A 55,176-nucleotide genomic window follows, 5' to 3' on the forward strand; every position below is an offset into this window, starting at 1 on the left:
TCGGAGCGGCGGGATTTGAACCCACGACCCCCAGTCCCCCAGACTGATGCGCTACCAGGCTGCGCTACGCTCCGACCGGGCTATAAGACCGGCAGCCGGATACGCAGGCGGCGGGTCTCAAGCGGCGCGCACTATAGCCATGCCGCCCCCCTTTTCGCAACCGCGCCAAGTGCTTGGACATCATCGGATGCAGAGATTTTAGGGGCTGCGTTCCGGCGGGCGATCAGCGTAGTGAGGAATGCTGACGATCGCTGCCAGCGCACGTCCACTTCCAGGCTTAACTCTTTGATCTAGCGGATTTGCCGGGCAATGATGTCGGCGTGGATCGCTTCCAGATCCTTCAGGCAGGTTTTGATCGCCTGCTTGAGGTTCCCCATGTCGTTCAAAAGGTCGAAGGGCATGCCGATCTGGCGGCTTTCGGCGGCCTGTTTGCTGGCTGCGGGCCGGATGGCCTCAGCGGCGGCCTTGGGGTCGGTCTTGGCGCGCGCCTTGACGGCCTTGGCCAAGCCCCCTTCCCGCAGCAGCTTCTGCACACCGCGGATCGTATAGCCGTGGTCATGCAAGAGGGCGCGGATCTCGGTCAGTAGCGCGATATCCTCGGCGCGGTAGTAACGGCGCCCGCCGCTGCGCTTTACCGGCTTGATCTGATGGAATTTCTTTTCCCAGAACCGCAGAACATGCTGCGGAAGATTGAGCTGCTCGGCGACCTCGCCGATGGTGCGGAAGGCGCCTTCAGTCTTGGTGCGGGCGGGCTTCTTGGCCGCCGCGGATGTCGCGAGATTCCGTTCCGTTGCTCGTTCCACCATCACCTAACGCTGCTCGGTTAGGCCGGCTTGCTCTGCTGCTGCTGTTGTGCCGTAGCCGCATGCATGCCGGCGTTGATCTTTTCTTTCAGCACATGGCTGGCGCGGAAAACCAGCACTTTGCGCGGATCGATCGGCACTTCCTGGCCGGTCTTGGGATTGCGTCCCATGCGGCCGCCCTTCGAGCGGACCTGAAAGGTACCAAAGGAGGAGATTTTGACCATATGGTCGGCGATCAGGCTGTCGATAATCTCGTTCAGCACCGTCTCGACCAACTGCGCAGACTCGCTACGCGACAGCCCGACCTCCTGATAGATCGCTTCGCTGAGTTGAGCCCGCGTCAAGGTGTTCCCGGCCATAACCACCGCCCCCTTTTTACGAATTTTATAGCCGCGACGCTAACTTATGGGCGGCCGGGCGTCAATAAGACGTTGGCCGAATCGATAGTCAAAATCGCAAGGTTAGGTCAGGAAATTCTACTGCGGGACGAAGTTCGGCGAGCCGCCCGGCCCGGCCTTACCAGCGGACCAGGGCGCTGCCCCAGGTGAAGCCGCCGCCCATGGCTTCCATCAGGACCACCTGGCCCTGCTTGATCCGGCCGTCGGCCACGGCCTCGGCAAGGGCCAGCGGCACGGAGGCGGCCGAGGTATTGCCATGGTGGCCCACGGTCAGCACCACCTGGTCGGTGCCCAGGCCCAGCTTGCGGGCAGTGCCGTCGATGATGCGCTTGTTGGCCTGGTGCGGCACCAGCCAGTCGATCTCGGACGGCTGCATGTTCACCGCGGCCAGTGTTTCCTTGACCACATCGGCAAGATTGACGACGGCGTGGCGGAAGACCTCTTTGCCCAGCATGCGCAGGTGGCCGGTGGTCTGAGTGCTGGACGGCCCGCCATCGACATAGAGAAGGTCGTGATAGCGGCCATCGGAATGAAGATGCGTCGTCAGCACGCCGCGGTCGGTGTTGTCGCCCTTGCCCTCTTCCGCCTTCAGAACTAGCGCGCCGGCGCCATCGGCGAACAGCACGCAGGTGGTGCGGTCAGTCCAGTCGAGGATGCGCGAAAACGTCTCGGCGCCGATCACCAAAGCTGCGCGCGCTTGGCCGGCCTTGATGAAGTTGTCCGCCGTAGCCAGCGCGTAGACGAAGCCGGAGCAGACAGCCTGCACGTCGAAGGCAAAGCCATGCGTCATGCCAAGGCCGGCCTGCACGCGGCAGGCGGTGGCGGGAAAAGTTTCATCCGGCGTTGCCGTGGCGAGGACGATTAGGTCGATATCGTCCGCCGTCATGCCGGCATGCTTCAGCGCAGCCTTGGCGGCATTGAGTGCGAGGTCGGAGGTTTTTTCGTCATCGGCGGCGATATGACGCTGCCGGATGCCGGTGCGCTCGACGATCCATTCGTCCGATGTGTCGACTATCTTCGCCAGGTCGGCATTCGTCAGCACACGCGCCGGCAGATAGCTGCCGCAACCGACGACGACGGACCGGATCATGATATCCTCGCACTGGCATCTACTGGGACGTCGGAAGCCGCAGCGGCCACCTGACGCGTGGCCAACGATTCGGCAAAGGCGCCGGAGAAGTCGGCCTTGATTCGATCGATCAGGCGATCCTGCGCCATGTCGATGGCGACTTCCAGTGCCGCGCCAAAGCCGACGTCATCCGTACCGCCATGGCTTTTGACGACGATGCCGTTCAAGCCCAAAAGCACGCCGCCGTTGTAAAAGCGCGGATCCATGCGGTCGCGCAGCATCGACAGGCCGGCACTGGCGAACAGATAGCCGATCTTGGTGAAGATCGAGCGCTGGAAGGCGGCGCGCAGCAGCACAGCCATCAGCTTTGCCGTTCCCTCGGCAGTCTTCAGCGCGATATTGCCAGTAAAGCCATCGGTGACGATGACGTCAGTCTCGCCCTTGGTGATGTCGTCACCCTCGACGAAGCCGACAAATTCGAAAGGCGGGTTTTCGACCGCGCGCAGCAGCTCGGCCGCGGCGCGGACCTCATCGTGGCCTTTGACGTCCTCGACACCAACATTTAACAGACCGACGCGCGGGCGATGGCGGCCAAGTGCCGAATGCGCCAGGTTGGCGCCCATCACCGCGAACTGCACCAGGTTCTTGGCATCACATTCCACATTCGCGCCGAGATCCAGAACGACGGTCTCGCCCTTCATGGTCGGCAGGAACGAGGCGATGGCGGGACGCTCGATGCCCGGCAGCGTGCGCAGCACGAATTTCGCCATCGCCATCAGCGCGCCGGTATTGCCGGCGGAAAGGACGGCCTGAGCTTCGCCATTGGCTACGGCATCGATCGCCAAGCGCATGCTGGTATTGCGCCCGCGCCGCAGCGCCTGGCTCGGCTTATCGTCGCCGGCGACCTTCTCCGCCGTGTGGCGAAGTTCGCAGCGATCCTTGAGCACGGGATAACGACGCAGCAACGGTTCCACCTGTCCGGCATCGCCGAACATGAGGAACTTCGTCTGCGGAAAACGCGGAAGTGTAGCTGCCGCGCCCTTGATCACCATGTCCGGGGCATGGTCCCCGCCCATGGCATCGAGCGCGATGGTCAAGGCCGCGGTCACCCCGTTGCCCTTACCCGCTCAGACATGCCTGAGGGACTCAGGCGGCAGCGGTTTTCGCGATCACCTCGCGGCCGTCATAATGGCCGCAGGCGCCACAAACATGGTGCGGGCGCTTCAGCTCGCCGCAATTGGAGCATTCCACATAGGCGCTCGGCTTCAGCGCTTCATGCGAACGGCCCATATCGCGCTTCGACTTGGACTTCTTCTTCTTCGGAACAGCCATGACACGTCTCTCTCACTAATCACGCGATGCGGTGCGCTGTCGCGTCCACCCGCCTCTGCCTAAAAATCCCCGCCTATATACTCTCGGCGCGCCCAGGGACCAAGCGCTTTCGCCTCAATCATTTTTCCCCGTCTTCAACTTCGCCAGCACGGCGAAAGGACTGACCTTGGCGCCCCCATCGTCATCGGGTCGATAGCCTTCTGGCAACCCGGCACCCGGTTTGCGCGGATAGGGATCCAGCGCCAGAGCCAAGGCTTCCGCCACCACCGCCCCGGCATCGATGCCCCCGTTGACCAGCGGGTCGGGCGGATCGTCGGCGTCGGGATCGAGCCATTCCGCCTCTTCATCATCGTCCGTCTGCACGGCGGCAGCCTTCTCGACCACCTCCGGCGGGGCGAAAAGCCGTTGAAAACTCTCCGCAACCTGCTGCCGGACCGGGTCCAGCGACACGACGCAGGTCTGCTCAACTTCCGCCGCCAGCTGCCCCGTCAGCCGATAATGACCGGCCAGCACCGGGTCCGGGAAAACCCGCAAATCTGCCGACAGCGAAAGCACCGCGGGGATCCGGAAGCGGCGGGCCAAAGCCTCGCGCTCTGCCGGATTCGCGACCAGATGCAGATCGGTACCTTCCGGACCGATCCGGTCGACCTGCACCAAGTGACTGAATTCGTTGCCAGGTGTGCCCTTCGACACGGGAACCTCCGGGACCCCTGCGGCCGTCAAGGCGGCGGAACATAGGGGCAAGCCGCCCCGGGGTCAACCGCTTCGGCTCTTATCCGGTCAGGCCTGGGGCACCGGAAAAGTGGGATTTCCGGCTAGCAGCTCCTGGGGCGGCTGCGCAGCCAGGGCAGCATCGGCCTGCCGCATATAGGCCGCCATGGCGGAGACCGCCGGCGGGGTCGGCTGCTGGGTACCGTAGAGGTTCCGGCCCAGGGCAGCCGTCAGGGCTTCCTCCGTGCCGGCCTTGAGCGCCGCCTCATAGGCGTCGGCCCGGCCGTAGAACGCCTGCCCCATGGCTTTAACCTTCTTCCCGACGCTGAGATCCCCAACCCCGATTTCCCGCAGGCTGCTGTCCATATCGGCAAATAGCAGGTCGAACAGGGCCTGGCTGAGCTTGCGCCCCTCCTCCCCGATTTGGCCCAGCCGGCGCATGACCAGGATGGCATGCAGCACGATCATGTCGAAACGGCCATCCAGGCTGTCCGGAACCGAGAGGTGGCTGTAGAAGACCGGCTGGCGGGCCTGCGCTACGATCCGGTTGTAAAGCGCCACCGCCTGCTCCGGCGGCTGATTTCGACTAAAAAATGAAAAAAGCGATTTAAGCATCCAAGGGAATTCAGAGTTCGGAGGGATCGAGGCTAATTTGCCTTTACAGGGCGGGAAAGATAATATGCGTCTCACTTTATAGCGAGTCTCTGCATGCCGTTTCGCCACACCGCTGCGGTTATCGCCGCCGTCCTGTTTTCGATGATCGCCGCCTGCGCGCCGCGCCAGGATTATCGTGGCGCGAGCATCGATGAGGACAAGCTGAACCTGATCACGGTCGGTGAGACGACCGAGCCTCAGGTTGGCGCGCTGCTGGGATCTCCGTCAACGACGTCAACCTTCCCCGAATGGGGTACGACCTACTACTACATTTCCAGCGAGACCGAGGCTGTTGCGTTCCTGGCACCGGAGCTGATCGACCAGCAGGTCCTCGCCATTTCCTTCGACAAGGAAGGCAAGGTGCGCGAGATCAAGCGCTACGGCCTGAAGGATGGCAAGCAGATTGCCTTCGTCGAACGCGAGACGCCGACGCGCGGAAAAGAGCTGACCTTCCTGGAGCAGCTGTTCGGCAATCTTGGTCGATTCAACAGCAATGCCGGCGGCGCCACCGGCTCTACGGGCGGCTACCGCCCCTAACCCGCCTTATTGCTAACCTGCGCTTCCGCGAAGGTCGCCATCCCTTCATGGCAGGCGACTGCTGCCTTAAGGGTTCCAAGCGCCACCGCAGCGCCTGAGCCTTCTCCTAAGCGCATGCCCAGATCGAGCAGCGGGCGATGGCCGAGATGTTCCAGCAGCCGCCGATGACCGGGCTCTGCAGATACATGGGCGGCCAGGCAATGCTTCAGGCCATCTGGCGCCAGCCGGGCGAGGACCGCCGCGGCAGCGCCGGTGACAAAGCCGTCCAGCAAGACCGGTATCGAACGAAGCCGCGCGGCTAAGGTCGCCCCAAAGAGTGCGGCCAATTCGCGCCCGCCGACGCAACGAAGCGCTTCCAACGGATCCGTCAGGGCCTTGCCATGGAAAGCCAGCGCGGCGTCGACCACGGCAATCTTGTTTTCCAATGCAGATCCGTGGACGCCTGTGCCACTCCCCACCCAGTCACGCGCATTGCCGCCGAACAACGCGGCAGCCAGAGCGGCGGCAGCCGTCGTATTGCCAATTCCCATTTCGCCGATCAGGACGAGATCGCTCGCCTCGGGTACAGCAGCCGCGCCGGCGTTGACCGCCGCAAGGCATTCCGCCTCGCTCATCGCAGGCGCCGTTGTGAAGTCCTTTGTCGGCTTGTCGAGGTCGAGCGATGAGACGGAGAGCTGCGCGCCGTGGAGCCTGGCGAGCTGATTGATCGCGGCGCCGCCGTTCTGGAAGTTCGCCACCATCTGCGCTGTGACTTCCGCCGGAAATGCCGAGACGCCGCGCGCCGTGACACCATGGTTGCCAGCGAAGATCAGGATATGGGTTTGATCGAGGCGAGGCCGGGGTCTCTTCTGCCAACCGGCGAGATGCAGAACGCATTCCTCCAACCGGGCCAGCGAGCCTAGCGGCTTGGTCAGTTCGGCATCGCGGGCGCGGGCCTCTGCGATGGCAGCCTGCGCAACGTCGGGCAGTTGTGCTGTGGCGTTGCGTATTGCCGCAAAGCTTGAGAAAACGATCGCCATTGCCCCTCCTCGCCCTAGCTTCGCCGGCTGGGACGAGCGTGCTATAAGACAGCCTAGTCCTGACCGCAATGCATCCTCATGGCCAATTCTGACGACGATCAAGCCAGTGACAACGCTCCGGGGCAGGATGCTCCTGATCAGAATATTCCTGGCGGTTTCAACTTTCTGAACGATCTCCGGTTGGCCTTTCTGCTGTTGACCCGGATCCCGGTCGTATCGCGAGGCCAGATGCTGATGGGCCAAGCCGCGCGGGCGGCATGGGCTTTTCCAATCGTAGGTGTCGTCGTGGGAGCGGCTGGCGGGCTGGTTTTTCTGGGCGCCAATCATCTTGGGATCGGACTTGCCGGCGCCACGTTGCTGGCGATCAGTGTGCAGGTTCTGATCACCGGCGCTTTGCATGAGGACGGCCTGGCCGATACCGCCGATGGTTTTGGCGGCGGCCGTGATCGTGAGCAAAAGCTGGCGATCATGCGTGACAGCCGCATCGGCACTTATGGCGTCGTGGCACTCATGCTTGCATTCGGTCTGCGCTTCAGCGCCATCAATGAATTGGCGAATAGCCTCATCTCAACCTCCGACGAATACGATCAGACTGTCAGTAATACGAGCGCCGTCGCCGTGACCCTGATTGCCGCCGGCGCGTTGTCCCGGGTGGCCATGGCGGCGGTCTGGTATTTGCTGCCACCGGCCAGATCGGATGGATTGGCGCTCTCATGCGGCAAGATTCCGTTGGCATCCGTTATCGCAGCCGGTCTGGTTTCTAGCCTCGTCACATTCGGGCTGCTGGATGGCGAAAGCTGGGGCGTGACGATCGCGGCTGTGGCAGTGGCCGCTTTCTTCATGTATGCCCTGGCCAAACGGCAGATCGGCGGACATACGGGCGATGTGCTGGGCGCTACCCAGCAGATTGCAGAGATCGCTGCTTTGCTGGCGATCAGCGCCGTGACCGTGGCGATATAGCCAGTCAAGAATAGCCATAGAAAAAGGGCCGGATGGCTCCGGCCCTTCTCTAATTACTTCAAGTGCGCTGCTCAGCCATGCGCCAGCACGGCGAGGAGCAGAAGCGCCACAATGTTGGTGATCTTGATCAGCGGATTGACCGCCGGACCAGCGGTGTCCTTGTACGGGTCGCCAACGGTGTCGCCGGTCACGGCTGCCTTGTGGGCATCCGAGCCTTTGCCGCCGTGATGGCCTTCCTCGATATACTTCTTGGCGTTGTCCCAGGCGCCGCCGCCCGCCGTCATGGAGATGGCGACGAACAGGCCGGTGACGATCACACCAAGCAGCATGGCGCCCACAGCTGCAAAGGCTGCCGCTTGCCCCGCGATCCAGGCAATCACGAAGTAGAGGACGATCGGGCTAAGCACCGGCAGGAGGCTCGGCACGATCATTTCCTTGATCGCAGCCTTGGTCAGCAAGTCCACGGCCTTGGAATAGTCGGGCTTGGCCGTGCCTTCCATGATGCCGACGATCTCCTTGAACTGACGCCGGACCTCGACCACGACCGAGCCTGCAGCACGACCAACAGCCGTCATGCCCATCGCGCCGAACAGATACGGCAGCAGGCCGCCAACCAGCAGACCCACCACGACGTAAGGATTGCTCAGCGAGAAGTCGATGGTGACGTTTTTGAAGAAGTACTTCAGGTCCTCGGTGTAGGCCGCGAACAGCACCAGCGAGCCGAAACCGGCCGAGCCAATGGCATAGCCCTTGGTGACGGCCTTGGTGGTGTTGCCGACCGCGTCGAGAGCATCCGTGGTCTTACGGACATCCTTGGGCAGGTCGGACATTTCGGCGATACCGCCCGCATTGTCGGTCACCGGTCCATAGGCATCCAAGGCCACGATGATACCGGCCAGGGCCAGCATGGTCGTCACCGCGATAGCGATGCCGAACAGGCCAGCCAGCATATAGGTGGCGATGATGCCAACGACGATGAACAGCGCGGGCATCGCCGTTGCTTCCATCGAAACCGCCAGGCCCTGGATCACGTTCGTGCCATGGCCGGTGGTCGAAGCCTGCGCGACGCTCTTCACCGGACGATAGCCCGTGCCGGTGTAGTACTCGGTCGCCCAGACGATGGCCGCGGTCACCAGCAGGCCGACAATGCCACACCAGAACAGGCTCATGCCGGTGAAGGATGCGGTACCGGCGGTGAGCGAGGTGCCCATTCCGATCATGTATTCGGTGATCGGCCAGAGAACAACTGCAGACAGAACGCCAGTGACGATGAGCCCCTTGTAGAGAGCGCCCATGATGTTCTGGCTGCTGCCAAGACGCACGAAGAAGGTGCCGATGATCGAGGTGATGATGCAGGCACCGGCAATGGCCAGCGGATAGGCCATCAGTTTCCCCATCATCACCGCATCGGCAGCGAAATAAATCGATGCCAGGACCATCGTGGCAACGATGGTCACGGCATAGGTCTCGAACAGGTCAGCCGCCATCCCGGCGCAGTCGCCGACATTGTCGCCCACGTTGTCTGCGATTACGGCCGGGTTGCGGGGGTCGTCTTCGGGAATGCCCGCCTCGACCTTGCCAACGAGGTCGGCGCCGACGTCAGCGCCCTTGGTGAAGATGCCGCCACCAAGACGGGCAAAGATCGAGATCAGCGAGGAGCCGAAGCCCAGAGCCACCAGCGCGTCTATCATCTCGCGGCCATCGGTTCCGATACCTTTCAGAACCACGTAATAGACAGCGACGCCGAGCAGCGCGAGCCCAACCACCAGCAAACCGGTGACGGCACCAGCCTTAAAGGCGATGCCGAGAGCATGTTCCAGGCCTTTGCGCGCGCCCTCCGCCGTACGGACGTTGGCGCGAACGGAGACGTTCATGCCGATATAACCCGCGGCACCCGACAGGACCGCACCGATGATGAAACCGATAGCGACCTTCAGCCCCAACGTCACCCCAATGATGACGGCAACCACGATGCCGACGATGGCGATGGTGCGATACTGGCGATTGAGATAAGCGGAGGCGCCCTCCTGCACCGCAGCAGCGATTTCTTGCATGCGCTGGTTGCCCGCGGACTCGGCAAGCACCGAACGTGATGTCCAGATGCCATACAACAACGCCAATACGCCGCAGGCGATGGCGAACCACAACTCCGTCATGACGTTTCCCTTCGTTCCGTTATTATCATCGAGACACGCCCGATGGGGCAGCACTACCCGCACCGGGTTACGCGACTGCTACTTATTCATTGGCCCCAAACTCGACGCGGGGCGGAACTGCGAAGGGTTATGCCAGAGATGCGCGGCGTGCGCAATATGCCATATATTTCCGGGGGTTAGGCTGTTAGGGCTTGACGGCGCCGCTGCAGCATCAACCAGACGGCCGCTAGGCCTGCCATCAGGACGAAAGGCAAAGCCGAGAGCGGGACGAAATCCCACCCCCAATGATACAGCAGCTTGCCTGAGCCCAGAGACGCCAAAGCAACGGTGCCAAAGACCAGGAAGTCGTTGAGAGCCTGAGTCTTGTTGCGCTCCGCCGGACGATAGACTTCGGTCAGCAGCGAGGTGCCCCCGATATACATGAAGTTCCATCCCACACCGAGCAGGAAGAGCGCGATCTGGAAATGCAGAACCTCAACGCCGCTCAGGGCCACGCCGATGCAGACGAGGTTCAGCAAGGTGCCCACCGTAATGATCCGCAATGCACCAAACCGCGCGATCAAGTTGCCGGTGAAGAAGCTCGGGAAGAACATGCCGAAGACATGCCACTGAATGACCGTAGCCGCAGCAGAGAACGGATGCTCGCAGATCTGCATGGCGAGCGGTGTTGCCGTCATCATCAGATTCATCACGCCATAGCCGAACATGCCGGCCATGGCTGCCACGAGGAAAGACGGCTGGCGCACGATTTCCGCAAGCGGACGGCCGGTTTCCTTCAATTCGCTGACAGTCGGTCGAGGAATGCTGACTGTGGTCAGTATCCCCAGAACCAAGACCGGCAAAGCGGCCGCCGCCATGTAAGAAGCCAGGAACAGATGCGGCGACAGCAATTCCCGTGTGTGCTTGGCAATCTCCGGCCCGAGGAAGGCCGAGACCAACCCGCCAACCATTACCCAGGAGATGGCGCGGCTTTTCATCTCCGGCGGAGAGATATCCGCGGCGGCAAAGCGGTAGAGCTGCACGAAGGCGCTTGAGCCGCCGAAGACAAATGCACCAAGGCAGAACAGCCAGAAGTTGGCGTAATAAACGCCTGAGGCCGCGATGCTGGAGCCCAGGATCGCGACCAGGCAGCCGATCATGAAACCCAGCTTGCGGCCGATGCGGCGCATCAGCATCGATGCGGGAATGGTAGCCAGCGCTGTTCCACCGACCACAAAGGTAACCGGCAGGGTGGCGAGCGCCTTGTCCTCAACCAGGATATGCCCCACAAGCCCGCCGAGGGTGACCTGCAGCGTCACGGCGGAATTGGCCAGCGCCATGCAGACCGACAAGATAAGCGCATTCCGCCTTGCGGCGGCCGGAGGCAATGAGGTCATATCGGCCTGCTTCGATTCTACTTATTTCAACTGTCCAAGAATATTCAGAAGCAGAACCTGCGTCACTACGCCTTTGCCCAAAACTTCTTCCGTGGGCTCCCGGAGACGATCTCGGATCACATAAAGGTCTTTGACGGTGAACCTGGCCGGCACCTCGATCGGATCGCCTTTCAGCAATTCCCGGATATAGCGGTCCCGCAGGACGTGCATCTTTTCGTTCACCAGCGGCACGTTATCCGGTGGCGCTTCCAGATGAAGGATGACGATGATCTCCCGGACCCTCTGCCCTTCTGGCTTGACGTAGACGCTGAACGGCTCAAGCGGCACGAAAGCCGGCCGTTTAACCGGAATGGGCGGCGGCGGATCGTTGGGATCGAAGGCCTCTTCTTCCTCCGGCTTTGCCGCAAAGACCAGAAAGTAGGCAGCAATACCGCCGCCGATCAGCGTGATCAGCGCAAGCACGGCGATGACGATCAGGGCAATTCTTCGCAATGCCGCCTCCTCGCCCTATTCTACCGGGCCACCGAAATGCTGAAAGCCCGATTTCGGGAGCTTTACCAGCTGTCCGGCGCGATCCCGGACTTCCACTCCTGCCCCTGCTTCCAGCCTGCCGATCTTGGTTACAGCAAGGCCAACGCGTCTGGAGAGTTCAGAAATGGCGGCCGCGTTGTCTGGCGCGGCGGTGAATAGCAGTTCGTAATCGTCGCCGCCTGTGAGAATTGCTTTTAGCAAGTCGGGATCGTCCGCCAAGGCGCTTCGGGCAGCCAGGGATAACGGCACGCTGTCCGCATCGATAACGACTTTCAGTCCAGAAGCCGATGCGATATGCCCGGCGTCCTGGACTAGCCCGTCCGAGACGTCCAAAGCGGCATGCGCATGTCCGATAAGGCCATGCCCAAAAGCCAGTCGCGGTGTCGGCAGATGAAGCCGGGAGTCGAACATCATCATCGCGGCTGACGAGAAGATGCGATGATTGAGCTTCACTTCGAGGCCGAGTGCGGCATCGCCGATACTGCCAGTGACATAAAGGTCGTCGCCAGCCTGCGCGCCATTGCGGCGCAGCATCTGTCCGCCGGGTACATAGCCGAAAGCCGTCACGCCAAGCAGCAAGCCGCTGGGTGAGCGGGTGGTATCGCCGCCATAGAGCGGGAAATTGAACGCTTGCTGATCCTGCGCCAGACCTGCGGCGAACCGCGCCAGCCAATCTTCATCAAGGGGCGTCGGCAAGCCGAGGATCAGTTGATAGCCAATCGGGACGGCGCCTTTGGCCGCCAGATCGGAGAGGTTGACGCGCAGCAGCTTGCGGGCAATGCGTTCCGGGCCGTCGGACTTGAGGAAATGGATGCCTTCCACCATGGCATCGGTGGTAACGACCAGATCCGAGCCCGCGGGCGGGGTGATAGTTGCAGCATCGTCGCGCAATCCAAAGGCGCCCGGCGCTGCAGCGGCCAACGGCGCGAGATAGCGCGCGATCAGTTCAAACTCGCCGAGACCTTCCCGCTCGGCCATGACCTATCAGGCCGGGAACTCGCCGGGACGAAGCTGACGCGCAACAGCGTCGATTACGCCATTGGCGAGCTTGATCTCGCGCGGTCCAAAGAAGGCGCGCACGATCCCAACATATTCGTCAACGATGGTGGCCGCAGGCACGTCGATCCGCGCGATGATCTCATAGGCCGCGCAGCGCAGGACGTAACGCAAGATGGCTTCCATGCGGTCCAGAGCATCGGCGCGCGGCATCGCGGCTTTGATGGCCTCGTCCAATTCTGACTCCCGTTTGGAAACGCCGCGGACAATTTCGGCGAACCAATCCGGGTCCGCCTCGCGCATCTGAACGCCATCGACCTCTTCATTCTGCCGATTGGCGCGGAAATCGGCGATGACGGCTTCTGCGACGCCACCGCCGAACTCGATCTCATAGAGGGCCTGCACGGCAAACAACCGCGCAACCGACCGGCGTCCCGCAGGTCGATGGTTGCGATTGTTACGACGCTGCCCTCCTTCACTCATGCTGAAAACAGCTGCTTGAGGCCAATCATCGCCACGCAGGCAAGAGCGGCAGCACCGCCTTTATCCTGCCGGTCCTTGCGGGCGCGCTCCCAAGCCTGCTCCTCATTCTCGACCGTGATGATACCATTGCCGATAGCGAGCTGATGTTCCAAGGCAAGCTGCTGCAGGCCCCGGGCGCTTTCATTGACCACGACATCGTAATGCGAGGTCTCACCCCGGATGACGCAGCCAAGCGCTACATAGCCGTCATAGGCCCGGTCACCCTTGCGGTTCATCGCGAAACGGATCGCCGCCGGCAATTCCAGCGCGCCGGGCACGTCAATCCGGTCATATTCGAAGTCAGATGCCTCGATTACCGCCTTGGCGCCTTCGAACAGCGCGTCAGCGATATCCTCGTAGAACCGGGCCTCGACGATCAGGACACGCGGCTTGCGGATATCGATGGAAAGGCTGCCCTTAACCTGCGACTTCCGGGTGGAGAAGGATTTGATCTTCGCCGGCTTCTTCTTCGTCGCCGGTTTGCGTGCGCGCGAGACCATGCGTCAGCCCTCCCTCCGAACCTCGATGGGCCGGGTCTCCACCACGGTCAGACCATAGCCCTCCAGCCCGACGATGGTACGCTGCACGTTCGACAGAACGATCATGTCCTTCACCCCCAGATCAATCAGTATCTGTGCCCCGATGCCATAATCCCGGAGTTGCGCAGCGTTTTCAACCGGTTCCCCCAGCTTTTGACGGACGCGGTCGGACAATGCGGTGGCGCGGGGTTCACGGATCAGTACCACCACGCCCCTATCGGCCTCGCCGATCATCTGCATGGCGCCATGCAGGACACCCGACCGGCCGCCATGGTCGCCCAGAACGTCCTCAATCACGTTCAGGGCATGGACGCGGACCATCACGGGCTTGCCGTCGGCGACATCACCCTTCACCAGGGCGATATGCTCGGCGTACTCCACCCGGTTGCGGTAGACAATCATCCGGAACTTGCCACCCCAGATGCTGTCGATCTCGCTCTCCACCACACGCTCGACAAGATTGTCGTGGCGGCGGCGATAGCCGATCAGATCGACGATGGTGCCGATCTTGAGATTGTGGAACTGGGCGAACTTCACCAGATCCGGCAGCCGGGCCATGGTGCCGTCATCATTCATGATCTCGCAGATCACACCCGACGGATTAAGCCCTGCCAGCCGCGCGATATCGACGGCAGCTTCAGTGTGGCCGGCGCGCACTAGCGTACCGCCATCCCGCGCCATCAGCGGGAAGATATGGCCAGGCACGGCAAGGTCCTGAGGCCCCTTGGTGGGATCGATGGCAACTGCAATGGTGCGGGCACGGTCAGCGGCGGAGATGCCTGTCGTGACGCCCTCGCGCGCCTCGATCGAGACTGTGAACGCCGTCTGGTGGCGCGAGGCGTTGTGCTGCGCCATCAACGGCAAGCGAAGCTGCTCAATACGTTGCCGCGTCATGGCAAGGCAGATCAGCCCGCGGCCATAACGCGCCATGAAATTGATGGCGTCCGCATTGGCCTTTTCGGCGGGGATGTAAAGATCGCCCTCATTCTCGCGATCTTCCTCGTCCACCAGAATCACCATCCGCCCGTTGCGGGCTTCTTCAATGATCTCTTCCGCAGACGCGATGTAGCGCTTGATATCGTCCTGCGCGGTCACGATGCCTTACTCCATTGCTGCAGGCGTGCGACGTAACGCGCCAAGGTGTCGATTTCCACATTCACACGGTCCCCGACCTTGAGAGCCCCCAGAGTGGTGACCTCCTGGGTATGCGGGATCAGGTTTACGCCGAAAGTCGCGCCGTCTACATGGTTCACCGTCAGGGAGGCGCCGTCGACTGTGATCGAGCCCTTTTCGGCGATGAAAGGTGCAAGTCCTTCAGGTGCGCGAAATACGACGCGCATCGACTCTCCTTCCCGTCTGACGTCGGTCACCTCGGCAACGCCATCGACATGGCCTGAGACGATGTGACCACCTAGTTCATCGCCAACTTTCAGGCTCCGCTCCAGATTTATGCGGCTTCCCTCTTTCCAATCCGCAAGCACGGTGCGCGACATGGTTTCCGCGGAGACGTCAACCGCAAACCAGTCCGCCCCCTTCTGCACCACCGTCAGGCAAACGCCGGAGCAGGCAATCGATGCTCCGATCGCGATGCTGGCCGTATCATAGCCGGTGCGGATGCGCAGATGGATGTCGCCGCGATCTTCGCGGGAGATCAGGGTGCCGATGTCGGTGATGATGCCTGTGAACATGGTGCTAGTTTTAGTGGGCGCGGACGAAGGTTTCTAGCAGGTCGTCGTCAAGAATATCGCTGCGCATCCGGCGCCAGCGCGGTGCTTCCCCAACGGCATCCACCCCAAAAGCGGCTATCGACGGCAAACCGTCGCCCCCAATGATGCTGGGCGAGCGGAACCAGATCATCCGATCCACCAGATCCGCCCGAACCAGGCTGGCCGCCAGACGGCCACCGCCCTCGACCAGAATCCGGGTCACGCCCCGCTGAGCGATCTGCTCCAAGGCCTGGCGCAGATCGGGAAAGCCCGCCTCATCCGGTTCCACGGCGATGACCTCGACTCCGCAATCCTCAAATGCGCGCCGCCGGGTGGCATTGACATCCTCGCGGGTGATCAGCCAAGTTGGAACCTGCTTCGCTGTGACCACCATCCGGGCCGTCAGGCTGAGCCGCAGGCGGCCATCCAGGATGATGCGGACCGGAGGTCGCTTTGGCAACCCGGGTAACCGGCAGGTCAGTTCGGGATCGTCCTGCAGAGCCGTGTTGCTGCCGACCATGATGGCATCATGCCGCGCCCGCAGCAGATGAGCCCGCATCCGTGAAACGGGATTGGTGATCCATTTGCTATCGCCGGTATGTGTCCCGATGCGGCCGTCCAGGCTGACCGCCAGTTTCAGCGTGATCATGGGGCGGCCAAGCTGACGCGTGGAAAAGAATCCGGCGTTAAGTTCCATTGCCGCGATTTCCAGGCAGCCTTCATCGACCTGAATACCTGCTTCACGCAGGGCTGCGAAGCCTTTGCCTGAAACCCTTGGATCGGGATCCTCCACAGCCGCCACGCAACGCGCGATCCCGGCTTCGATCAGCGCATCGGCGCAGGGCGGCGTCTTGCCGTGATGGCTGCACGGTTCCAATGTCACATAGGCAGTCGCACCGCGCGCAGTGTCGCCTGCTTCGCGCAATGCCATGGTTTCGGCATGCGGGCGGCCACCAGGCTGCGTCCAGCCTCGTCCCACGATGCGGTCGTCTTTGACGATCACACAGCCGACCGCCGGATTGGGCCAAGTATTGCCCAGTCCACGCGCCGCCAACCCGAGCGCGATGCGCATATAGCGCTCGTCCCGGGCGACGGCAGATATGTCAGTCATCGTTGCTGCCAGGACCACCCAAGGAGCCGATGAATTCCTCGAAGTCCTTGGCCTCACGGAAGTTGCGGTAGACCGAGGCGAAGCGGACATAGGCAACCTTATCGAGGGCCGCCAAACCATCCATTACCAGCTCGCCAATGGTGTCCGATTTGATTTCGCTTTCACCCGAACTCTCAAGACGGCGGACGATACCATTGATCAGGCGCTCGATGCGCTCCGGGTCGATGGGCCGCTTGCGGGTCGCGATCATGATGGAGCGCGCCAGCTTGTCGCGGTCGAACGGAACCTTCAGGCCGTTCTTCTTCACCACCGTCAGTTCGCGGAGCTGAATCCGTTCAAACGTGGTGAAGCGCGCGCCGCAATTCGGGCAGAACCGCCGCCGCCGAATGGCCGAATTGTCTTCGGTCGGCCGCGAGTCTTTCACCTGGGTATCGTCATTGCCGCAGAACGGACAACGCATCGTTCAATTTCCCCCGCCTAGAGTTTGTACGCGTCACATCTGCGGGTAGATGGGGAAGCGGCGGCACAGGGCCGTCACTTTCTCCGCTACCGCGCGCTCGACGTCGGAATTGTCATTTGTCTTCTTCGCCAAACCGTCCAGAATATCGGCGATCAGACCGCCGATCTGCCGGAATTCAGCGGCTCCAAAGCCGCGTGTCGTGCCGGCCGGGCTGCCCAGGCGGACGCCCGAGGTGACCGTTGGCTTTTCGGTATCGAACGGCACACCGTTCTTGTTCGCGGTGATGCGGGCGCGCTCGAGGCTTTCGACGGCGACGTTGCCCTTCAGCCCCTTCGAACGCAGATCGACCAGCATCAGATGGTTGTCGGTGCCGCCGGAAACGAGGTCATAGCCACGCTCCTGCAGGGCCCCGGCCATGGCCTTGGCGTTGTCGACCACGGCCTGGGCATAGGTGCGGAATTCCGGAGTCAGCGCCTCGCCGAAGGCAACGGCCTTGGCGGCGATGACATGCATCAGCGGACCGCCCTGCAGGCCCGGGAAGACAGCCGAATTGATCTTCTTCGCCAGCGCTTCGTCGTTGGTCAGCACCATGCCGCCGCGCGGGCCGCGCAAAGTCTTGTGAGTCGTGGTGGTAGCGATATGCGCATGCGGGAACGGGCTCGGGTGTACGCCGCCAGCGACCAGGCCGGCGAAATGCGCCATATCGACCATGAATATCGCGCCAACGCTGTCGGCGATCTCGCGGAAGCGGGCAAAGTCCCAGAAACGCGGATAGGCCGAACCGCCGGCGATGATCAGCTTGGGCTTATGCTGGTCGGCCAGCTTGGCGACCTGGTCCATGTCGATGCGGTGGTCGTCCTGGCGGACGGTGTAAGGCACGACGTTAAACCACTTGCCCGACTGGTTGGCGGCCGAGCCGTGCGTAAGATGCCCACCGGCGGCGAGATCCAGACCCATGAAGCTGTCGCCCGGCTTCAACACGGCCATGAAGACCGCCTGATTGGCCTGCGCACCGGAATGCGGCTGCACATTGGCGAAACCGCAGTTGAAGATTTTCTTGGCGCGCTCGATCGCCAGCGTCTCGGCGATGTCGACAAATTCGCAGCCATTGTAATAGCGCTTGCCCGGATAGCCTTCGGCATACTTATTGGTCAGCACCGAGCCCTGCGCTTCCAGAACGGCGCGGCTGACGATGTTTTCCGAAGCGATCAGCTCGATCTGGTTCTGCTGGCGATCCAGCTCGCCGGTGACGGCCGCATAGAGCTCGGGGTCGGCCTGAGCAAGGTTGCGCTCGAAAAAGCCGGCATGGGTAACGGAGGGCTTTGCGGCGGTGCTGGACATGAATGGTACTCCGAAGTCTAGGCGTAAAAGTTCCGATTAGGCAGCGCCGAGCTTGGCGACACGGCGGGCATGCCGCCCGCCTTCAAACGGGGTCTCGAGAAAGGTCTTGAGGCAGTCTTTCGCCGTATCGAGCCCGATCAGCCGGGCGCCCAGGGCAATGACATTGGCGTCGTTGTGCTGGCGCGCCAGGCGGGCCGTCAGATGATCGTGGCAAAGGGCGGCCCGGCAGCCAGGAATGCGATTGGCAGCAATGGAAATGCCGATGCCGCTGCCGCAGATGGCGACACCGAACTGCGCCTCGCCGCGGGAAACCGCCTCGCCGAGGGCGCGGCCGAAATCGGGATAATCGACGCTATCGGCGCTCAAGGTCCCCAGATCAACAACTGAATAGCCCTGAGCCTTGAGGTCGTCTCGCAGGAGGTTCTTCAACTCGAAACCTGCGTGATCGGCGGCAAAGGCGACCGTGGGCTTGGACATCGGCGGGTACCTCGGGGAAGAACGCGCGGACCCTACAATATCCGGTGGCTAGTGCCAACCCTACCAACAAGAAAATGCCGTTTCCGGCTGAACTTCCACCCGCTCGCATTCGGGGTAAATCAAGAACTTTTTCTAAAAAGAAAAGCCCGGCGGGTATCCGCCGGGCCTTCCGCTCCGCCGAAGCGGATCAGTTCACGTAGTCGTAGGAACCGTTCTTCCAGACATACACCTTGTAAGCCGGGGTGGTGGTGTCGCCCTTGGCGTCGAACGAAACCTCGTTCAGCACGGTGCTGAACTTGCCCGAGCGGATCGCCTTCTCCACATCGGACGTCTTGAACGACTTCGCCTGGGTGGCAGCTTCGGCCCAGATCTGCACCGCGGCGTAGGTGTACAGGGTGTAACCCTCGGGGTCGTAGCCCTGCGCCTTGAACTTGTCGACCAGCGGCTTGGCGGCCTCGTTCTTGCGCGGGTCGGCGTCGAAGGTCATCAGCGTGCCCTCGCCGGCCGGGCCGGAGATCGCCCAGAACTGCTTGTCGACCAGAGCGTCACCGCCCATCAGCACGGCGTTCATGCCCTGCTCCTTGGCCTGACGGATGATCAGGCCGCCTTCCGGATGGTAGCCGCCGAGATAGATCAGCTCGATGCCGGCCGCCTTCATCTTGGAAACGAGCGCCGAGTAGTCCTTCTCGCCGGGCGTGATCGCCTCGTACATCGTTTCCTGCACGCCCTTGCTGTTCAGGCGCTTCTTGGTCTCGTCGGCAAGACCCTTACCGTAAGCGGTCTTGTCATGCAGGATCGCGACCTTCTTGCCCTTGAACTTCTCAAGGATGTAGTCGCCGGCGACGATGCCCTGCTGATCGTCACGGCCGCAGACGCGGAAGACATTCTTGTAGCCGCGGTCGGTGAAGGTCGGGTTGGTCGAGGCCGGCGTGATCTGCAGGATGTTCTCTTCCTTGTAGACATCCGACGCCGGGATCGACGAGCCCGAGCAGAAGTGGCCGATCACAGCGGCGACCTTTTCCTGCGCCGCGCGGTTGGCCACCGCCACCGCCTGCTTCGGATCGCACTGATCGTCGCCGAGGATCAGCTCAACCTTCTGACCGTTGACGCCGCCCTTGGCATTCAGATCGGCGACGGCCATTTCGGCACCGCGCTTCATCTGTTCACCGAAGGAAGCGAGCTGACCGGTGATCGGGCCGTTCAGCGCGATTTTCACCTGGGCTGACGCCGCGCCGGCGAACAACCCCACGGCTGCGATGACAGCCAAACCTGTCGAAAGTTTACGCATTGTCCTCTCCCTGTTTGATGCGCTGGTTCAAGAGTTTAGTCCAGTCCCGCGGGGCTCGGCAACAACCTCCGGTGACGGTCACTTTTCCCGCCACCCTAGCAACCCGTTCCGCTCGTAAAGCCACGGATACTGATGAACCATGAGATCCGCCAAAGTGATGCGGTATCCAAGGGTCGCGAGCCCCCAAAGGACCGCGGTGGAAACCAGATAGGGCAGCACGGCCAGCAACTGCTCCTGGAACAAAGCGTAAGCCAGGAAGCGGTTGGCGGCTGCGAGCAGCAGGCTATAGGGCACCACCTGCCAGTATGGCCGCCAAGTTCCCGCAATGGCCTGTCCCATCAAAAAGGCACAGCCGCCGGTCAGGATCACCGTCAGCCCGATGAATACTCCGATGCTCTCGCCGAGGATCGCGTTCATCCATGTCCCCCTTCGAGATAGGCGGCGCGAATTTGCTCGTTCGCCAGCAGCTCGGCGCCCGGGCCAGACATGGTGATCTTGCCGTTGACCAAGACATAGCCGCGATGCGCAAGCTTCAAGGCGTGATAGGCATTCTGCTCCACCAGCAATACCGTGACGCCGTCGCGCTTATTGATCTCCTCGATGATGGAAAAGATCTGCTTCACCACCAGCGGCGCGAGACCAAGCGAGGGCTCGTCGAGCAGCAGCAGGCGCGGACGGCTCATCAAGGCGCGTGCAATCGCCAGCATCTGCTGCTCGCCGCCGGAAAGTGTGCCGCCGCGCTGATCCCGGCGCTCCTTCAAGCGCGGGAATAAGGTGAAAGCACGTTCCAGATCTTCGTCAAAATGCGCGGGATTGGACGCGACCGCGCCCATGCGAAGATTTTCCAGAACAGTCATGCGGGGGAAAATCCGCCGCCCTTCCGGCGCATGAGCCAGGCCAAGACGGACGAGCTGATGCGTCGGAACGTTGACGATGCTCTTCCCTGCCAACTGTACATCACCATGACGCGGCTTGGGATTGCCGCAGATTGTCATCAGCAAGGTGGATTTGCCGGCCCCGTTCGCGCCGATCAGAGCAACGATTTCGCCCTCGGCGACTTCGAGGTCGACGCCCTTCAGAGCGTGCACCGCGCCATAATAGGTGTGAATGCCGGAGACGCGCAGCATCAGGCTGCCCCCGCTTCGCTGGTTTCTGGCTCGCCGAGATAGGCACGGATCACCGCCGGATCGTTGCGGATTTCCTCAGGGCTGCCATCGGCAATCTTCTTACCGTAATCGAGCACGATGATATGGTCCGAAATCTGCATCACGACGCTCATGTCATGTTCGATCAGCAGCACGCCGCAGTTATGGTGATCGCGAATGAAGCGAAGCAATCCGTTGAGTTCGGCTGACTCGCGTGGATTGAGGCCCGCAGCCGGCTCATCGAGACACAGCAACACAGGCTCAGTACACATCGCCCGGGCAATCTCAAGGCGGCGCTGTCCGCCATAAGGCAGGCTGCCGGCCTGCTCGTCAGCCACCGATAGAAGGTTGGTCCGATCCAGCCAGTACCGCGCCCGGTCGACCGCCTCCGCCTCAGCCTTGCGATAGCCCTTCCATCCGAACAGGCCCAGCAAGGTATAACCCGAGGCCCGCATCAACTTGTTGTGCTGCGCGACGATGAGGTTCTCAAGGACCGTCATCTTGGGGAACAGACGGATATTCTGGAAGGTACGCGCTACCCTTGCCTTTCCGGCTATATCGTTGCCATACATCCGTTCCAGCAGGAACTGCTGTTCGCCATTGGTGAGCGTCAGACGTCCGACGCTCGGGCGGTAGAAGCCGGCAATGCAGTTGAAGACCGTCGTCTTGCCGGCGCCGTTGGGGCCGATGATGGCGGTGATCTCACCCGGCCATGCATCGAAAGAGACGTCGTTGACGGCGACCAGGCCGCCGAACCGCATCGTCAGATGTTCGACCCGCAGCAGCGGGATCTTAGCCGCGCTCATGGCTTGCCTCCTCCGCTGCTGGATGGTTGCGTGGAAAGACGCAGGGTCGGTTCGCGATGGGCCAGCAGACCCTGAGGCCGCCAGATCATGATCAGCACCATGGCCGCACCGAAGGCCAACATGCGGAACAGAGAGAATTCTCGCGCCAGCTCCGGCAGCAGCGTGAGGAAAGCTGCCGCCAGCACGATGCCGGCCTGGCTGCCCATGCCGCCGAGCACCACGATGGCCAGGATCACCGCGGATTCAATGAAGCTGAAGCTTTCCGGACTGATGAAGCCTTGCCGGGTGGCGAAGAAGCTGCCTGCAAAGCCGCCGAACATTGCGCCGATGGCAAAGGCGGTCAGTTTCGTATTGGTCGGATTGATGCCCAGCGCCTTGCAGGCGATCTCATCCTCACGCAGCGCCTCCCAGGCCCGGCCGATCGGCAGCTTGCGGATGCGCATGGTGAACAGGTTGGTGATCAGCGCCAGCACCAGGATGACATAGTAGAGAAAGATGATCCGATGGATCGATGAATATTCCAGGCCGAACAGCTCATGGAACGCTGTCTGGCCGTCTTCCGGGCTGCTGGTGAACGGAAAACCGAAGAATGACGGCCGCTGAATTCCCGTGATGCCATTGGAGCCGCGGGTCACATCCGTCCAGTTCAGCAGAACGACGCGGATGATCTCGCCGAAGCCGAGCGTGACGATGGCGAGATAGTCCCCCCGCAGCCGCAGCACAGGGAAACCGAGAATGATGCCGAAGGTCGCAGCAAACAATCCTGCCAGCGGCAAGGCTTCCCAGAACCCGAAGCCAAAGTTCAGCGAGAGCAGCGCATAAGTATAGGCGCCGACAGCATAGAAGGCGACATAGCCAAGGTCGAGCAATCCCGCTAAGCCGACGACGATATTCAGTCCCCAGCCCAGCATCACATAGATCAGGACGACTGTCGCAAGGTCGACGACCGTGCGGTCCGCGAAGGGCATCATCGGCAGCGCAATCGCAAAAGCAATCAACGCCGGCATGAGGTATTTATCGGCCTGACTGCCAATGCGGGTCAGGATGTCCTTGCGAGCCGGCGCATTGGACTGCAGCGGTTCAGGGCGCCCCTGGCGCAACCGCCACCAATCGAAAAAGGCCAGCAGCGCCAAGCGGCCGATAAACACGCTCACTGCAGCGTAGGCAATCCAGTGGAACCGCGCGCGGATTCCCAAGGGACCGCCGGTATCGATCGTTTCAAACCCGAGCAGAGGCAGCGCCAGGACAGCCGCCACCAGAGCCGCGAGACCTGCATCGCGCAAACGCTGAGCGAATGTCATGATCACACCTTCTCGACTTCCGGACGGCCCAACAGGCCGGTTGGGCGGAAAATCAGCACAATGACCAGGATCGAAAAGGCCGCGACGTCCTTATACTCACTGCTGAAATAGGCTGCCCAGAAGGCCTCGATGAGGCCGATCAGCATGCCGCCGAGCATGGCACCCGGCAGGCTGCCGATGCCGCCCAGCACGGCTGCGGTGAACGCCTTCAAACCGGCCAGAAAGCCGATGTAGAAGTCGACCACGCCGTAATAGAGCGTCGTCATCAAGCCGGCGACAGCAGCCAGCATGGCTCCCAGCACGAAAGTCAGCGAGATGGTGCGATCAGTATTCACCCCGAGCAAGGCAGCCATGATCCGGTCCTGCTCGCAGGCGCGTTGCGCACGTCCCAAAGGCGTTGCGGCAATGAGCCAGGAGAAACCGGCCATCAGCAGAACGGTTACCACGATGATTATGATCTGCAGATAAGAGAGCGTGACCGTGAAGGTCTCGCCCTTCATCAGTTCGATGCCGCCGCGCACCATCGGCTGCAGCGGCTTGATCCGTGCGCCCTGCGCGATCTGCACATAGTTCTGCAGAAAGATCGACATGCCGATCGCCGAGATCAGCGGCGCAAGGCGGAACGAACCGCGCAATGGGCGGTAGGCGATGCGCTCGACGGTCCAGCCATACAGGCCAGTCAGCAGCATCGAGACGATCAGCACGATCAGCAATGCCAGCGGGACCCAGGTGATTCCGACGACGCCCAGCACAGCAAAGCTTATGACCGCGATGAAGGCGCCGATCATGTAGATTTCGCCATGGGCGAAATTGATCATGCCGATGATGCCGTACACCATCGTATAGCCGATGGCAATCAAGGCGTAGACGGCGCCAAGCGTGACGCCGTTTATCAATTGTTGAAGAAAATACTCCATTGGCCCCCGTTGATCACTCCCGCCCCTCCCGCTGCTGCTTTTCTAGAACATACTGCAGCTTACGGGCGGCCAAGCGTGCCAGTTCCCTTTTCGACAGTCGCGGATCGCCAACCATCGACACTTCTGTGCCGGTTGCTGGGTCGACAGCAATCACCTGTAACGCCGCCCCGATACGGCGGAACTCGATGATAGCCTCCCCATCACCGCTCCCTGACGCGTGTGACATGAAGGGTCTGTTACCATCACTCCACGAAGCGGCTCAAGTCATATCGGCTATTTCACAACAGGTAATGAATCTTGCTGCGCGGCATAACCTACTAGGGAAATTAAATTTCCAAAGCAGTATTTTCGGTCCGGCTTGCCCGATGGAATAGGTTATTTTATATATAAAATAATTCGCTCTGGGAGGGTGAGGTGCAGATTCTCAATCCCGCCGAATGGCCGAATCCAAAAGGCTACGCCAACGGCATCGCTGCGGAAGGCCAGCTTATCTTCGTTGCCGGTCAAATCGGCTGGAATGCGCAAGGGCAATTCGACAGCGACGATCTGGTCGACCAGACGCGTCAGGCTCTGCGCAATATCGTTCGCGTACTAGCGGAAGCCGGCGCCCGGCCGGAGCACATCACCCGCATGACCTGGTTTGTGGTGGATAAGCACGAATACCGCGTCCGCAACGGCGATCTGGGCAAGGTCTATCGCGAGATCATCGGCAAACATTATCCTGCCATGACGCTGGTGCAGGTAGCCGCGCTTCTGGAGGACCGCGCGAAGGTGGAGATCGAAGCCACCGCGGTCCTCCCTTCGCAGCGTTAGTCCGCCATCTTGCGGATCATTCGGATGATGCCTGAGTAGTCGCTCTGGCCATCGCCACTCTGGACATACTCAGAGAATAGCGCAGTCGCCTCGGCGCCCAGCGGCGTCTGGATCTTCGCAGACCGCGCTGCATCCTGCGACAGCTTCAGATCCTTCAGCATCAGCTCGGCCGCAAAGCCTGGCTTGTAATCGCGGTTCGCCGCCGAGGTCGGAACCGGGCCCGGGACCGGACAATGGTTGATCAGCGCCCAGCAGGAGCCTGAGGAGTTCGAGACGATATCGAACATCGACTGCGCGGAAAGCCCAAGCTTCTCAGCCATCACAAAGGCTTCGGAAATCGCGATCATCGAAATGCCGAGGATCATGTTGTTGCAGATCTTCGCGACCTGGCCATTCCCCGCACCGCCGGCGTGGACGATCTTCTTGCCCATTGCTTCCAGGATCGGCTTGGCCTTGAAGAAAGCTTCTTCACGGCCGCCGACCATGAAGGTCAAGGCGGCATTCTCGGCGCCAGCGACGCCGCCTGAAACCGGCGCATCCAGCATCATCATGCCTTTGGCTTCTGCCGCCTGGATCACTTCACGGGCGGTTTTCACATCAATGGTGGAGCTGTCGATAAACAGAGTGCCCGGCTTGGCGGCAGCAAGGATCCCCTTCTCGCCGGTATAAACCGAGGCGACATGCTTGCCCGCCGGCAACATGGTGATCACGATTTCGACGTCGCGGACGGCATCCTGTGCATTGCCGGCTTTTTCTCCGCCGGCATCGACGACCCTCTGCACCAGGTCTGCCGACAGGTCGAACGCTTTTACCCGGTGGCCGGCCTTCAACAGGTTGCGGGCCATCGGCCCGCCCATATTGCCTACGCCAATGAAGCCGATATACGCCATCACGCTCCTCCCATTCCGCTTATCTCTTAATCGAACTGAAGTTCACCCTCCGGCACTGGCTGGAAATACGCCTCGATATCGGCGTCGGGAACTTCTTCCAGCGTCGCGGGCTTCCATTTTGGCTGGTGATCCTTGTCGATGATCACCGCCCGCACGCCTTCATAGAAATCGTGGCCCAGAGCAACATGATTGCAGATCCGCCATTCCAGGCGCATGCAATCACGCAAAGAAAGGTTACGGCCACGCCGCAACTGGGCAAAGGTCAACTTCACAGAGGTCGGCGACTTGCTGCGGATAATTTTGACCTGCTCCTGAGCGAATTCGCTCGGATCGGCCTGCAAGGCATTCATGATCTCGGCGACCGAGGCGCCGCCAAAAAGGCGGTCGATCTGCGGCTGCATTTCCGCCAGCCTCGACGGCCCCGGATCGGTGCTGAACATGGCGACGAGGGCATCGACCGCAGCTTTGGTATCGGGCGCTGCTTCGATCAGCGCATCTTCCAGGGCTTGCATCTTCTCGCGCGGCACGAAATGCGTAGCCGCGCCAGCAGTGAGTATATCGGCACCTTTGAGCCGCGCGCCAGTCAAGCCCAGATAGGTCCCCAGCTCGCCGGGGCAGCGCGGCAGGAAGTAGGTGCCACCGACATCGGGGAACAAACCGATCCCCGTTTCCGGCATTGCGAAGGTCGCGAACTCGCTGATGATCCGATGGCTGCCATGGACGGACAGGCCCACGCCGCCTCCCATGAAGATGCCGTCGATCAGGGCGATGAAGGGTTTCGGATATTCGCCGATAAGCGTGTTGCAGCGGTACTCATCATACCAGAAGCGTTTCCTGTAGTCGGTCCCTTCCGGGCCACGGTCGGCCAGCTTGCGGATATCACCGCCGGCGCAGAACGCCTTGTCTCCGGCGCCTTTGATGATAACGGCTTTGATGGCCGGGTCCGCCTTCCATTGCCGCAGATGGGTCTCGAGCGGAACACACATGTCATGCGTCAGGGCGTTCAGCGCCTTCGGGCGGTTCAACAGGATGGTGCCGACGCCGTTACGAACAGAAAACTCGATGTCTTGGGTCATGGTACTCTTTTCTCAGTAATGGCCTAGTCGAAGGAGGCGCCGCTGAAGATGTGACGCGAGATGATTACGCGCATGATCTCGTTCGTGCCTTCCAGGATCTGATGGACCCGCGCGTCCCGCAAGAAACGCTCTAGCGGATAGTCCTTCAAATAACCATATCCCCCGTGCAATTGCAGCGCCTCGTTACAGACAAAAAAGCCAGCATCCGTCGCGAAGCGCTTTGCCATGGCGCAATACAGGCTTGCATCGGGAGATTTCGCATCCAGCTTGGCAGCCGCCTGCCGGATCATCAAGCGCGCCGCGGAAAGCTCGGTCGCCATATCTGCCAGCTTGAATTGCACGGCCTGAAAGCCGCCAATCGGCTGGCCGAATTGCTTGCGGTTGGCGACATATTCCCGCGTGACCTCAAGGCAGGCTTTGGCCGCGCCCAATGAACAGGCGCCGATGTTGATGCGGCCGCCATCCAGACCCGCCATGGCGATGCGGAACCCTTCTCCCTCCGCGCCGATCAGGTTCGCTTTCGGCACCTTGCAATCTTCGAAAATGACCATGGCCGTGGGCTGGCTGTTCCAGCCCAGCTTGCGCTCCTGCGCCCCGAAGGAAAGGCCGGGTGTTCCATTCTCCACGACAAGGCAGGACACGCCGCGCGATCCGGGCTCACCGGTACGCACCATGCAGACATAGATATCGGAACGGCCGCCGCCAGATATAAAGGCCTTGGTGCCGTTCAGAATGTAATGATCGCCGGCATCCACCGCTTTAGTCTGCAGGCTGGCGGCATCGGAGCCGGCATTGGGTTCGGTCAGGCAGTAGGAAGCAAAATGCTCCATGCTGCAAAGCTTCGGGAGGAAACGGCGGCGCTGCTCCTCGTTGCCGAAGCGGTCGATCATCCAGGCCGCCATGTTGTGGATCGAGATATAGGCCGCGGTCGATGTGCAGCCGGACGCCAGTTCCTCGAAGATGATCGCGGCATCCAGCCGCCCCAGGCCGGAACCGCCGACGTCCTCCGAAACATAAATGCCGCCAAAGCCTAAGCCGGCGGCCTCGCGCAATTCCTCTACCGGGAAGTGCTTTTCCTCGTCCCATTTCGCCGCGTTCGGCTTCATCCGCTCGGCGGCGAAGCGGCTGGCCATTTCTTTAATTGCCCGCTGGTCCTCGGAAAGCTCGAACATCATGATGTTTTCTCTCCCTTAGTTTCGGGTCTTAACGGCCCGCCAGAAGGCCGTCAACCCGCCCCACTCCCGGTGCTGGATGGAGTCGCATTGGCTGAATGCCTCGTGCTAGGGTCCGGCACATGCATCTCTTTTCTACGCGCATGCTTTGCCGCCGATGCTAACGGCCCAGCCGCCCGATGCGTCATTGCCCGGTCCGTCATTGACGAGCAATGCGGATTACGGCTGGCCCTTGCGTGGATTGTCTTACGGTCTCGCCATTTTGCTGTCAGGCTTTGGGCTTGCGGTAGCGGTTACCCCTGTTATTGCGGGGAGCCCGCGCATTGTCTGGCTGCCTGGCGCTCCCCCGATCCATGGCGATCTTCTGCTGGCCATCCCGCTGGTTGCTGGCTCGTTATTGACTCGCGACAGGTTTGGCCGCCTCTCGCGGATACTTTCGCTCGGGCTGGCCGCGTTGGCGATCGCGGCCCTGATCGGCTTCGAACTTCACATGAGCCTCCTCAGCGCGGCGTCGTCCAGCCCGCCGATGCCCGTGGGCCATATGGGACCGCTTGCGGCCTTCGGCTGCCTGCTCGGCGCGATACGACTATACGTTCCGCCCGCGAAGCGTCCGACGGTCAGCAACGTGCCTCTTGGCTGGACTGTGGCCATGACCCTCGTGGCTCTAGGGCTGGCGCTTGCTATCGGGACGTTGAACATCATGCCGCAATCGCCAGCTTGGACCCAGCATGCGGCCGCCTTGCCCGATGCCGCCATCACCTTGCTGTTGACCGGAGCAGCGCTGGCCGCCCGCACTTTTCATCGCTCGCCCGATGCGGCGCCACCTGTCATGCTCGCCGGGCAGGCGATTGTCTTGCTTGGCGGAATTTCGGCTTCATTCATTCTATGGCAAGCGAATGTCGTGGCCGCGGCTGACAGCGTCGTACCGGGCTTGGCTTTTGCGGCCTGCCTTCTGGCCACCTATATGATCGCGGGCCTGATCGCGCTTGCTATCCGCATCACGCTGCAGCAGCGCATCCTCGATCAGAATCGCGCCGCGCTTCAATCCACCAACGATCTTTTTCAAGCCGCCGCTCGCAGCAGCAAGCTAGGCGTCTGGGAATGGAACCTGGCTTCTGGCGAGGTGCTCATCATAGCCAATTATCTGATGGACGACACAAGTCATTCGGCGGAGACCAATCGCATCCGCATAAAGGACTTCACCGCTATCATTCACCCGCAGGACCAATCTCGGGTCATCCGCCAAGTGAATGACAGCCTGCGCATGGGAACTCCCTTCGAATGCGAGTTCCGATTGCTGCGCGGCGATGGCCACTTCATCTGGGTTTTATCGCGTGCCGAGGTTGTCCGCAGCGAGAATAATCGACCGCTGAAGATGATCGGCAGTATCGAGGATGTCGATCAGATCAAGCGGCAAATGAACGAGCTGGAATGGCAGCGCCAGTTGCTGGAGGAACAGTCGGTCAAGCTTGCGGAAACCGCCCAGGCTCTGACCATCGCCAAGGACGCGGCTGAGGCGGCCCATCGCGCCAAGTCCAGCTTCCTCGCCATGATGAGCCATGAAATACGCACGCCGATGAATGGCGTCCTTGGTATGCTGAGCCTGATGCATAAGGGCGGCCTGGATCCCGAGGTGAAGCGATACGCGGAGGTTGCTCAGCAATCGGCGCGTGACTTGCTGAGTCTGATCGACGACATTCTCGATGTCTCGAAACTCGAGGCCGGTAAGCTGAAGATCGAAGCCGTGGATTTCGATCTGCGCCCGACGATCGACAGTGTCATCTCTCTGATGGCCCCGCGGGCGACCGAAAACGGCAACCGCATTGAGCTCGATATCACTGCAGAAGTGCCGGAGCATCTGATCGGCGATCCGCTGCGGCTGCGGCAGATCCTTGCCAACCTGCTCAGCAACGCGATCAAGTTCACCGAGAATGGTCTGGTAACCGTCACGTTGACGGCGACCGCCCTGCAGAATGGCGAATTCCTCCTGTACTGCGCCATCCGCGATACCGGGATCGGCATTGCGCCCGAAATTCAGGAAAAACTGTTTGAGCCCTTCACCCAAGGCGACGCGTCCATGACGCGACGCTATGGAGGTACCGGTCTGGGGCTGACCATTTGCCGCCATCTCGTCCATCTCATGGGCGGCGAAATCGGTGTCATCAGCGCGCCGGGCGAAGGCTCCACCTTCTGGTTTACGCTGCGCTGCCGCGAAGATGTCGAACTGGTCGCCAGATTGGCGCAGGAAACCGCCAAGCTCGCCTCCACTTCCCCGGCGAATGACATCCAGCAATCGCCGTAGTCGGCCGACGAAACACCAGCCGGCTGGAAAAAACGAAAGCGCAAGAGACTAGTGCTTCGTTACCGCCCATTAACCAGTTCATCGCAGACTGGCCTCAGGGTGGTCCGGTTTGCAGTGAGGTTGGTCATGTTACCGATTCATCCTGGCATCCTTCTCGAAAGAGCGATCACCGCCCACGGCTTCGATCTTGAGCATTTCCATGAACATGCTCGCCTGCCGCGCAGGTTGCTGAGCCTGGTACTCTCCGGCGAGCGGCCGATCTCCCTTGGCCTGGCCCTTCGGCTGGGAAAGGTTTTTGGAACTTCACCCTGGGTCTGGCTTGCGTTTCAGGAGCGGTTTAATAAAGCTCTCTGAATGACCGAGAGCTATCTACCCCCGCTTCCATCCTTCCCCATTTCCCGTCCCCGGCGTCTGCGGCGTGCCGACTGGGTGCGGCGTCTTGTTGCCGAACAGCATGTGAGCGTCGACGACCTGATCTGGCCGATCTTCATCCATGATCAGGCGAAGAATGCCCCCATCCCGTCCATGCCCGGCGTCGAGCGCCTCAGTATCGACGCGGCCGTGACTGCGGCGAAGGAAGCCGAACAGCTGGGCATCCCCGCGATCGCGCTTTTCCCCGCCACCGATCCCGCGCTGAAGACCGAAACCGGCAAGGAAGCGACCAACCCCGACAACCTGATTTGCCGCACCGTCCGCGCCATCAAGGCTGCAACGACGAATATCGGCATCCTCTGTGACGTCGCCTTGGATCCCTATACGAGCCATGGCCATGACGGCCTGCTCAAGGACGGGGAAATCATCAACGACGAGACTGTCGCCGTGCTGGTCGAGCAGGCCCTGGTGCAGGCCCGGGCAGGCTGCGACATCATCGCGCCGTCCGACATGATGGATGGCCGTATCGGCGCTATCCGCCAGGCCCTGGACAAGGAAGGTTTCCAGCGCGTTCAGATCATGGCCTATGCGGCGAAATACGCGTCCGCCTTCTACGGCCCGTTCCGCGATGCAGTCGGCTCGGCGGTCAATCTGGGGCTCGGCGACAAGCGGACCTATCAGATGAATCCCGCAAATGGCGATGAGGCTTTGCGCGAGGTCGCGCTGGATATCGCCGAGGGTGCCGACATGGTCATGGTCAAGCCTGGCATGCCCTATCTGGATATCTGCTGGCGCGTAAAGCAAGCCTTCAAACTGCCGACCTTCGCCTATCAGGTGTCCGGCGAATACGCGATGCTGGCAGGCGCGGCCGAGCGTGGCTGGCTCGACCGCAGCAAGGTCGCTTGGGAGAGCCTGCTCTCCTTCAAACGGGCCGGTTGCGACGGCGTACTGACCTATTTCGCGCTAGACATTGCCCGCATGATTGCGGAGGGAAAGCGGCTGTAAATTTTCAGCCGCTTTCCAACTCTCAATAGGCTTTGGTCTTCTTGGCTTCCAAGCGGGCCATCAGGCTGGACGTATCCCAGCGATTGCCGCCCATCTGTTGGACCTCGCCATAGAACTGGTCGACCAGGCTGGTAACCGGCAGGCTGGTGCCGTTGCGCCGCGCTTCGGCCAAGCAGATACCGAGATCCTTGCGCATCCAGTCAACGGCGAAGCCGAAATCGAACCTGCCTTCAACCATCGTCTTGGCGCGATTGTCCATCTGCCAGGACTGTGCTGCACCCTTGGAAATCACTTCTACCGCCTTCATGACGTCCAGTCCGGCGGCGCGGCCAAAAGCCAGCGCCTCGGCAAGAGCCTGCACCAGCCCGGCGATGCAGATCTGGTTCATCATCTTCGTGAGCTGTCCGCTTCCCGGTGGGCCCATCAGGTTCTGCATCTTGGCATAGGCCTGGATGACCGGCTTCACCTTTTCATAATCGGCCGCGTCGCCGCCGCACATGATGGTCAGCTGACCATTCTCCGCTCCCGCCTGGCCGCCAGATACCGGCGCATCGACGAAGCCCAGGCCGGCTTCCTTTGCCCTGGCATGCAACTCCCGCGCAACATCCGCTGAGGCGGTGGTGTGGTCGACGAAGATGGCCCCCTTGGCCATGCCGGCGAAGGCTCCTGTCTCGCCATAGACGACCGAACGCAGATCGTCGTCGTTGCCGACGCAGGCCATGACGAACTCGGCCCCGGTGGCGGCCTCCTTCGGAGTGGCGGCTTTCCGGCCTTTATGCTGCTCAACCCAGCGGTCCGCTTTGGCGGGGGTGCGGTTCCAGACGGTCACCGTATGGCCGGCCTTAACTAAGTGTCCGGCCATCGGAAAGCCCATCACGCCGAGACCGATGAAAGCCACATTCGCCATCGTTTCCCCCAAAATAGCTGAATAATGAATGAGTTAGCTCTAGGAGCCGCGACAGCAGTTTGCACGAAGCCGGCCGGCGGGGCAATGCACTGATCGCCCCTCTTATCCGGCGACTGAGCCGGGCACAGACACAATTAGTGCTTGCAGCACAAGGGAAATTAAGGTAAACAAGACGCTGAGTAACCATACCTGGCGTGGGAGAAGCCCATTATGCCGCTCGAAATCCTCGGCGCAGGGGCCGCGGCGGGCAGCAGCGGTGCAAATGCCCGCGGTGCTCGCTTGGTACCAAGTGAAACGTCCAATGCTGCTTCCGCAGCAGTGCCGACGCAAAGCGAAAATACTGAACGACGGATGATGGAACTGCCATCACCGGCGCCGAATGTTGCCGCGTACCTGAGCCCCTTCATTCGCCTGGATCTGCAGACTCGGCTTGCCATCGTGCAGTATCGCGACAGCGAAACCGGTGAAGTACAGCAGCAGTATCCCAGCCCGCGTGTGGTGCGTGAGTATCAGCAAAACCGGCCTGAGACGGAGAGCAATTCGGCTCAACCGCAACAGGCCAAGATCGTGGGTAGCGCTGAGGACAAAGCCGCCCATGCATCCGCCGCCGTCGGCGGCAAGGCGTCCTTCCAGGCTACGGCGTCCTTTATGGGCACGACAACGGCCGCGGCGCCAAGCGGTCAGAACACAAAAGGTCGGCAAGTGGCTGTCGCCTGATTTTAGGTACGCACAGCCTCTTCCTGCCATCCGCCTGTAATTCATTCGCGAATCTGTTAAGTCTTCTCAACCCGGCCCCGGATTGAGGACACATGCGCTGGATTCTGCGGCTTTTGCTTCTGCTGGTTCTTCTTGCGGGCGTTGCCGCACTCAGCCTTTATTTCATCGCCCGTTCCTCCCTGCCTGAACTCACTGGCGAGATCAAAGTCGACCAAGCCCTCACCGGTCCGGTGGAGATTTTACGCGACCGCAATGCCGTTCCGCATATTCGGGGAAACACCCGTAACGATGTGGCCTTTGGCTTAGGTTTCGCCCATGCCCAGGATCGCCTGTGGCAGATGGAAGTGAACCGGCGCGTCGCCGCCGGCCGATTGGCTGAATTGTTCGGCGAAGCCGCCCTCGCTACTGACAAGTTCCTGCGCACGCTCGGCATCCGCCGTAAAGCCGTCGCTGCTTTCGCAGCCTTGCAGCCCGAGACACAGAGCTATCTGCAAGCCTATGCCGATGGCGTGAACGCCTTTCTGAGCAAACGCCCGAGCGCACTGCCGATCGAGTTCATGGCCTTCGATGTTGAGCCGGAGCCGTGGACGCCAGCCGATTCACTCGGCTGGCTGAAGATGATGGCTTGGGACCTGAGCGGAAATTGGGGCAGCGAACTGGCTCGCCTGAACCTGGCGCGGCGCCTGAGCAAGAAACAGATCGAAGAGTTTTATCCGCCTTATCCTGGCGATGCGCCGGTGGCGCTGGCGGAGATGAGCGACGTCTACAAAGAGGTGGCGGAAGCCCTCGATGTCGAAAACCTGATCCGCGCCCTGCCGATCCCCCAGGAAGGCATCGGCTCAAACAACTGGGTCGTCAGCGGCAATCGTACCGTTACCGGCGCGCCGCTTCTGGCGAATGATCCTCATCTTGGCCTCACCTCGCCTTCGATCTGGTATTTCGCTCATTTGGCGGCGCCGGACGGCTCGGTGGTCGGCGCTACCTTGCCCGGCGTGCCTGGCGTCATTCTAGGCCACAATGGCCGCGTTGCCTGGGGTTTCACCAATACTGGACCTGACACCCAGGATCTCTTCATCGAGAAGATCGATCCCCAGGACCCGACGCGGTATCTCACCCCAGACGGCAGCGCAGCATTCGAGACCCGCACCGAGGTTATCAAAGTTCGCAGACAAGACGACGTTACACTCACGGTCCGCGAGACGCGGCATGGTCCGGTGATCTCCGACGTTCATCCAAGAGCGCGCAGCATGGTGGAGGCAGGCTATGTGCTTGCCTTCGCCTGGACGGCGCTGCTCGACGACGACACCACGGCGGATTCAATCGTGGGAATGCAGGCGGTTTCGGACTGGAACAGCTTTCTTGAGAATTTCCGCCGCTATGTCACACCGCAGCAGAACGTCGTCTACGCTGATCGCGAAGGCAATATCGGCTTCCTGGCGCCAGGCGTAATCCCCATCCGCAAGCCAGAGAATGATCTCAAAGGCCTGGCACCAGCACCGGGCTGGGACGCGCGCTATGACTGGGCAGGCTTCATTCCCTTCGAGCAGCTGCCCCGCGTCTACAATCCGCCGAGCGGAATGATTGTGACGGCCAATCACAAGATCGTCCCTGACAGCTATCCGCATTTCCTCACCTCAGAATGGGGAGAGCCTTACCGGGCACAGCGTATCGAGCAGTTGATCCGCGAGCGGCCCGTCCATTCGGTCGAAAGCTTCAAGCAGATTCAGGGCGACACCATGTCTCTCATGGTGGCGGACCTGCTGCCATTGATGATTGCAGCACCAATAAAGCCGCAGCCGGTGAATTCCGAGCTGCCATCCGCGCATGCCATGCTGACAGCCTGGGATGGCAGCATGGTCGAAAACCGGGCCGAGCCCCTGATCTTCCAGGCGTGGTATCGCGAACTGACGCGCCTGGTGCTCGCAGACGAGCTGGGCGAGGCCTTCCAGCCGCTATGGCGCTTCCGCCCCACGCTGATGAAGAACATCCTGACCGATTTCGACGGACAGTCGCGCTGGTGCACGAATGTCGCCACAGGCATCCCGACTGCTTGCGCCGCTTTGATTGCTGAAGCGCTAGACCTCGCCTTGAGCGACCTGAAGGCCCGCTATGGATCGGACATCAGCCGCTGGCGGTGGGGCGACGCCCATGTCACCAAGGCCCCACACCGTCCCTTCAGCAATCTGCCGATCCTGCGCCGCCTCTTTGAGGTGAGCGTTCCCAGCCCCGGGGACGCGTTTACCATCAATGTCGGCCGCAACGACCTGGGCCACACAGACGAGCCCTTCGCCAACCGCCATGCCCCCTCGCTACGGGCAATCTACGACCTCTCCGACCTCAACCGTTCGCAATTCGTCCACACGACTGGCCAGTCGGGGCACCCATTTTCACAATTTTACAGGAATTTAGCCGGTCCCTGGGCCTCGGTTCAGTACATTCCGATTTCCCTGCGGCCGGCCGATAGCGAGGCCGGGGCGCTGGGCCGGCTGCGCCTGATCGGGCGCTGAATCCTTACGGTTTTTCAATATTCTATTTACCCCAAGCATACGATAAGAAGGGGCGGGTTGGCGTGCCGTGCGGATTCGGCGCGGCATGGGCATGGAGTGTTTCAATGCTGATCATTATCGGCTCCATAGTCGGCCTCGGCTGCGTGCTGGGTGGATACATGGCGATGGGCGGAAAGCTTTCCGTCCTCTATCAGCCGTTCGAACTGGTCATCATTGGCGGCGCCGGTGTGGGCGCATTTATCGTGTCCAACCCGAAGCCCGTCCTTAAAGCCGCGCTTAACGGTTTTAAGATCGCCTTCAAAGGCCCCCGCTATACCAAGGACGATTATCTCGAGCTGCTTTCGATGATGTACAGTGTCTTCAAGCTCGCCAAGAGCAAGGGCATGCTGGCACTGGAGCAGCACATCGAGAAACCGGAAGAGAGCAAGCTCTTCACCCAGTTTCCGAAATTCATGGCCGACCACCATTCCATGGAGTTTCTGTGCGACTATCTCCGCCTGATGACCCTGGGCAGCGAGAACCCGCACGAGATGGAAGCCCTGATGGACATGGAACTGGAGATTCATCACGCCGAGGACCATTTGGCCGGCCAGGCGCTGACCAATTTCGGCGACGCCTTTCCTGCCTTGGGTATCGTCGCCGCCGTGCTCGGCGTTATCAAAACCATGGGCTCGATCAGCGAGCCGCCTGAGGTGCTGGGCCGTCTGATCGGCGGCGCTCTGGTGGGTACCTTCCTTGGCATCTTGCTCTCTTACGGCATCGTTTCGCCGATCGCGGCCGCGGCCAAGGCCACGATGGAGCATGATCAGAAATACATGCTGTGCATGAAGGCTGGGCTTCTGGCCCATCTGCAGGGCTATGCGCCGGCGGTTTCGGTGGAATTCGCGCGCAAATCCCTGATGTCGAATGTCCGCCCGACCTTCTACGAGGTTGAAGAGGCGACCAGCAAGGTTCAGTCGGTTTGATACGGGCAGTGAGCTGATCGATGGCGACGAGCGAGGGCGAACGCCCAATTATCGTCAAGAAGATCAAGAAAGGCGCTCATGCCCATCATGGTGGCGCGTGGAAGGTGGCCTATGCCGACTTCGTGACCGCGATGATGGCGTTCTTCCTGCTGCTCTGGCTGCTGAACGTCACCACCGACGAGCAGAAAAAGGGCGTTGCGGATTACTTCTCTCCCGCTTCGGTGAGCCGCAGCCTGTCTGGCGCCGGCGGCGTTCTTGGCGGCCGAACCATCATCGAAGATGGCGGCAAGATTTCCAGCTTCGGCCTGCCAACGGTCATCGTTGGGCCTTCACCGGAAAAGTCCGATCAGCCGGATCAGCCGCAATACGATCAGAAATACGAAGATTCGCGTCAGCCGCCGCCAGCACCTGGCGAACGGGGCGACACCTTCCCCGATCCCTCGGCGGCACAGTCCGGCGCCGCCCAGCAGAACTTCGACGGCCTCGATCTGCAGCAGATCGATCCGGAGCTGGCCCGTGAGCGCTTGCAGCAAATCGAGGCGGAGAATTTCCGCGAAGCGGAGATGCAGATCCGTCAGGCGATCCAGGAGAATCCGCAATTGGCGGAATTGTCCAAGCAGATCGTCTTCGACAATACGCCTGAAGGATTCCGCATCCAGCTGGTCGACGAAGAGCAATCTTCGATGTTCCCCTCGGGCAGTGCGGTGTTGAATGATCGTGCCCGCCGCCTCATGCAGCAGATCGCGCAGGTGGTCGCGAAATTGCCCAATAAGCTTGCGATCAGCGGCCATACCGACGCGCAGCCTTTCCGTGGACAGGGTGCCTATTCGAACTGGGAATTGTCGGCCGATCGTGCGAATGCCGCGCGCCGCGCCATGCTGGAGGCTGGCGTGCCGATCGAACGCATCCGCCAGGTCACGGGTAACGCCGACCAGGATCCGCTGATCAAGGACAATCCACTGGATCCTCGCAATCGCCGTATTGCGATCCTGCTGCTGAGCGATGTGCCAGTGGGCGGTAATGATGCTGCTGGTGCCGGACCTGTGCGTCCTGGCCCCCTGCGCGCGCCGCCACCCCCGCCACCACCGCCTCCTGGTCTGGATGGTCCCGGACCGAGCAACGGCATGATCCGCCTCCTCCCCAACCGGTGATGAGGCTGGTGATGTCGAACAACGCTTCTGATCTTCCCGTCTCCAGGTCCGCAGCACCGATATATGTCGATCCGTTCGCCGATCCGGCCGCCTTCGATGGTGTCATTGTCCGGCGTATCTTCGCCTATCTGGTCGATCTGATCGCGCTTGTTGGCGTGATCTTCCTCTACAAGATCGCGGTCGGGCTGCTGACCATTGTCACCTTCGGGCTGCTGACACCCATTCTGGTGCTGGTTGGAGCTGCGATACCGTTGGCCTATCACACGCTCACCATCGGCGGTTCGGCTTCGGCCACGCCGGGCATGCGGCTCTTTGACCTTCAGGTTTCAACCTGGAACGGCGGCAAACCGGGTTATTTGCAGGCCTTGCTCCAGACTGCGGCTTTCTACGTGACGGTTGGCCTGACCAGCGGCCTGATCCTGATCTGGGCCTTGTTTAACAACCGTCGGCGCTGCCTGCACGATCTGCTCTGCGGCACCGTGGTTCATCGCCGCCGCAAAGTGGCCTGACAGGGCAGATTACCCCTCCCCAAAGCGTTCATTTACGCTAAGCTTGTAACAGGTTTTGACAGTTATGGGCTGCGAGTGAAACACCGCCTGCAGATACCTTTGCGGCACTTCTTCGCTACGCCGCCGACACCATGCCCCTATCTCGCGGGACGGCTGGAGCGGAAGGTTGTCACCCTGTTGGCGGGCGATGATCCCGATGGGCTGCATAACGCGCTCAGCCAGGCCGGTTTCCGCCGCAGCCAGGATCTGGCCTATCGCCCCGCCTGTGAGAACTGCAATGCCTGTGTGCCGGTTCGCGTGCCGGCTGCCGATTTCGTTCCCAATGCCAGTCACCGCAAGATTTGGCGGCGCAATCAGGGCATCGTGACGCGGCGGCTGCCCGCCTATGCCACCCGCGAGCATTATCAGGTCTTCCGTCGCTATGTGACCGCGCGCCACGAAGGCGGCGGCATGGCTGACATGGAATTCGCCGATTATCGCGCCATGGTCGAAGACAGTCCGGTGCGCAGCGGCCTGACCGAATTCCGCTGCCTCGATGGACGGCTGTTTGGCGTCTGTCTCATCGACGAGATGAGCGACGGCGTCTCTCTGGTCTACAGCTTCTTCGATCCGGATTTCGAACGCCGGAGCCCCGGCAGCTTCATCATACTATGGCATGTTCAGAATGCGGCCGACCTTGGCCAGCCCTATGTCTATCTGGGCTACTGGATCGCCGAGAGCCGGAAAATGGCCTATAAGAGCCGTTTCCAGCCGCTGGAGGCGCTGACATCGGATGGCTGGCGACGCATCGATCCGTCGGGCAACCCGATCTATCCTGCCCCGGCCTTATCGAGCTTCTGACTGAGAAGCTTCTAAGCCCCGCAATTTCTTGCGCTTTTGCACCCCTGGCAGTATTTTCCCGAGTGTATACGGATTCTCCGTGTACTACAGGGGTTCCCGGCCTAACCTGAGCGGCCCGGACAACACAGAGACCTAGGGAGAATAGCTGTTATGCTTCGTCGCAAATTCCTTAAAGGCGCCGCGTTGGCAGGCGCTGGCAGCCTTGGTACGGCCGCCGCCTTTCCGGCTCCCGCAATCGCGCAGAGCATGCCGGAAATCAAATGGCGTATGCCGACCAGCTTTCCGAAAAGCCTTGATACCATTTATGGCGGTTCCGAGTTTGTCGCGAAGCGCGTCGCTGAACTGACCGACAACAAGTTCCAGATCCGCGCCTTTGCCGGCGGCGAGATCGTTCCGCCCCTGCAGGTTCTCGACGCCGTGCAGAACGGTACCGTCGAGGCGGGTTATACCGTCAGCTACTATTATGTCGGTAAGGATCCGACCTTTGCGTTCGACGCCTGCATGCCCTTCGGCCTCAACGTCCGCCAGCAGCAATCCTGGCAGCGTTTCGGCGGTGGCCTCGAACTCACCCGCGAGTTCATGAAGGACTACAACATCATCCAGTTCCCGGCGGGCAACACCGGCACCCAGATGGGCGGCTGGTTCCGTAAGGAGATCAAGACCGTCGACGATCTGAAGGGCCTGAAGTTCCGTATCGCCGGTATCGCTGGCCAGATCCTGACCAAGCTCGGCGTTGTGCCGCAGCAGATCGGCGGTGGCGACATCTATCCGGCGCTGGAAAAGGGCACCATTGACGCGGCCGAGTGGGTCGGCCCCTACGATGATGAGAAGCTCGGCTTCAACAAGGTCGCCAAGTACTACTACTATCCGGGTTGGTGGGAAGGCGGCCCGCAGGTTTCGATGTATGTGAACATCGAGCAGTGGGAGAAGCTGCCGAAGATTTATCAGGCTGCTCTGGAGACCGCCACGGCTGATGCTTGCCAGTGGATGCTTGGCAAGTATGACTCCCAGAACCCGGTGGCCCTGCGCAAGCTGGTTGCCAGCGGCACGCAGCTGCGTCCCTTCCCGCGCGCGGTGATGGAAGCCTGCTACGATGCGGCGAACGAGCTGTATGATGAGATCGCTGCGCAGAATCCGAAGTTCAAGAAGATCTATGAACCTTGGAAGAAGTACCGCGATGAGCAGCTTCAGTGGTTCCGTGTCGCTGAAGGCACCTTCGACAGCTTCATGACTGCGGTCAGCCAGCGTAAGGCACCGGCGAAGAAGAAGTAAAAGCTGCGTTTGAAAAAGAAACCGTGTTGCACCTTAAGCCCCGCTTCGGCGGGGCTTTTTCTTTATGTGTAATTGTTCGGCAAATGCCGCGATGTTCGAATTTCAAGAAGATTGAATCGAAGGCCCCGCAAAGCGGGGCCTTTCTTTTGGACTGTTCGTTAAAGCGAGGCAGGTAACACGTTAGTCCGCATTCTCCTCCTCTTCCTCGCCACTTTCCTCTTCTCCGGACTCTTCATCCGCAGCGGCATCGTCTTCGGATGCCTCATCGGCCGCCTCTCCATAAGGGGATTCGGTTCCGTAGTCCGGCGTCTCGATCTGCATCTGCATCTGGATTTCAGTGTCACTCAGCACGGGCCCACGGTCCAGCATCGAGGTCACCATCTCGGGGAAGATGATCACCAGGGCGACCATCAAGATCTGAATACAGACAAATGGCACCGCGCCCCAATAAATCTGCCCCGTGGTTATCCTCGGAATGAGCTTCCCGGTGACCTTGTCGATGTAATCCGCCGCCGGAGCGACGCTGCGCAGGAAGAACAACGCGAAGCCAAAGGGCGGATGCATGAACGAGGTCTGCATGTTCACGCCGAGCAGCACGCCGAACCAGATCAGGTCGATGCCGAGTTTCTCGGCCGCCGGTCCCAGCAGCGGTACGACGATGAAGGCCAGCTCGAAGAAATCGAGGAAGAAGGCCAGCAGGAAGACCATGATGTTGACGACGATGAGGAAGCCAAGCTCACCGCCGGGAAGGCTGGTCAACAGATGCTCCACCCAAAGATCACCGTTCACGGCACGGAAGGTCAGGCCGAACACAGTCGAGCCGATCAGGATGAACAGCACGAAGGCGGACAGCTTGGCCGTCGTATCCATCGCCTGACGCAGCAGGGCCCAGTCCAGCTTCCGCTTGATCAGCGCCAGGATCAGTGCGCCGGTAGCACCCATCGCGCCGCCTTCGGTCGGCGTCGCGATGCCGATGAAGATCGTCCCCAGAACCAGGAAGATCAGCACCAGAGGCGGAACCAGCGAGAAAATGACGCGATAGAAAAGCTGGAAGCCCCTCAGCGTTCTCGCCTCAAGCGGCAATGCGGGCGCCGCACTCTTGTTGATCATCGAAACGATGAAGACATAGCCGGCATAGAGCGCCGACAGAACCAGGCCCGGAATCAGGGCGCCGGCATACATGTCGCCGACCGAACGGCCGAGTTGGTCGGCCATGACGATCAGCACGAGGCTGGGCGGGATGATCTGCGCGAGCGTGCCGGATGCGGCGATCACGCCGGTTGCCAGCCTGCGGTCATAGCCATAGCGCAGCATGATCGGCAGCGAGATCAGACCCATCGAAATGACCGATGCGGCCACGACGCCCGTGGTTGCCGCGAGCAAGGCGCCGACGAAGATCACGGCGTAAGCAAGACCGCCGCGCAGCGGACCAAAAAGCTGGCCGATGGTATCCAGAAGATCCTCGGCCATGCCGGACCGCTCAAGGATCAGTCCCATGAAGGTGAAGAATGGGATAGCCAGCAGCGTATCGTTCCGCATGATGCCGAACACACGCTCGGGCAGCGCCTGCAAAAGGGCCGGCGTCAGCAGGCCCAGTTCAATGCCTAGGAACGCAAACAGCAGGCCATTCGCGGCCAGCGCGAAGGCCACCGGATAGCCAAAGAGCAGGAAGAAGACCAGCGCCCCAAACATCAGAGGCGCCATGTTGTCGATCAGAAATTGGACCATATGCGTTTACTCCGCCGCGCTCTCAGCTGGACTATGGGCATCCTGCTTCTTGGGCGCCGGATTGGGAATCAGGCCCATGAGGAAAGCGATGCGTTTGATGAGCTCGGATATGCCCTGCAGGGACAGCAGGAAAAATCCGACGGGGATGAGCAGCTTGACCGGCCAGCGGAGCAACCCGCCAGCGTCGCTCGACAGTTCATTGTGAATGAACGAGTCCATGAAGACCGGCCACGACAGCCACATGATGATGAGCGCCATCGGCAGCAAGAAGAAGACCGTTCCGATGATGTCGATCCAGGTCAGCGTGCGCTCGGAAAAGCGGCTTACCACCACGTCGATGCGGATATGCTCGTTACGTAAGAGGGTATAGCCCGAACAGAGCAGGAAGACGGCTGAGAAGAGGTACCACTGGACCTCCAGCCAGGCATTCGAGCTTGTGTTGAAGGTATAACGGACGGTCGCGTTGGCCGCGCTGACGAGAACGGCAACGAGCACCAGCCAGTAGATCACCCGGCCGACACGATCATTGAGCGCGTCGATCAGGCGACTGACAGCCAGCAATATCTTCACGGAACCTCCCTGCCCCAAAGCGGCATTCGCTATGATCTGCGGATGCCCAAATGCTCTTCGGCGCAGCGAGTTACCCCCACCACGCCGTCCGGTCAACCCACGGTGTGGAGCGACCCCGACTCTGCCCCCTGTTAAGGCGCAAAGTTTATAGCAGGACCGCTGCTGAAACGGGAGTATTTTATTGATTCTGAACGAAATTATTGAAAAGTTAGATTTGATCCCGTCGTCCCAGGGCTATGTTGACGGCTATCAAGGGGTGGTTGAGAACAACTAATTCCGGCTGTAAAAAAGCGTTTCCACCGTTGGTTAAGTGTTGCTCAACCATTCCGGAGGAAAATCTTGGCACATCCCGCGGTTGTGTCGCAGAATGACGAGGCGACAACCGCCGGGCGCCAGAAAGGATCGTCGCGACTATGTGGCGTAGCGTCGTAAAACGTGCACCAAAGCGGGCACCAGAACCCGATCTGGCGCCAACGCCGCGCGACCGCGAACGTGTTGATGGCATCATCAACAAGATTTCCGAAGAGACGCTGCTGGTTTTCGACCTGCTGAAGGACGGCATGGTCAAGGAAGCCTCTTTCAAAACCATGGAAGAGAGCATCACCCGGCATTGTATCCTCTCCACATTTGAACAGGTCCGCGCCGACGCTTTCCGCGATGCCGCGGGCCTAGCCCGACATCAGGCACGCCGGTTTGCCGAGGCCGCGCTGGAAATGCCTGAGCCACAGCAGCGGCAATTCGTGCTGTCTGTGTCGCAAGCCTTCGAACGTTTTGCTAAACAGCTGCAGGCCATCGAGCAACGTGCGCTGGCCGACAAGCAGAGGCAGGGCCAAGAGTAGCACAAACAGCGCTGTCAAATGCGCTGTCAAATGCGCTGTCGTGGCGAGCACGGTGGGGGTGTTCGCTGCGGTTTCAAAACTTCTGGGGTGAGGGATTATTTTATGTTTGGTGCGATTTTCGGTTCGCGAGCCTATGCCTACGAAATCTATGTCCAGGTCGATGGCCGCTGGCGGCTGGATAAAAGGCTTGAGGGGCAAGCCGGGCTGACGCAGCTCGGCAACGAGCAGCTGGAAAAGTCAGCTATCGCGCAGGCCAATGCCCTGCTCAACATGGGCGATTTCTCTGCCGTAAAGGTTGTACGCACGCGGTCCCGTTCGGATGGTTTCACCACCCAGTCCGAAATCTTCAACAAGACCGCAACAGCCCGGCCGAAAGCGATGACGGTCCGGCCGTTCAAAGGCGTTTTTCCGGTTTGCGACACGTTCTACGATCTCGCCCGCCGTCCTGCGGCGAGAGGGTTCAGTGTGGTGTTTCGAGAATTCCTCGATAAGCAGAACGCCACTTCCATCGAACTGCTGCATTCCCTGCAGCATCAGCGCAAGTTAAACGACATGAATAACTTCCTGCGCGCCGGCATCTATGCACTGGCCGGAGCGCAGACCCAGCAGGGCCTGCCTGGCCAGGGCGAGCGCAGCAAGAAGCTGGAAGCCCTGTTTGACAAGCTGATCCAGCACACGCGCGACGCTATGGCTGAGAAGGGCTTGCCGGCATTCGAGAACAACGATTTCGCCAAGTTATACGATCGCCTCGCCGCTCGCGATCTCAGCGACGACAACCGGCGTTTCCTGTTCTTCTTCCAGATGACCAAGGTCACGCAGACAGCGAACAGCTATGCTGCCCGCCTCGACATGGTCCTCACCGACATGATCGAGCGTAGCAACTCGAACGTCGCCGGTCTGCTCGATGAAGTCGCCGCGTCCTGCCTTGATTCCACGACACTGATCCAGGAGTTGCTTGGGCCACGTTCCAGCCTGTCCGACGCCCTCGTCGCTTTGGCGGATCTGTCGGCTGGCAAGCTCGCTATGCCGGCGAAACCCGATCCGACACTGGAAAAGCTCAACCGGCTGCTGGGCGAAAAGCGGTTGCCGCTCTGCGAGGGCACTCTTTGGGAGCGTATTCTGACGAACCTGTCGTCAAAGACCTTGCTCAGCAAGCACGATCCCAAGAAGGAATGGCAGCTGACGCGCAACCTCAATCACAAGCTGCTGTCGCTGGCGCCGGAATCCTACAAAGCGGCCATCGACCATGCGGGCCGCATGCGGATGGAGCGGGTTCGTAATATGGAGAATTGATGCTGCGATCTAGTCGGTTTGCGGCATCACTGCCCCTGTCAGATCGGCGCCGGTCAATTCGGTATTGACCATCTTCGCGTCGATCAGATTGGCATTGACCAAGCGGGCATTGTTCAGCTTGGCATCGATCAGATTGGCGCCCTTCATCAAGGCATCCGAGAAATCGGCTTCGCTCGCATCGGCTGCCGCAAGGCTAGCCGACCAGAAACGCCCGATCGGTTTGCCATCAGGGCCACGCAGCGGCACCTGACCGAGCTGCGCGCGCTGCAGGATCGCCTTATGCAAAATCGAGCGCGACAGATTCACACCATTGGCCAGAGCCCCGACCAGATTAGCGCCGGTCAGATCCGCCTCGGACAGATCGGTCATCACCAGCGTGGCATTCTGCAGCTTGGCGCCCGCGAGTTTCGCGCCTTTGAGATTGGCGCCACTGAGATCCTTCCCAGACAGGTCGATGCGCTCCATGTTCAGGCCGGCCAGATCGGCGCGCGCGCCCTCCTTGCCGTCCGACCGGATCCACCGCTCATGGTTCTGCAGGATCGTCGCCACGGTATCGCCGAAGCTTGAAACATCGACAACAAGCTCGGCGCCAGTGAAGTTGGCCGAATCCATGTCGACATCTTCAAGGATCGCGCCCTTGAGGTCGGCCCCCTGGAAGTCCGCACCGTCGATCAGGGCCATGGACATGTCCACGCCCCGCAGACACGCGCCCTTGAAGTCCGCGCCAGCCAGATTGGCTTTGCGCAGGGAGACCTTGGTGAGATTTGCGCGCGACAGGTTGGCGCCGGCCAGATTGACGCCGTTCATATTCGAACCTGTCAGGTTCGAACCGCGCAGGTTGGCTTCCGTAAGATCGGCGCCCGAAGTATTGGCCTTGGGCCGCTTGCCATTATTTTCGGCGCCAAAACCCACCCCCTCATCGGAGGCCTGCATCAAGGCGCCGCCGCGGAAGTCGACCCCCATCAGGCGTGCGCCCGCCAGGGTAGCTCCCCGCATGGATGCACCACGCAGATCGGCCCGCGACAGGTCGGCTTTTGATAGGTCGGCGCGCTCCAGATTGGCCGCGAACAGATCGGCTTCGGAAAGATTGGTCTCAACCAGGACAGCCCGCGCCAGATTGGCGCCAGACAATTTGGCTGCACGCAGATCGGCACCACTGAAATCATACCCCTGAAGATCGGCCAGGGAGAGATTGAGGCGGGCTCCGCGGGGGCGTTTGAGCAGCCACTCGCGGTGGCGCCCCAGCATTCGCTCTACTTCCATGGGGTTCATTCTGCCCCGTGCCCCCTCTTTGATTTTTGCATCGTCAACGCGCCGATTCCTTCGGCGCGGACGCATATTTACTGCTTTGGCCTCATGAAATCTTCAACAATCTTAATGTTTTTCTCCAACTCTGCAATCTTCCCACTGAGCTCCGCCACCTTCACCCGCAAGCTTTGCAGCCCCATAGCGGCGCCCTGCGCTGCTTCCTTGGCGTTGCGCAACTCGATCTGAAGCTGAGGGGATGGTCCCTTCGCTTCACGCAGTTTGGCTTGGATATCCAGGATAGCCTTATCGAGAAGAGGCCTTTTTTTGGTCAGAGCAGCAATTTCCCCCTCCAGCCGCGCTTTTTCTTCCTGATGCTTGCGAATTTGCTCCCGCATCTGGGTAATCGCTTCGGTCACTCCTGCCTCCGACAATACTGAAACGCCGTCCTTGGCGATGCGAACTCCACCATAACCTTCATAGACGTATGAAATTCCGCCGCCAAGCCGTTCAAATGGCGTAGACGGACGGCCCCGTACTGGGGTGATATGGTATAACCATGATGGACCCTGATAAGCTGAAAGCCCTGCGGGACCGGTATGGCGAGGCCAAGGGCGGTGACATCTACGATCCCGCCTTCCGCGCCGTGGCCGAGCAGCAGTTCCGGGATGGTGACAGGCGGAAGTGGCCGTTTGCCGATGTGGCAACTTTCCTCGGCGCACGCTACCGTCCCGATGCCCCGGAGCAGGCGGATTTCGGCGGTCTGGATATCGCCCTGATCGGGGTGCCGATGGATCTGGGGGTTACGAACAGGACCGGCGCTCGTCTTGGCCCGCGCGCCGTCCGGGCCATCGAGCGCATCGGTCCCTATGAGCATGCCCTCAAGATGGCGCCGATGATTGGTTGCAACATCGCCGATATCGGCGACGTCCCGTTCCGCAGCCGCTTCAGCCTAGAAAGCTGCCATCAGGATATCGAAGCATTCTACCATCGGATCGCCGATGCGGGCGTTATTCCCTTATCGGTGGGCGGCGATCACTCGATCACCTACCCCATCCTCAAGGCCCTGGGCCGCAAGCAGCCAGTCGGCCTGGTGCATATCGACGCTCATTGCGACACCTCGGGCCCCTATGAGGGTTCGAAGTTCCACCATGGTGGCCCCTTCCGCATGGCGGTGCTGGACGGCGTGCTGGACCCGGAACGGACGATACAGATCGGCATCCGCGGCGGCGCAGAATATCTATGGGAGTTCTCTTACGAGTCCGGTATGACCGTGATCCATGCCGAAGAAGTCGCCACGCTCGGTATCCCGGCGATAATCGAACGGGCGCGCCAGGTAGTCGGCAGCGGTCCAGTCTATGTGTCCTTCGATGTGGACGGCCTGGACCCCGCCTTCGCCCCGGGAACCGGCACGCCGGAAATTGGCGGCCTTTCGACGGCAGAGGCCTTGGCCATCCTGCGCGGCCTGATCGGCCTTGATGTGATCGGCGGCGACGTGGTCGAAGTCGCCCCGCAGTATGACGGGACGACCAACACCGCCCATGCCGGCGCGCAGATGCTGTTTACGATCTTATGCCTGGCTCGGGCGGCATTGGATAAACGAGAACGACGCCGACCTTAGCCGCGGCCGACGAACGGCATCTTGGTCGCCATCACCGTCATGAACAGCACATTGGTGTCCAGCGGCAGGCTGGCCATGTGCACAACGGCATTGGCAACATGCTGCACGTCCATGCGCGGCTCGACTTTGACCGAGCCATCGGCCTGGGGCACGCCCTTGGTCATGCGCTCGGTCATCTCGGTGGCAGCATTGCCGATATCGATCTGCCCCACGGCGATGTCATAGGCCCGGCCATCCAGCGAGCATGCCTTGGTCAAGCCGGTCACGGCATGTTTGGTCGCCGTGTAAGGAGCCGAGAACGGCCGCGGCGCGTATGCCGAGATCGAGCCGTTATTGATAATCCGTCCACCCCGCGGCGTCTGGTCCTTCATGATGCGGAAGGCTTCCTGACTGCACAGGAACATGCCGGTCAGGTTCACATCGACGACTGCTTTCCACTGTTCGTAGGAAATGTCTTCAAAAGGCATGGCCGGGGTGCCCATGCCGGCATTGTTGAACAGAACATCCAGTCGCCCGAACGCCTGCTTGGTCTTGTTGAACAGGGCTTTCACCGATGCCGGGTCGCCCACATCGGTCGAAACAGCCAAGGCTTTGACGCCATGCGCTTCCACTTCGCGGGCGGCCGCTTCCAGATGCTCGATCCGCCGGCCCGCCAGCACGACGTTATACCCCGCCTTGGCCAGCGCCACGGCCGAGGCCTTACCAATACCCGTGCCAGCACCCGTGACCAGCGCGACCTTGACTGACATGCCGGTTCCTCCCTCATTCATTGCTTGGAACGAGGATGATTATTGCTCAGGTTACGGAGCGGAGCAACGGACGAGCCGCCGGCGCCAAGCTGCGGTAGACATGCAGATAATCCTCGGCCATCCGGCGGGCTGTGAAGCGCTGCTCGAAGACTGCGCGGATCTGCGCGTTTGACAATCTGTCGATCTGGCCGAGGACAGCGACCGCCTGATCCTCATTCTCGACGATATAGCCGGTGATGCCGTCATCGACCACTTCGGGTACCGAGCCGCGGTTGAAGGCGATCACTGGCGTGCCGCAGGCCATTGCTTCGATCATCGCCAGACCAAAAGGCTCCGGCCAGTCGATGGGAAACAGCAGTCCTAGGGCACCGCTCAGGAAATCCGATTTCTGCGCGTCACTGATCTCGCCAATCAGCTCCACATGCGGACTTTGCGCCAGCAGCGGCTTGATCTCAGCGTTGAAGTATTCCTGGTCCGCCTTGTCCACCTTCGCGGCGATCTTCAGCGGCAGTCCGGCACGCCCGGCAATCTTGATGGCAAGGTCGACACGTTTCTCCGGACATATCCGGCCGAGGAAGGCCAGATAGCGGCGCTCGACGGGCCTTGGCGTCAGCAGCTCTGCCGGCAGACCGTGGTGGATGGTCGTCATCCACCCTGCTTTCGGCATCGGCTTCCGCTGGTTGTCGGAGATCGAGATGATCGGCACGTCCTGGAAGATCTCATAGATCGGATGCAGTTCCGGAAGATCCAGACGGCCATGCAGGGTGGTCACGAACGGTGTGGTGCAGCGGCTGAACAGCGAAAACGGGAAATAGTCAAAATGGCAATGTATGACGTCAAAGTCGTGGGCACGGCGCGCCACCATCTCCAACATGTACATATGCGGCGCCACCCAGTCGCATACCGTGGCATCCAAACGCATCGCTCGCGGCCAGAATGGCACAAGCTGTGCGCTCGTTTCAGAGTCGCCGCTCGCAAATAGGGTCACGTTATTTCCCAGACGTACCAGTTCCTCTGTCAGGAAGGAAACCACCCGCTCCGTTCCGCCATAGAGTTTGGGAGGAACGGCCTCGAAGAGCGGCGCAACCTGTGCAATTCGCATAAAAGTCTCCTCTGGTTCGCCTGCCTGCCAGGCATTGCCCGGCGAAAGCCCGCTGCTTGCTTAGATAAAGTGGATTGTCAAATTGGAACCGGGTGGCGGGACGTCTGACTAACTGAACGACATTTCATCGAATAAAGAAAACACGCGTGAAAATGTTATGTATTTCGATAGGTGTATTTTTCCGTGGTTTATTTGTGAGATGTGAAACTTGTTTGTGAGATTCACCTGATCTCATCGTTTCACCATTTTTCCGCCGCAGGGCCTCTTACTATCTCCCGCCTAGGGACGCAGAGACCAAACGAATTGGAGGCGTATAATACTGTGGCGAAAACTTGTCAGGCCCGCACAATTCCCCACACACTACCGAAATATCGTACACGACCACTCGCCTTCATGGCGGGATATATGCTGCGTCGCCCCGTTTCGCATGCCGTAATCCTGCTCAGCGTCGTAGCGGCAGTTATATGCGCGCTAGGCTCTCAATATGCGATCAAGAATTTGGTCGACATCGTCGCAAAGGGCGAAACCACCCTCGTGATGACAGCATTCCTTATTTTGGTTGGCTTGATCTTTGCGGATAATCTCTTGTGGCGAGTGGGTGGCTGGTTTGCCAGCCGTGTTTTTGTCCGCGTCTCGGGCGATGTGCGGCGGGATCTATTCCAGCACGTCACCCATCACTCACCGGGCTACTTCGCGGATCGTTTGCCGGGGATGCTGGCGGGACGCATCTCGGCCACGGCGAATGCGTTGTTCACGACCGAGAACACCTTCGCCTGGAACGTGCTGCCGCCCACTATCGCAGTGATTGGTGCCATTATTGTCCTGAGCATGGTCAATCCAACGATGGCTGGCACGTTAGTGGTCATTGCCGCCTTGCTGATTGCAATAATTTATGTCCTAGCCAAGCGTGGCGCGCCACTGCACCACGAATACGCTGCCAATGCAGCAAAAGTAGAAGGCGAACTCGTCGACGTCCTTAGCAACATGAACGCCGTTCGTTTGTTCGGCGCAACCGTGATGGAGCAAGAGCGCCTTTCGGATAAAATCGAAGTCGAGATGCGGGCGCGTCAGCGCAGCCTCCGCTATCTGGAAATCATCCGCCTAGTCCACGGCGTTGTCACCGCCACCTTGACTGCCGGCCTCCTGGCTTGGGCGCTGCTGCTATGGAGCCAGGGCAAGGCATCGCCCGGTGATATCGTGCTGGTCAGCTCCTTGGGCTTCGCCATCCTGCATGGCACACGCGATCTCGCGGTTGCGCTGGTCGATCTGACCCAACATGTTGCCCGCCTCTCGGAAGCCGTCTCCACGCTGCTCATCCCCCACGCGCTGCCCGATGCGCCGCATGCCCGTCCCTTTGTCATCGGCCATGGCCGGGGTGCACGCATCGACTTTGAGGACGTGCAATTCTCCTATCCGCAGCGGAAGCCCATCTTGCAGAATTTCGATCTGCATATCCGCGCGGGCGAAAGGGTCGGACTCGTCGGCCCGTCGGGCGCGGGGAAATCCACAGTCCTGACCTTGCTCCAGCGCTTCTATGACGTTCAGCAGGGCCGGATCAGGATCAACGGCCTCGACATCACGGACCTGAAGCAGGAAAGCCTGCGTCAGGCCATTGCCGTGGTGCCGCAGGACATCTCCCTCTTCCATCGCAGCATCCTTGAAAACATCCGCTATGGCCGCCCTGACGCCACCGATGACGAGGTGCTGGCAGCCGCGGAGGCGGCATCCTGCCGCGGCTTCATCGACGCCCTGCCGCAAGGCTTCGACACCATCGTGGGCGAGCGCGGCTTGAAACTGTCCGGTGGCCAGCGTCAGCGTCTGGCGCTGGCGCGTGCGTTCCTGAAGGATGCCCCCATCCTGGTGCTGGACGAAGCGACCTCTGCGCTCGACAGCGAATCTGAGGCCGCGATCCAGAAGGCCCTGAACCGGCTGATGCGCGGCCGCAGCGTGATCGCCATAGCCCATCGCCTCTCTACCCTTCAGAGTTTCGATCGTATCGTCGTGATGGATCATGGCAGGGTCGTCGATCAAGGCAGCCCGAAGGAACTCAGCGCACGGCCAGGCCTCTACCGGGACTTGCTGCTGCGGCAGACCGGATCGTCTCATCTCGCCGCCACAGCCTAACGACCGCGTTACACCTGACATCATCGGCGCAAAGGTCTTTGACGGTGTCACCTGTTTGATGGAGATACCGGCGGACCAATGCGCAATAATGGAAGGCTGTTGATGAAGATCGATCTTGGCGCACCGGAGTTCGCGCGCGCCATCGCCGCCTCGCATGATTCCATCCATGTGAAATGTAGCGGCGGAAGCGGCATGCCCCTGCTGCTCATTCATGGCAACTCTTTTTTCGCGGGAGGTCTTTGCGCGCCAGTTCGCATACAGCCTGGCGCAGAAACACTGCCTGATCGCGCTTGATCCTCCCGGCCACGGCTTGTCGGGCGATGCGCTGGATCCTGTTCGCAGCTATCCCTGCTGCGCTTCGACGGGATCGAAGGTCTGATCCTCACCAGTACCCCGCCCGTCCATCACGGAAACATCGCCAATGCCTTCACTGCAGCATTGGCAAGCGGCCAGCCCGGCAAGAAGGATCTCACCGATGACGACATCGAAGCTTTCGCCCGTAAGATGTTTGGCGACCCTGTTGAGCCTTTCTCCTTTGGGACGCGACCCGGCGATCGGATAGCCGCTTCCGTGAGCAGCTATTGCGGCAGGCCGCGCCGGCGCCGGCGTCGATCAGCGCGCGGTGGTCGAAAGCGGTACGGTTCCCATCGCGTGATCAATAGCAGCGCCGATCGATTGATCAGGCTCGACTACGTCATCGCCTTCAAGAATCTATGGGAGGGAAAATGCCACCGCCTGAAGAGCACCGGCCACGCTCCTTCTTACAGGCAGCCGAGGCCTCAACGCGATGGCCGACAGGATTCTGGAAAGCCTGACGGGCGTGGGCAAGGAAAAATGGCGCGCCCTGGTGGATTCGAACCACCGACCTATTGCTTAGAAGGCAATTGCTCTATCCAGCTGAGCTAAGGGCGCCCTGGGTTCCCAAACTGGGACTCGACGAACCGGCGAGGCCGGCCTGTAGGGCGCCCCGCCGGAATTCGATCAGCGAATTCTGGTATACGCGAAATTGTCCGCGTAAGCCTTGCGGACCGGCTTCCGCGGCTGCGGCTCTTCCACTTCGTAGGGGATGTTGTACTTCTCAGCGTAAGCGATCGCCGCTTCCTTGGTGTCGAAGCGGAGATTGAGCTGCCCGCGCGTATCCCGCGCGCCGGTCCAGCCCATCAGCGGCTCGACGAAACGGGCGTCCGCCGTATCGTATTCCAGCCGCCAGTAGCGGGTCTGCGCCCTGCCCGACTGCATGGCCGTCTTAGCCGGTTGATAGATTCGCGCCTTCATACGCTACCCATCCTCTGAACTTGGTCTCGGCCGCCATTATGGTCGGGGTGACTGGATTCGAACCAGCGACTTCTTGCTCCCAAAGCAAGCGCTCTACCAGACTGAGCTACACCCCGCCCGGCTAAATGGCGGAAAAAGCGAGCGCCTTTTAGCACAAAGGTTTGGGCCCCGGCCAGCCTCGCAGCCCGGCCTGAAGGCGTATTAACGCTTTGATGCGCCGACAGGACTGCCAAAAATGGCATGCTGCACCCGGTCCCCCGGCTTGATCCCCAGCCGGGCGACGGTGCCTCCATTGACCTCCAGGACCGCGCGGACCGGACCGGCGGAGTTTATGCCGGTTTCGTCCCGGGGAATGGCGCGCTGATGGATGTTCAGGATCGTGCCATCGGCCTTGATGAACAGCATGTCGAGCGGGATCAGAGTGTTCCGCATCCAGAAGGATGCCATCTGCTCTTCCTTGAAATCGAACAGCATGCCGGCATCGGGCGCCATGCTGGTGCGAAACATCATGCCCCGGGCTCGCGACTGGTCGGTGTCGGCCAGTTCCACCCGGAAGCGCTGCGGCCCCTTCTCGGTAAGGATCACCAGATCGCTCTGTGGCAGCGTCGGCTGCGGCTGGGCGATGACGGGAGCAGCGATGCTGAAAGCAGTCAGCAGGATCAGGAAAACGCGACGCAATATCACTTCATCCTCTCTTTGGCTCGCCGTACCAGCGCTCGAACCTCTTCCCGCACCGGACCGTGATGAGGCCGGTCCGCCAGACTTAGAAACCAATGATCCGGCGGATTACGGCCGGCGCTGCGGTTCCAGCTCAGAGCCCGCAGCAGGCTTTCCGCCGACGACGGCAGACGATCCGGTATCTCCAGCCCGTTCAGGTGCGCCCAAACGCCGGTCCAGCATCGCGCCACCGACCAGGGATTATACCCGCCGCCTCCCAGCACCAACAGGCGTGGCGCCAGGCCTTTCAGCATTCCCACGGCGCTCCACAGCGCGCCATTGGAAAGCTGCTGCCTGCCAAGAGGATCGTCGGCCAAAGCATCGGCGCCGCATTGAATGACCATGGCGTCAGGCCGGAAGCTTTCCGCCAGCGGTCCAACGGCCTCCTCCATCAGCGCCGCCATTTCGTCATCGATCATGCCGGGGGGGACCGGGAGGTTAAACAGATTGCCCGCTCCCTCTTCGTCCAGCCGCCCCGAATGGGGCCAGCGGCCGTCCTCGTGGATCGAGACGACTAGCACACGCGGATCGTTCTGGAAGGCATCGGCCACGCCGTCGCCATGATGCACATCGAGATCGATGTAAGCGACCCGGCTCAGTCCGGCATCGAGCATGCGCAAAATGGCCAGGACCGGGTCGTTGAAATAGCAGAACCCCGAAGCCCGCGCTGGCTGTCCATGATGCGTGCCGCCGCCCGGGTTATAGACGATGCCGCCAGCCTCCAGCAGATGCCCGACAGCCATCAGGCTGCCGCCGACACCCGTTGCGGGCCGGCGAAACATGGTCCCGTAGATCGGATTGCCGCCACGCCCCAGATTGTAGCGTTCGGACAGTTCCGCACTGATCGTCAGGTCACGCTCGGCAGTCTGCACGGCGGCGATATAGTCTTCGCGATGAAAACGCTGCAACTGCTCAGGCGTGGCCGGGCGGCTTTCACGATAACGATCTGGATTCAGCCAGCCCAACGCCTGCACTAAGTCCATGACCGTCGAGACGCGCGGGATCGACAGCGGATGTTTGCCGCCCAGCGAAGAATGGCGATAGATCGCATTACCGATGAAAAGCGGCGCACCCATAGCGCAAAAATCTAGACAATCCCTGGGGCTTAACAAGTACCGCTCAACCTCTATAATAGCGGCCTGCCTCTGAGGGGGAGCCGATGGGCGGCTGAGAGGTCCGGATTGGCCGGACGACCCCTCGAACCTGATCCGGTTGATACCGGCGTAGGGATCAGCGGCGTGCATCTCGATCTGGCTTCCA

General features: G+C 60.9%; 58 protein-coding genes, 3 tRNA genes and 1 riboswitch (1 of these 62 only partly in view). Of the genes, 19 read left to right on the top strand and 42 right to left on the bottom strand.

The features are described 5' to 3' along the window. From Q0603_RS10000 to Q0603_RS10035, 8 genes are all read right to left on the bottom strand, one after another. A tRNA-Pro gene (locus tag Q0603_RS10000) sits at positions 1-74 on the bottom strand. Between the two features lie 216 nt (positions 75-290). Continuing rightward, on the bottom strand, positions 291-806 hold the full coding sequence (locus Q0603_RS10005; RefSeq protein ID WP_298725176.1) for a MerR family transcriptional regulator: 516 nt from the start codon (positions 804-806) through the stop codon (positions 291-293). 17 nt (positions 807-823) lie between these two features. After that, entirely contained in the window at positions 824-1,162 is a 339-nt protein-coding gene (locus tag Q0603_RS10010) for an integration host factor subunit alpha (protein WP_298725179.1), read from the bottom strand. Positions 1,163-1,319: 157 nt separating this feature from the next. After that, complete coding sequence (locus Q0603_RS10015) at positions 1,320-2,294, bottom strand: beta-ketoacyl-ACP synthase III (RefSeq protein WP_298725546.1); 975 nt, start codon at positions 2,292-2,294, stop codon at positions 1,320-1,322. Then, positions 2,288-3,379: a phosphate acyltransferase PlsX gene (gene plsX / locus Q0603_RS10020; protein WP_298725182.1), complete on the bottom strand. Its 1,092-nt coding sequence runs from the start codon at positions 3,377-3,379 to the stop codon at positions 2,288-2,290. The genes Q0603_RS10015 and plsX overlap by 7 nt, the downstream gene beginning before the upstream one ends. 37 nt (positions 3,380-3,416) lie before the next feature. Next, on the bottom strand, positions 3,417-3,602 hold the full coding sequence (gene rpmF, locus Q0603_RS10025; protein ID WP_298725185.1) for a 50S ribosomal protein L32: 186 nt from the start codon (positions 3,600-3,602) through the stop codon (positions 3,417-3,419). A 114-nt stretch (positions 3,603-3,716) separates the two neighbouring features. Continuing rightward, on the bottom strand, positions 3,717-4,295 hold the full coding sequence (locus tag Q0603_RS10030; protein ID WP_298725187.1) for a YceD family protein: 579 nt from the start codon (positions 4,293-4,295) through the stop codon (positions 3,717-3,719). 87 nt (positions 4,296-4,382) lie between these two features. Further along, positions 4,383-4,874 carry a ubiquinol-cytochrome C chaperone family protein gene (locus Q0603_RS10035; protein WP_298725189.1) on the bottom strand — a complete coding sequence of 164 codons (492 nt, stop codon included), beginning with the start codon at positions 4,872-4,874 and terminating at the stop codon, positions 4,383-4,385. A gap of 147 nt (positions 4,875-5,021) precedes the next feature. On the opposite strand from Q0603_RS10035, the gene bamE reads away from it, so the two are divergent. Next, entirely contained in the window at positions 5,022-5,504 is a 483-nt protein-coding gene (gene bamE / locus Q0603_RS10040; protein WP_298725191.1) for an outer membrane protein assembly factor BamE, read from the top strand. On the opposite strand, the gene cobT is transcribed toward bamE, so the two are convergent. Further along, a complete protein-coding gene (gene cobT / locus Q0603_RS10045; protein WP_298725193.1) occupies positions 5,501-6,523 on the bottom strand; it encodes a nicotinate-nucleotide--dimethylbenzimidazole phosphoribosyltransferase in 1,023 nt (340 codons plus the stop codon). The two genes, bamE and cobT, sit on opposite strands and share 4 nt — an antisense overlap. 195 nt (positions 6,524-6,718) lie before the next feature. Here cobT and Q0603_RS10050 point away from each other — a divergent pair, with 195 nt between their 5' ends. Then, positions 6,719-7,483: an adenosylcobinamide-GDP ribazoletransferase gene (locus Q0603_RS10050; protein ID WP_298725548.1), complete on the top strand. Its 765-nt coding sequence runs from the start codon at positions 6,719-6,721 to the stop codon at positions 7,481-7,483. A 71-nt stretch (positions 7,484-7,554) separates the two neighbouring features. Here the strand turns inward: Q0603_RS10050 and Q0603_RS10055 are convergent, their stop codons facing one another. From Q0603_RS10055 to Q0603_RS10140, 18 genes are all read right to left on the bottom strand, one after another. After that, entirely contained in the window at positions 7,555-9,639 is a 2,085-nt protein-coding gene (locus tag Q0603_RS10055) for a sodium-translocating pyrophosphatase (protein ID WP_298725195.1), read from the bottom strand. Positions 9,640-9,815: 176 nt separating this feature from the next. Beyond that, positions 9,816-11,015: an MFS transporter gene (locus Q0603_RS10060; protein WP_298725197.1), complete on the bottom strand. Its 1,200-nt coding sequence runs from the start codon at positions 11,013-11,015 to the stop codon at positions 9,816-9,818. A gap of 21 nt (positions 11,016-11,036) precedes the next feature. Next, entirely contained in the window at positions 11,037-11,507 is a 471-nt protein-coding gene (locus Q0603_RS10065) for a hypothetical protein (RefSeq protein WP_298725199.1), read from the bottom strand. A gap of 15 nt (positions 11,508-11,522) precedes the next feature. Beyond that, a complete protein-coding gene (thiL, locus tag Q0603_RS10070) occupies positions 11,523-12,524 on the bottom strand; it encodes a thiamine-phosphate kinase (protein ID WP_298725201.1) in 1,002 nt (333 codons plus the stop codon). A gap of 6 nt (positions 12,525-12,530) precedes the next feature. Further along, complete coding sequence (nusB, locus tag Q0603_RS10075; RefSeq protein WP_298725203.1) at positions 12,531-13,025, bottom strand: transcription antitermination factor NusB; 495 nt, start codon at positions 13,023-13,025, stop codon at positions 12,531-12,533. Next, positions 13,022-13,564, bottom strand: a complete 543-nt coding sequence (locus tag Q0603_RS10080; protein WP_298725205.1) for a 6,7-dimethyl-8-ribityllumazine synthase — start codon at positions 13,562-13,564, stop codon at positions 13,022-13,024. Before Q0603_RS10080 ends, nusB begins: the two co-directional genes overlap by 4 nt. A 3-nt stretch (positions 13,565-13,567) precedes the next feature. After that, positions 13,568-14,698, bottom strand: coding sequence for a 3,4-dihydroxy-2-butanone-4-phosphate synthase (ribB, locus tag Q0603_RS10085; protein ID WP_298725207.1), 1,131 nt, complete (start codon positions 14,696-14,698; stop codon positions 13,568-13,570). Beyond that, the gene (locus Q0603_RS10090) at positions 14,695-15,291 is read right to left on the bottom strand and encodes a riboflavin synthase (RefSeq protein WP_298725209.1); all 597 of its coding nucleotides are present in this window, start codon (positions 15,289-15,291) and stop codon (positions 14,695-14,697) included. The genes ribB and Q0603_RS10090 overlap by 4 nt, the downstream gene beginning before the upstream one ends. Before the next feature lie 10 nt (positions 15,292-15,301). Next, positions 15,302-16,420: a bifunctional diaminohydroxyphosphoribosylaminopyrimidine deaminase/5-amino-6-(5-phosphoribosylamino)uracil reductase RibD gene (gene ribD, locus Q0603_RS10095; protein WP_298725211.1), complete on the bottom strand. Its 1,119-nt coding sequence runs from the start codon at positions 16,418-16,420 to the stop codon at positions 15,302-15,304. After that, complete coding sequence (nrdR, locus tag Q0603_RS10100) at positions 16,413-16,880, bottom strand: transcriptional regulator NrdR (protein ID WP_298725213.1); 468 nt, start codon at positions 16,878-16,880, stop codon at positions 16,413-16,415. Before nrdR ends, ribD begins: the two co-directional genes overlap by 8 nt. Positions 16,881-16,913: 33 nt before the next feature. After that, a complete protein-coding gene (gene glyA, locus Q0603_RS10105) occupies positions 16,914-18,221 on the bottom strand; it encodes a serine hydroxymethyltransferase (RefSeq protein ID WP_298725215.1) in 1,308 nt (435 codons plus the stop codon). A 36-nt stretch (positions 18,222-18,257) separates the two neighbouring features. After that, a complete protein-coding gene (gene rpiB / locus Q0603_RS10110) occupies positions 18,258-18,698 on the bottom strand; it encodes a ribose 5-phosphate isomerase B (RefSeq protein WP_298725217.1) in 441 nt (146 codons plus the stop codon). A 187-nt stretch (positions 18,699-18,885) separates the two neighbouring features. Beyond that, positions 18,886-19,986 (bottom strand): branched-chain amino acid ABC transporter substrate-binding protein, encoded by a 1,101-nt coding sequence (locus Q0603_RS10115; protein WP_298725219.1) that lies wholly within the window; start codon positions 19,984-19,986, stop codon positions 18,886-18,888. A gap of 78 nt (positions 19,987-20,064) precedes the next feature. Continuing rightward, positions 20,065-20,403, bottom strand: coding sequence for a DUF6867 family protein (locus Q0603_RS10120; RefSeq protein WP_298725221.1), 339 nt, complete (start codon positions 20,401-20,403; stop codon positions 20,065-20,067). Further along, a complete protein-coding gene (locus Q0603_RS10125) occupies positions 20,400-21,113 on the bottom strand; it encodes an ABC transporter ATP-binding protein (RefSeq protein ID WP_298725223.1) in 714 nt (237 codons plus the stop codon). Before Q0603_RS10125 ends, Q0603_RS10120 begins: the two co-directional genes overlap by 4 nt. Further along, positions 21,113-21,937 (bottom strand): ATP-binding cassette domain-containing protein, encoded by an 825-nt coding sequence (locus tag Q0603_RS10130; RefSeq protein ID WP_298725225.1) that lies wholly within the window; start codon positions 21,935-21,937, stop codon positions 21,113-21,115. The genes Q0603_RS10125 and Q0603_RS10130 overlap by 1 nt, the downstream gene beginning before the upstream one ends. Then, positions 21,934-23,238: a high-affinity branched-chain amino acid ABC transporter permease LivM gene (livM, locus tag Q0603_RS10135; RefSeq protein WP_298725227.1), complete on the bottom strand. Its 1,305-nt coding sequence runs from the start codon at positions 23,236-23,238 to the stop codon at positions 21,934-21,936. Before livM ends, Q0603_RS10130 begins: the two co-directional genes overlap by 4 nt. A gap of 2 nt (positions 23,239-23,240) precedes the next feature. After that, positions 23,241-24,155, bottom strand: coding sequence for a branched-chain amino acid ABC transporter permease LivH (locus Q0603_RS10140; protein WP_298725229.1), 915 nt, complete (start codon positions 24,153-24,155; stop codon positions 23,241-23,243). Between the two features lie 414 nt (positions 24,156-24,569). Between Q0603_RS10140 and Q0603_RS10145 the strand changes: the two genes are divergently transcribed. Beyond that, positions 24,570-24,968 carry a RidA family protein gene (locus tag Q0603_RS10145; RefSeq protein ID WP_298725231.1) on the top strand — a complete coding sequence of 133 codons (399 nt, stop codon included), beginning with the start codon at positions 24,570-24,572 and terminating at the stop codon, positions 24,966-24,968. Here the strand turns inward: Q0603_RS10145 and mmsB are convergent. The 3 genes from mmsB to Q0603_RS10160 are packed head-to-tail and all read right to left on the bottom strand — an operon-like array spanning position 24,965 to position 28,109. Next, positions 24,965-25,858, bottom strand: coding sequence for a 3-hydroxyisobutyrate dehydrogenase (gene mmsB / locus Q0603_RS10150; RefSeq protein ID WP_298725233.1), 894 nt, complete (start codon positions 25,856-25,858; stop codon positions 24,965-24,967). The two genes, Q0603_RS10145 and mmsB, sit on opposite strands and share 4 nt — an antisense overlap. 26 nt (positions 25,859-25,884) lie before the next feature. Continuing rightward, positions 25,885-26,934: an enoyl-CoA hydratase/isomerase family protein gene (locus Q0603_RS10155; protein ID WP_298725235.1), complete on the bottom strand. Its 1,050-nt coding sequence runs from the start codon at positions 26,932-26,934 to the stop codon at positions 25,885-25,887. Between the two features lie 23 nt (positions 26,935-26,957). Then, positions 26,958-28,109: an isobutyryl-CoA dehydrogenase gene (locus Q0603_RS10160; protein ID WP_298725236.1), complete on the bottom strand. Its 1,152-nt coding sequence runs from the start codon at positions 28,107-28,109 to the stop codon at positions 26,958-26,960. Positions 28,110-28,263: 154 nt separating this feature from the next. Here Q0603_RS10160 and Q0603_RS10165 point away from each other — a divergent pair, with 154 nt between their 5' ends. The 3 genes from Q0603_RS10165 (at position 28,264) to hemB (ending at position 31,785) form a co-directional block, all read left to right on the top strand. Further along, positions 28,264-30,408 carry an ATP-binding protein gene (locus tag Q0603_RS10165; RefSeq protein WP_298725237.1) on the top strand — a complete coding sequence of 715 codons (2,145 nt, stop codon included), beginning with the start codon at positions 28,264-28,266 and terminating at the stop codon, positions 30,406-30,408. A gap of 126 nt (positions 30,409-30,534) precedes the next feature. Next, entirely contained in the window at positions 30,535-30,762 is a 228-nt protein-coding gene (locus Q0603_RS10170) for a HigA family addiction module antitoxin (protein WP_298725239.1), read from the top strand. After that, the gene (hemB, locus tag Q0603_RS10175) at positions 30,763-31,785 is read left to right on the top strand and encodes a porphobilinogen synthase (RefSeq protein ID WP_298725241.1); all 1,023 of its coding nucleotides are present in this window, start codon (positions 30,763-30,765) and stop codon (positions 31,783-31,785) included. 22 nt (positions 31,786-31,807) lie between these two features. On the opposite strand, the gene Q0603_RS10180 is transcribed toward hemB, so the two are convergent. Beyond that, positions 31,808-32,692 (bottom strand): NAD(P)-dependent oxidoreductase, encoded by an 885-nt coding sequence (locus Q0603_RS10180; protein WP_298725243.1) that lies wholly within the window; start codon positions 32,690-32,692, stop codon positions 31,808-31,810. Between the two features lie 210 nt (positions 32,693-32,902). Here Q0603_RS10180 and Q0603_RS10185 point away from each other — a divergent pair, with 210 nt between their 5' ends. The 7 genes from Q0603_RS10185 to Q0603_RS10215 all read left to right on the top strand — a co-directional run bounded on the left by Q0603_RS10185 (position 32,903) and on the right by Q0603_RS10215 (position 40,653). Beyond that, positions 32,903-33,409 (top strand): hypothetical protein, encoded by a 507-nt coding sequence (locus Q0603_RS10185; protein WP_298725245.1) that lies wholly within the window; start codon positions 32,903-32,905, stop codon positions 33,407-33,409. A 92-nt stretch (positions 33,410-33,501) separates the two neighbouring features. Further along, a complete protein-coding gene (locus Q0603_RS10190) occupies positions 33,502-35,916 on the top strand; it encodes a penicillin acylase family protein (protein ID WP_298725247.1) in 2,415 nt (804 codons plus the stop codon). Positions 35,917-36,020: 104 nt separating this feature from the next. Continuing rightward, positions 36,021-36,881, top strand: coding sequence for a flagellar motor stator protein MotA (motA, locus tag Q0603_RS10195; protein ID WP_298725249.1), 861 nt, complete (start codon positions 36,021-36,023; stop codon positions 36,879-36,881). Between the two features lie 20 nt (positions 36,882-36,901). Continuing rightward, positions 36,902-38,032 (top strand): flagellar motor protein MotB, encoded by a 1,131-nt coding sequence (locus Q0603_RS10200; RefSeq protein ID WP_298725251.1) that lies wholly within the window; start codon positions 36,902-36,904, stop codon positions 38,030-38,032. 11 nt (positions 38,033-38,043) lie between these two features. Then, positions 38,044-38,541: an RDD family protein gene (locus Q0603_RS10205; RefSeq protein WP_298725253.1), complete on the top strand. Its 498-nt coding sequence runs from the start codon at positions 38,044-38,046 to the stop codon at positions 38,539-38,541. A gap of 75 nt (positions 38,542-38,616) precedes the next feature. After that, positions 38,617-39,381, top strand: coding sequence for an arginyltransferase (locus tag Q0603_RS10210; RefSeq protein ID WP_298725255.1), 765 nt, complete (start codon positions 38,617-38,619; stop codon positions 39,379-39,381). Positions 39,382-39,531: 150 nt separating this feature from the next. Next, complete coding sequence (locus Q0603_RS10215) at positions 39,532-40,653, top strand: TRAP transporter substrate-binding protein (protein WP_298725257.1); 1,122 nt, start codon at positions 39,532-39,534, stop codon at positions 40,651-40,653. 180 nt (positions 40,654-40,833) lie between these two features. On the opposite strand, the gene Q0603_RS10220 is transcribed toward Q0603_RS10215, so the two are convergent. Together Q0603_RS10220 and Q0603_RS10225 are read right to left on the bottom strand one after the other, a co-directional pair. Beyond that, a complete protein-coding gene (locus Q0603_RS10220; RefSeq protein ID WP_298725259.1) occupies positions 40,834-42,381 on the bottom strand; it encodes a TRAP transporter large permease subunit in 1,548 nt (515 codons plus the stop codon). A gap of 6 nt (positions 42,382-42,387) precedes the next feature. Continuing rightward, positions 42,388-42,951: a TRAP transporter small permease subunit gene (locus tag Q0603_RS10225; protein WP_298725261.1), complete on the bottom strand. Its 564-nt coding sequence runs from the start codon at positions 42,949-42,951 to the stop codon at positions 42,388-42,390. 413 nt (positions 42,952-43,364) lie between these two features. Here Q0603_RS10225 and Q0603_RS10230 point away from each other — a divergent pair, with 413 nt between their 5' ends. Together Q0603_RS10230 and Q0603_RS10235 are read left to right on the top strand one after the other, a co-directional pair. Next, positions 43,365-43,790: a hypothetical protein gene (locus Q0603_RS10230; RefSeq protein ID WP_298725263.1), complete on the top strand. Its 426-nt coding sequence runs from the start codon at positions 43,365-43,367 to the stop codon at positions 43,788-43,790. Between the two features lie 102 nt (positions 43,791-43,892). Continuing rightward, on the top strand, positions 43,893-45,083 hold the full coding sequence (locus Q0603_RS10235) for a hypothetical protein (RefSeq protein WP_298725265.1): 1,191 nt from the start codon (positions 43,893-43,895) through the stop codon (positions 45,081-45,083). Positions 45,084-45,092: 9 nt separating this feature from the next. On the opposite strand, the gene Q0603_RS10240 is transcribed toward Q0603_RS10235, so the two are convergent. Continuing rightward, positions 45,093-46,346, bottom strand: coding sequence for a pentapeptide repeat-containing protein (locus Q0603_RS10240; protein ID WP_298725267.1), 1,254 nt, complete (start codon positions 46,344-46,346; stop codon positions 45,093-45,095). Between the two features lie 77 nt (positions 46,347-46,423). Further along, positions 46,424-46,747, bottom strand: a complete 324-nt coding sequence (locus Q0603_RS10245) for a hypothetical protein (RefSeq protein ID WP_298725268.1) — start codon at positions 46,745-46,747, stop codon at positions 46,424-46,426. A 140-nt stretch (positions 46,748-46,887) separates the two neighbouring features. Here Q0603_RS10245 and speB point away from each other — a divergent pair, with 140 nt between their 5' ends. Next, a complete protein-coding gene (gene speB / locus Q0603_RS10250; protein WP_298725270.1) occupies positions 46,888-47,949 on the top strand; it encodes an agmatinase in 1,062 nt (353 codons plus the stop codon). Here speB and Q0603_RS10255 read toward each other — a convergent pair. After that, entirely contained in the window at positions 47,946-48,698 is a 753-nt protein-coding gene (locus Q0603_RS10255) for an SDR family oxidoreductase (RefSeq protein ID WP_298725272.1), read from the bottom strand. The two genes, speB and Q0603_RS10255, sit on opposite strands and share 4 nt — an antisense overlap. Positions 48,699-48,744: 46 nt before the next feature. Then, complete coding sequence (locus Q0603_RS10260; RefSeq protein WP_298725275.1) at positions 48,745-49,800, bottom strand: glycosyltransferase family 4 protein; 1,056 nt, start codon at positions 49,798-49,800, stop codon at positions 48,745-48,747. Between the two features lie 405 nt (positions 49,801-50,205). Here Q0603_RS10260 and Q0603_RS10265 point away from each other — a divergent pair, with 405 nt between their 5' ends. Continuing rightward, positions 50,206-51,924 (top strand): ABC transporter ATP-binding protein, encoded by a 1,719-nt coding sequence (locus Q0603_RS10265; RefSeq protein ID WP_298725550.1) that lies wholly within the window; start codon positions 50,206-50,208, stop codon positions 51,922-51,924. Positions 51,925-52,026: 102 nt separating this feature from the next. Beyond that, entirely contained in the window at positions 52,027-52,218 is a 192-nt protein-coding gene (locus Q0603_RS10270; protein WP_298725277.1) for a hypothetical protein, read from the top strand. Between the two features lie 541 nt (positions 52,219-52,759). Here the strand turns inward: Q0603_RS10270 and Q0603_RS10275 are convergent. The 5 genes from Q0603_RS10275 to Q0603_RS10295 form a co-directional block, all read right to left on the bottom strand. Next, positions 52,760-52,836: transfer RNA gene (locus tag Q0603_RS10275), tRNA-Arg, on the bottom strand. A gap of 69 nt (positions 52,837-52,905) precedes the next feature. Further along, positions 52,906-53,199 carry an ETC complex I subunit gene (locus tag Q0603_RS10280; RefSeq protein WP_298725279.1) on the bottom strand — a complete coding sequence of 98 codons (294 nt, stop codon included), beginning with the start codon at positions 53,197-53,199 and terminating at the stop codon, positions 52,906-52,908. A gap of 39 nt (positions 53,200-53,238) precedes the next feature. Then, positions 53,239-53,315 (bottom strand) — tRNA-Pro (locus Q0603_RS10285). Positions 53,316-53,400: 85 nt separating this feature from the next. After that, entirely contained in the window at positions 53,401-53,883 is a 483-nt protein-coding gene (locus tag Q0603_RS10290; RefSeq protein ID WP_298725281.1) for a DUF192 domain-containing protein, read from the bottom strand. Beyond that, entirely contained in the window at positions 53,880-54,992 is a 1,113-nt protein-coding gene (locus Q0603_RS10295; protein WP_298725283.1) for an acetoin utilization protein AcuC, read from the bottom strand. The genes Q0603_RS10290 and Q0603_RS10295 overlap by 4 nt, the downstream gene beginning before the upstream one ends. Positions 54,993-55,055: 63 nt before the next feature. Beyond that, positions 55,056-55,163: riboswitch (TPP riboswitch) on the top strand. Here Q0603_RS10295 and Q0603_RS10300 point away from each other — a divergent pair. After that, positions 55,155-55,176, top strand: partial view of an ABC transporter ATP-binding protein gene (locus Q0603_RS10300; protein WP_298725285.1) — the start only. Its footprint extends 737 nt past the window's final position; the window shows 22 of its 759 coding nt (coding positions 1-22); the start codon lies at positions 55,155-55,157; its stop codon lies beyond the right edge, outside the window. Its footprint overlaps the riboswitch before it by 9 nt.

Source organism: uncultured Ferrovibrio sp. (assembly GCF_937960835.1).
Taxonomy (GTDB): Bacteria; Pseudomonadota; Alphaproteobacteria; order Ferrovibrionales; family Ferrovibrionaceae; genus Ferrovibrio.

What these genes read in the sequence shown, in the direction of transcription:
- cobT (WP_298725193.1), bottom strand. Translation starts at nt 6,523, where the DNA reads ATGGCGATCGTTTTCTCAAGCTTTGCGGCAATACGCAACGCCACAGCA.
- hemB (WP_298725241.1), top strand. Translation starts at nt 30,763, where the DNA reads ATGACCGAGAGCTATCTACCCCCGCTTCCATCCTTCCCCATTTCCCGT.
- Q0603_RS10235 (WP_298725265.1), top strand. Translation starts at nt 43,893, where the DNA reads ATGTTTGGTGCGATTTTCGGTTCGCGAGCCTATGCCTACGAAATCTAT.
- rpiB (WP_298725217.1), bottom strand. Translation starts at nt 18,698, where the DNA reads ATGTCCAAGCCCACGGTCGCCTTTGCCGCCGATCACGCAGGTTTCGAG.
- Q0603_RS10200 (WP_298725251.1), top strand. Translation starts at nt 36,902, where the DNA reads ATGGCGACGAGCGAGGGCGAACGCCCAATTATCGTCAAGAAGATCAAG.
- livM (WP_298725227.1), bottom strand. Translation starts at nt 23,238, where the DNA reads ATGACATTCGCTCAGCGTTTGCGCGATGCAGGTCTCGCGGCTCTGGTG.
- Q0603_RS10190 (WP_298725247.1), top strand. Translation starts at nt 33,502, where the DNA reads ATGCGCTGGATTCTGCGGCTTTTGCTTCTGCTGGTTCTTCTTGCGGGC.
- glyA (WP_298725215.1), bottom strand. Translation starts at nt 18,221, where the DNA reads ATGTCCAGCACCGCCGCAAAGCCCTCCGTTACCCATGCCGGCTTTTTC.
- Q0603_RS10165 (WP_298725237.1), top strand. Translation starts at nt 28,264, where the DNA reads ATGCTAACGGCCCAGCCGCCCGATGCGTCATTGCCCGGTCCGTCATTG.
- Q0603_RS10170 (WP_298725239.1), top strand. Translation starts at nt 30,535, where the DNA reads ATGTTACCGATTCATCCTGGCATCCTTCTCGAAAGAGCGATCACCGCC.
- Q0603_RS10125 (WP_298725223.1), bottom strand. Translation starts at nt 21,113, where the DNA reads ATGCTGCGCGTCTCCGGCATTCACACCTATTATGGCGCGGTGCACGCT.
- Q0603_RS10060 (WP_298725197.1), bottom strand. Translation starts at nt 11,015, where the DNA reads ATGACCTCATTGCCTCCGGCCGCCGCAAGGCGGAATGCGCTTATCTTG.
- Q0603_RS10120 (WP_298725221.1), bottom strand. Translation starts at nt 20,403, where the DNA reads ATGAACGCGATCCTCGGCGAGAGCATCGGAGTATTCATCGGGCTGACG.
- Q0603_RS10220 (WP_298725259.1), bottom strand. Translation starts at nt 42,381, where the DNA reads ATGGTCCAATTTCTGATCGACAACATGGCGCCTCTGATGTTTGGGGCG.
- Q0603_RS10240 (WP_298725267.1), bottom strand. Translation starts at nt 46,346, where the DNA reads ATGGAAGTAGAGCGAATGCTGGGGCGCCACCGCGAGTGGCTGCTCAAA.
- Q0603_RS10180 (WP_298725243.1), bottom strand. Translation starts at nt 32,692, where the DNA reads ATGGCGAATGTGGCTTTCATCGGTCTCGGCGTGATGGGCTTTCCGATG.
- speB (WP_298725270.1), top strand. Translation starts at nt 46,888, where the DNA reads ATGATGGACCCTGATAAGCTGAAAGCCCTGCGGGACCGGTATGGCGAG.
- Q0603_RS10280 (WP_298725279.1), bottom strand. Translation starts at nt 53,199, where the DNA reads ATGAAGGCGCGAATCTATCAACCGGCTAAGACGGCCATGCAGTCGGGC.
- Q0603_RS10205 (WP_298725253.1), top strand. Translation starts at nt 38,044, where the DNA reads ATGTCGAACAACGCTTCTGATCTTCCCGTCTCCAGGTCCGCAGCACCG.
- nusB (WP_298725203.1), bottom strand. Translation starts at nt 13,025, where the DNA reads ATGAGTGAAGGAGGGCAGCGTCGTAACAATCGCAACCATCGACCTGCG.
- Q0603_RS10005 (WP_298725176.1), bottom strand. Translation starts at nt 806, where the DNA reads ATGGTGGAACGAGCAACGGAACGGAATCTCGCGACATCCGCGGCGGCC.
- thiL (WP_298725201.1), bottom strand. Translation starts at nt 12,524, where the DNA reads ATGGCCGAGCGGGAAGGTCTCGGCGAGTTTGAACTGATCGCGCGCTAT.
- Q0603_RS10090 (WP_298725209.1), bottom strand. Translation starts at nt 15,291, where the DNA reads ATGTTCACAGGCATCATCACCGACATCGGCACCCTGATCTCCCGCGAA.
- Q0603_RS10140 (WP_298725229.1), bottom strand. Translation starts at nt 24,155, where the DNA reads ATGGAGTATTTTCTTCAACAATTGATAAACGGCGTCACGCTTGGCGCC.
- Q0603_RS10160 (WP_298725236.1), bottom strand. Translation starts at nt 28,109, where the DNA reads ATGATGTTCGAGCTTTCCGAGGACCAGCGGGCAATTAAAGAAATGGCC.
- Q0603_RS10260 (WP_298725275.1), bottom strand. Translation starts at nt 49,800, where the DNA reads ATGCGAATTGCACAGGTTGCGCCGCTCTTCGAGGCCGTTCCTCCCAAA.
- Q0603_RS10215 (WP_298725257.1), top strand. Translation starts at nt 39,532, where the DNA reads ATGCTTCGTCGCAAATTCCTTAAAGGCGCCGCGTTGGCAGGCGCTGGC.
- Q0603_RS10255 (WP_298725272.1), bottom strand. Translation starts at nt 48,698, where the DNA reads ATGTCAGTCAAGGTCGCGCTGGTCACGGGTGCTGGCACGGGTATTGGT.
- Q0603_RS10185 (WP_298725245.1), top strand. Translation starts at nt 32,903, where the DNA reads ATGCCGCTCGAAATCCTCGGCGCAGGGGCCGCGGCGGGCAGCAGCGGT.
- bamE (WP_298725191.1), top strand. Translation starts at nt 5,022, where the DNA reads ATGCCGTTTCGCCACACCGCTGCGGTTATCGCCGCCGTCCTGTTTTCG.
- Q0603_RS10155 (WP_298725235.1), bottom strand. Translation starts at nt 26,934, where the DNA reads ATGACCCAAGACATCGAGTTTTCTGTTCGTAACGGCGTCGGCACCATC.
- Q0603_RS10080 (WP_298725205.1), bottom strand. Translation starts at nt 13,564, where the DNA reads ATGGTCTCGCGCGCACGCAAACCGGCGACGAAGAAGAAGCCGGCGAAG.
- ribD (WP_298725211.1), bottom strand. Translation starts at nt 16,420, where the DNA reads ATGACTGACATATCTGCCGTCGCCCGGGACGAGCGCTATATGCGCATC.
- rpmF (WP_298725185.1), bottom strand. Translation starts at nt 3,602, where the DNA reads ATGGCTGTTCCGAAGAAGAAGAAGTCCAAGTCGAAGCGCGATATGGGC.
- Q0603_RS10130 (WP_298725225.1), bottom strand. Translation starts at nt 21,937, where the DNA reads ATGAGCGCGGCTAAGATCCCGCTGCTGCGGGTCGAACATCTGACGATG.
- Q0603_RS10055 (WP_298725195.1), bottom strand. Translation starts at nt 9,639, where the DNA reads ATGACGGAGTTGTGGTTCGCCATCGCCTGCGGCGTATTGGCGTTGTTG.
- Q0603_RS10010 (WP_298725179.1), bottom strand. Translation starts at nt 1,162, where the DNA reads ATGGCCGGGAACACCTTGACGCGGGCTCAACTCAGCGAAGCGATCTAT.
- nrdR (WP_298725213.1), bottom strand. Translation starts at nt 16,880, where the DNA reads ATGCGTTGTCCGTTCTGCGGCAATGACGATACCCAGGTGAAAGACTCG.
- motA (WP_298725249.1), top strand. Translation starts at nt 36,021, where the DNA reads ATGCTGATCATTATCGGCTCCATAGTCGGCCTCGGCTGCGTGCTGGGT.
- Q0603_RS10265 (WP_298725550.1), top strand. Translation starts at nt 50,206, where the DNA reads ATGCTGCGTCGCCCCGTTTCGCATGCCGTAATCCTGCTCAGCGTCGTA.
- Q0603_RS10115 (WP_298725219.1), bottom strand. Translation starts at nt 19,986, where the DNA reads ATGCGTAAACTTTCGACAGGTTTGGCTGTCATCGCAGCCGTGGGGTTG.
- Q0603_RS10230 (WP_298725263.1), top strand. Translation starts at nt 43,365, where the DNA reads ATGTGGCGTAGCGTCGTAAAACGTGCACCAAAGCGGGCACCAGAACCC.
- mmsB (WP_298725233.1), bottom strand. Translation starts at nt 25,858, where the DNA reads ATGGCGTATATCGGCTTCATTGGCGTAGGCAATATGGGCGGGCCGATG.
- Q0603_RS10295 (WP_298725283.1), bottom strand. Translation starts at nt 54,992, where the DNA reads ATGGGTGCGCCGCTTTTCATCGGTAATGCGATCTATCGCCATTCTTCG.
- Q0603_RS10270 (WP_298725277.1), top strand. Translation starts at nt 52,027, where the DNA reads ATGAAGATCGATCTTGGCGCACCGGAGTTCGCGCGCGCCATCGCCGCC.